Source organism: Nitrosospira sp. Nsp18 (assembly GCF_900103145.1).
In the GTDB taxonomy this organism is placed as follows: domain Bacteria; phylum Pseudomonadota; class Gammaproteobacteria; order Burkholderiales; family Nitrosomonadaceae; genus Nitrosospira.
In genome coordinates, this window is record NZ_FMWY01000021.1 from 1 (window position 1) to 54,066 (window position 54,066).

General features: G+C 54.6%; 50 protein-coding genes. 38 read left to right on the forward strand and 12 right to left on the reverse strand.

The genetic code is table 11. From position 1 onward, the window contains the following. Positions 1 to 198: 198 nt before the first annotated feature. Entirely contained in the window at positions 199 to 1,149 is a 951-nt protein-coding gene (locus BLS94_RS10000; protein WP_176767853.1) for a formylglycine-generating enzyme family protein, read from the reverse strand. 262 nt (positions 1,150 to 1,411) lie between these two features. On the opposite strand from BLS94_RS10000, the gene BLS94_RS10005 reads away from it, so the two are divergent. The 4 genes from BLS94_RS10005 to BLS94_RS10025 all read left to right on the forward strand — a co-directional run bounded on the left by BLS94_RS10005 (position 1,412) and on the right by BLS94_RS10025 (position 5,431). Continuing rightward, complete coding sequence (locus BLS94_RS10005; RefSeq protein ID WP_072767901.1) at positions 1,412 to 2,635, forward strand: FAD-dependent oxidoreductase; 1,224 nt, start codon at positions 1,412 to 1,414, stop codon at positions 2,633 to 2,635. A 194-nt stretch (positions 2,636 to 2,829) separates the two neighbouring features. Further along, complete coding sequence (locus BLS94_RS10010; RefSeq protein ID WP_143021686.1) at positions 2,830 to 3,159, forward strand: hypothetical protein; 330 nt, start codon at positions 2,830 to 2,832, stop codon at positions 3,157 to 3,159. A 595-nt stretch (positions 3,160 to 3,754) separates the two neighbouring features. Further along, positions 3,755 to 4,258, forward strand: coding sequence for an SRPBCC family protein (locus BLS94_RS10020; RefSeq protein WP_072767904.1), 504 nt, complete (start codon positions 3,755 to 3,757; stop codon positions 4,256 to 4,258). A gap of 135 nt (positions 4,259 to 4,393) precedes the next feature. Then, a complete protein-coding gene (locus tag BLS94_RS10025) occupies positions 4,394 to 5,431 on the forward strand; it encodes a methyltransferase (protein WP_072767954.1) in 1,038 nt (345 codons plus the stop codon). Between the two features lie 404 nt (positions 5,432 to 5,835). On the opposite strand, the gene ettA is transcribed toward BLS94_RS10025, so the two are convergent. Further along, complete coding sequence (gene ettA / locus BLS94_RS10030) at positions 5,836 to 7,500, reverse strand: energy-dependent translational throttle protein EttA (RefSeq protein WP_090960467.1); 1,665 nt, start codon at positions 7,498 to 7,500, stop codon at positions 5,836 to 5,838. Positions 7,501 to 7,775: 275 nt separating this feature from the next. Between ettA and BLS94_RS10035 the strand changes: the two genes are divergently transcribed. The 4 genes from BLS94_RS10035 (at position 7,776) to BLS94_RS10055 (ending at position 10,754) form a co-directional block, all read left to right on the forward strand. Beyond that, the gene (locus tag BLS94_RS10035) at positions 7,776 to 8,456 is read left to right on the forward strand and encodes a CsgG/HfaB family protein (protein WP_072767906.1); all 681 of its coding nucleotides are present in this window, start codon (positions 7,776 to 7,778) and stop codon (positions 8,454 to 8,456) included. Between the two features lie 5 nt (positions 8,457 to 8,461). After that, entirely contained in the window at positions 8,462 to 8,896 is a 435-nt protein-coding gene (locus BLS94_RS10040) for a DUF4810 domain-containing protein (RefSeq protein WP_218124788.1), read from the forward strand. Next, positions 8,893 to 9,531 carry a DUF799 domain-containing protein gene (locus tag BLS94_RS10045; RefSeq protein ID WP_090960470.1) on the forward strand — a complete coding sequence of 213 codons (639 nt, stop codon included), beginning with the start codon at positions 8,893 to 8,895 and terminating at the stop codon, positions 9,529 to 9,531. The genes BLS94_RS10040 and BLS94_RS10045 overlap by 4 nt, the downstream gene beginning before the upstream one ends. 518 nt (positions 9,532 to 10,049) lie before the next feature. Continuing rightward, a complete protein-coding gene (locus BLS94_RS10055) occupies positions 10,050 to 10,754 on the forward strand; it encodes a PEP-CTERM sorting domain-containing protein (RefSeq protein WP_090960476.1) in 705 nt (234 codons plus the stop codon). Between the two features lie 309 nt (positions 10,755 to 11,063). On the opposite strand, the gene BLS94_RS10060 is transcribed toward BLS94_RS10055, so the two are convergent. Continuing rightward, positions 11,064 to 11,798: a glutathione binding-like protein gene (locus tag BLS94_RS10060; protein WP_090960562.1), complete on the reverse strand. Its 735-nt coding sequence runs from the start codon at positions 11,796 to 11,798 to the stop codon at positions 11,064 to 11,066. 145 nt (positions 11,799 to 11,943) lie between these two features. Here BLS94_RS10060 and djlA point away from each other — a divergent pair, with 145 nt between their 5' ends. The 14 genes from djlA to BLS94_RS10130 all read left to right on the forward strand — a co-directional run bounded on the left by djlA (position 11,944) and on the right by BLS94_RS10130 (position 27,820). Further along, positions 11,944 to 12,717 carry a co-chaperone DjlA gene (gene djlA, locus BLS94_RS10065; RefSeq protein WP_090960565.1) on the forward strand — a complete coding sequence of 258 codons (774 nt, stop codon included), beginning with the start codon at positions 11,944 to 11,946 and terminating at the stop codon, positions 12,715 to 12,717. 335 nt (positions 12,718 to 13,052) lie between these two features. Further along, on the forward strand, positions 13,053 to 13,478 hold the full coding sequence (ndhC, locus tag BLS94_RS10070; protein WP_256325379.1) for an NADH-quinone oxidoreductase subunit A: 426 nt from the start codon (positions 13,053 to 13,055) through the stop codon (positions 13,476 to 13,478). Positions 13,479 to 13,576: 98 nt separating this feature from the next. Beyond that, positions 13,577 to 14,173, forward strand: a complete 597-nt coding sequence (locus tag BLS94_RS10075) for a NuoB/complex I 20 kDa subunit family protein (protein WP_090960479.1) — start codon at positions 13,577 to 13,579, stop codon at positions 14,171 to 14,173. 3 nt (positions 14,174 to 14,176) lie between these two features. Next, positions 14,177 to 15,955 (forward strand): NADH-quinone oxidoreductase subunit C/D, encoded by a 1,779-nt coding sequence (nuoC, locus tag BLS94_RS10080; RefSeq protein WP_176767855.1) that lies wholly within the window; start codon positions 14,177 to 14,179, stop codon positions 15,953 to 15,955. Between the two features lie 7 nt (positions 15,956 to 15,962). After that, positions 15,963 to 16,493, forward strand: coding sequence for an NADH-quinone oxidoreductase subunit NuoE (nuoE, locus tag BLS94_RS10085; RefSeq protein WP_090960482.1), 531 nt, complete (start codon positions 15,963 to 15,965; stop codon positions 16,491 to 16,493). Continuing rightward, positions 16,471 to 17,745: an NADH-quinone oxidoreductase subunit NuoF gene (gene nuoF / locus BLS94_RS10090; RefSeq protein WP_090960485.1), complete on the forward strand. Its 1,275-nt coding sequence runs from the start codon at positions 16,471 to 16,473 to the stop codon at positions 17,743 to 17,745. Before nuoE ends, nuoF begins: the two co-directional genes overlap by 23 nt. An 8-nt stretch (positions 17,746 to 17,753) precedes the next feature. Then, a complete protein-coding gene (gene nuoG, locus BLS94_RS10095) occupies positions 17,754 to 20,510 on the forward strand; it encodes an NADH-quinone oxidoreductase subunit NuoG (protein WP_090960574.1) in 2,757 nt (918 codons plus the stop codon). Continuing rightward, the gene (gene nuoH / locus BLS94_RS10100) at positions 20,507 to 21,463 is read left to right on the forward strand and encodes an NADH-quinone oxidoreductase subunit NuoH (RefSeq protein ID WP_090960488.1); all 957 of its coding nucleotides are present in this window, start codon (positions 20,507 to 20,509) and stop codon (positions 21,461 to 21,463) included. Before nuoG ends, nuoH begins: the two co-directional genes overlap by 4 nt. A 39-nt stretch (positions 21,464 to 21,502) precedes the next feature. After that, positions 21,503 to 22,018 carry an NADH-quinone oxidoreductase subunit NuoI gene (gene nuoI, locus BLS94_RS10105; RefSeq protein WP_090960491.1) on the forward strand — a complete coding sequence of 172 codons (516 nt, stop codon included), beginning with the start codon at positions 21,503 to 21,505 and terminating at the stop codon, positions 22,016 to 22,018. Between the two features lie 33 nt (positions 22,019 to 22,051). Next, positions 22,052 to 22,576 (forward strand): NADH-quinone oxidoreductase subunit J, encoded by a 525-nt coding sequence (gene nuoJ, locus BLS94_RS10110; RefSeq protein WP_090960494.1) that lies wholly within the window; start codon positions 22,052 to 22,054, stop codon positions 22,574 to 22,576. Positions 22,577 to 22,580: 4 nt separating this feature from the next. Further along, positions 22,581 to 22,889 (forward strand): NADH-quinone oxidoreductase subunit NuoK, encoded by a 309-nt coding sequence (gene nuoK, locus BLS94_RS10115; protein WP_090960577.1) that lies wholly within the window; start codon positions 22,581 to 22,583, stop codon positions 22,887 to 22,889. Position 22,890: 1 nt separating this feature from the next. Further along, positions 22,891 to 24,864 carry an NADH-quinone oxidoreductase subunit L gene (gene nuoL, locus BLS94_RS10120; protein ID WP_090960497.1) on the forward strand — a complete coding sequence of 658 codons (1,974 nt, stop codon included), beginning with the start codon at positions 22,891 to 22,893 and terminating at the stop codon, positions 24,862 to 24,864. Next, positions 24,861 to 26,363: an NADH-quinone oxidoreductase subunit M gene (gene nuoM, locus BLS94_RS10125; protein ID WP_090960500.1), complete on the forward strand. Its 1,503-nt coding sequence runs from the start codon at positions 24,861 to 24,863 to the stop codon at positions 26,361 to 26,363. Before nuoL ends, nuoM begins: the two co-directional genes overlap by 4 nt. Then, on the forward strand, positions 26,360 to 27,820 hold the full coding sequence (locus BLS94_RS10130) for an NADH-quinone oxidoreductase subunit N (RefSeq protein ID WP_090960503.1): 1,461 nt from the start codon (positions 26,360 to 26,362) through the stop codon (positions 27,818 to 27,820). The genes nuoM and BLS94_RS10130 overlap by 4 nt, the downstream gene beginning before the upstream one ends. An 18-nt stretch (positions 27,821 to 27,838) precedes the next feature. Here the strand turns inward: BLS94_RS10130 and BLS94_RS10135 are convergent, their stop codons facing one another. Genes BLS94_RS10135 through BLS94_RS10145 form a run of 3 tightly spaced genes read right to left on the reverse strand, consistent with a single transcriptional unit; the run spans position 27,839 to position 32,261 of the window. After that, on the reverse strand, positions 27,839 to 29,002 hold the full coding sequence (locus tag BLS94_RS10135) for a lipocalin-like domain-containing protein (protein WP_090960505.1): 1,164 nt from the start codon (positions 29,000 to 29,002) through the stop codon (positions 27,839 to 27,841). Continuing rightward, positions 29,002 to 31,569 carry an FtsX-like permease family protein gene (locus BLS94_RS10140; protein ID WP_090960509.1) on the reverse strand — a complete coding sequence of 856 codons (2,568 nt, stop codon included), beginning with the start codon at positions 31,567 to 31,569 and terminating at the stop codon, positions 29,002 to 29,004. Before BLS94_RS10140 ends, BLS94_RS10135 begins: the two co-directional genes overlap by 1 nt. Beyond that, entirely contained in the window at positions 31,557 to 32,261 is a 705-nt protein-coding gene (locus BLS94_RS10145; protein WP_090960511.1) for an ABC transporter ATP-binding protein, read from the reverse strand. Before BLS94_RS10145 ends, BLS94_RS10140 begins: the two co-directional genes overlap by 13 nt. Between BLS94_RS10145 and BLS94_RS15310 the strand changes: the two genes are divergently transcribed. Continuing rightward, a complete protein-coding gene (locus BLS94_RS15310) occupies positions 32,260 to 32,391 on the forward strand; it encodes a hypothetical protein (RefSeq protein ID WP_256325381.1) in 132 nt (43 codons plus the stop codon). The two genes, BLS94_RS10145 and BLS94_RS15310, sit on opposite strands and share 2 nt — an antisense overlap. 308 nt (positions 32,392 to 32,699) lie before the next feature. Here BLS94_RS15310 and BLS94_RS10155 read toward each other — a convergent pair whose 3' ends face one another. Beyond that, positions 32,700 to 33,917 carry an MFS transporter gene (locus tag BLS94_RS10155; RefSeq protein WP_090960518.1) on the reverse strand — a complete coding sequence of 406 codons (1,218 nt, stop codon included), beginning with the start codon at positions 33,915 to 33,917 and terminating at the stop codon, positions 32,700 to 32,702. A 205-nt stretch (positions 33,918 to 34,122) separates the two neighbouring features. Between BLS94_RS10155 and BLS94_RS10160 the strand changes: the two genes are divergently transcribed. The 6 genes from BLS94_RS10160 (at position 34,123) to BLS94_RS10180 (ending at position 37,460) form a co-directional block, all read left to right on the forward strand. After that, a complete protein-coding gene (locus tag BLS94_RS10160; protein ID WP_218124790.1) occupies positions 34,123 to 34,443 on the forward strand; it encodes an ADP-ribosylglycohydrolase family protein in 321 nt (106 codons plus the stop codon). A 2-nt stretch (positions 34,444 to 34,445) separates the two neighbouring features. Further along, positions 34,446 to 34,577 carry a hypothetical protein gene (locus BLS94_RS15315; protein ID WP_256325382.1) on the forward strand — a complete coding sequence of 44 codons (132 nt, stop codon included), beginning with the start codon at positions 34,446 to 34,448 and terminating at the stop codon, positions 34,575 to 34,577. A 155-nt stretch (positions 34,578 to 34,732) separates the two neighbouring features. Further along, complete coding sequence (gene nrtS, locus BLS94_RS15470; protein ID WP_072767921.1) at positions 34,733 to 34,960, forward strand: nitrate/nitrite transporter NrtS; 228 nt, start codon at positions 34,733 to 34,735, stop codon at positions 34,958 to 34,960. A 323-nt stretch (positions 34,961 to 35,283) separates the two neighbouring features. Continuing rightward, positions 35,284 to 35,694, forward strand: coding sequence for a hypothetical protein (locus BLS94_RS10165; protein WP_090960521.1), 411 nt, complete (start codon positions 35,284 to 35,286; stop codon positions 35,692 to 35,694). A 217-nt stretch (positions 35,695 to 35,911) separates the two neighbouring features. Next, positions 35,912 to 36,502: a hypothetical protein gene (locus BLS94_RS10170; protein WP_090960524.1), complete on the forward strand. Its 591-nt coding sequence runs from the start codon at positions 35,912 to 35,914 to the stop codon at positions 36,500 to 36,502. 403 nt (positions 36,503 to 36,905) lie between these two features. Next, a complete protein-coding gene (locus tag BLS94_RS10180; RefSeq protein ID WP_371130274.1) occupies positions 36,906 to 37,460 on the forward strand; it encodes a hypothetical protein in 555 nt (184 codons plus the stop codon). A 40-nt stretch (positions 37,461 to 37,500) separates the two neighbouring features. On the opposite strand, the gene BLS94_RS10185 is transcribed toward BLS94_RS10180, so the two are convergent. Continuing rightward, positions 37,501 to 38,001 (reverse strand): hypothetical protein, encoded by a 501-nt coding sequence (locus BLS94_RS10185; protein ID WP_090960530.1) that lies wholly within the window; start codon positions 37,999 to 38,001, stop codon positions 37,501 to 37,503. A 701-nt stretch (positions 38,002 to 38,702) separates the two neighbouring features. Here BLS94_RS10185 and BLS94_RS10190 point away from each other — a divergent pair. From BLS94_RS10190 to BLS94_RS10205, 4 genes are all read left to right on the forward strand, one after another. Then, the gene (locus BLS94_RS10190; protein WP_090960533.1) at positions 38,703 to 39,149 is read left to right on the forward strand and encodes a universal stress protein; all 447 of its coding nucleotides are present in this window, start codon (positions 38,703 to 38,705) and stop codon (positions 39,147 to 39,149) included. 107 nt (positions 39,150 to 39,256) lie between these two features. After that, positions 39,257 to 39,823: a ribosome hibernation-promoting factor, HPF/YfiA family gene (gene hpf, locus BLS94_RS10195; protein WP_090960582.1), complete on the forward strand. Its 567-nt coding sequence runs from the start codon at positions 39,257 to 39,259 to the stop codon at positions 39,821 to 39,823. A gap of 118 nt (positions 39,824 to 39,941) precedes the next feature. Then, on the forward strand, positions 39,942 to 40,547 hold the full coding sequence (locus BLS94_RS10200; RefSeq protein WP_256325383.1) for an isochorismatase family protein: 606 nt from the start codon (positions 39,942 to 39,944) through the stop codon (positions 40,545 to 40,547). After that, positions 40,544 to 41,920 carry a nicotinate phosphoribosyltransferase gene (locus tag BLS94_RS10205; RefSeq protein WP_090960536.1) on the forward strand — a complete coding sequence of 459 codons (1,377 nt, stop codon included), beginning with the start codon at positions 40,544 to 40,546 and terminating at the stop codon, positions 41,918 to 41,920. Before BLS94_RS10200 ends, BLS94_RS10205 begins: the two co-directional genes overlap by 4 nt. A gap of 262 nt (positions 41,921 to 42,182) precedes the next feature. On the opposite strand, the gene BLS94_RS10210 is transcribed toward BLS94_RS10205, so the two are convergent. Further along, positions 42,183 to 43,850, reverse strand: a complete 1,668-nt coding sequence (locus BLS94_RS10210) for a bifunctional aminoglycoside phosphotransferase/ATP-binding protein (RefSeq protein WP_090960538.1) — start codon at positions 43,848 to 43,850, stop codon at positions 42,183 to 42,185. Between the two features lie 53 nt (positions 43,851 to 43,903). Next, positions 43,904 to 44,872: an acetyltransferase gene (locus tag BLS94_RS10215; RefSeq protein ID WP_090960541.1), complete on the reverse strand. Its 969-nt coding sequence runs from the start codon at positions 44,870 to 44,872 to the stop codon at positions 43,904 to 43,906. A 103-nt stretch (positions 44,873 to 44,975) separates the two neighbouring features. On the opposite strand from BLS94_RS10215, the gene BLS94_RS10220 reads away from it, so the two are divergent. After that, on the forward strand, positions 44,976 to 45,767 hold the full coding sequence (locus tag BLS94_RS10220) for a dienelactone hydrolase family protein (protein WP_090960544.1): 792 nt from the start codon (positions 44,976 to 44,978) through the stop codon (positions 45,765 to 45,767). Between the two features lie 106 nt (positions 45,768 to 45,873). On the opposite strand, the gene BLS94_RS10225 is transcribed toward BLS94_RS10220, so the two are convergent. Further along, positions 45,874 to 47,136 carry an efflux RND transporter periplasmic adaptor subunit gene (locus BLS94_RS10225; protein WP_256325384.1) on the reverse strand — a complete coding sequence of 421 codons (1,263 nt, stop codon included), beginning with the start codon at positions 47,134 to 47,136 and terminating at the stop codon, positions 45,874 to 45,876. After that, positions 47,126 to 50,308: an efflux RND transporter permease subunit gene (locus BLS94_RS10230; protein WP_090960547.1), complete on the reverse strand. Its 3,183-nt coding sequence runs from the start codon at positions 50,306 to 50,308 to the stop codon at positions 47,126 to 47,128. The genes BLS94_RS10225 and BLS94_RS10230 overlap by 11 nt, the downstream gene beginning before the upstream one ends. 65 nt (positions 50,309 to 50,373) lie before the next feature. Here BLS94_RS10230 and BLS94_RS10235 point away from each other — a divergent pair, with 65 nt between their 5' ends. The 4 genes from BLS94_RS10235 to BLS94_RS10250 all read left to right on the forward strand — a co-directional run bounded on the left by BLS94_RS10235 (position 50,374) and on the right by BLS94_RS10250 (position 53,696). Then, the gene (locus tag BLS94_RS10235) at positions 50,374 to 50,643 is read left to right on the forward strand and encodes a hypothetical protein (RefSeq protein ID WP_090960550.1); all 270 of its coding nucleotides are present in this window, start codon (positions 50,374 to 50,376) and stop codon (positions 50,641 to 50,643) included. Between the two features lie 772 nt (positions 50,644 to 51,415). After that, complete coding sequence (locus BLS94_RS10240) at positions 51,416 to 52,465, forward strand: bile acid:sodium symporter family protein (protein ID WP_090960591.1); 1,050 nt, start codon at positions 51,416 to 51,418, stop codon at positions 52,463 to 52,465. Between the two features lie 332 nt (positions 52,466 to 52,797). After that, a complete protein-coding gene (locus tag BLS94_RS10245; RefSeq protein ID WP_090960553.1) occupies positions 52,798 to 53,256 on the forward strand; it encodes a type II RES/Xre toxin-antitoxin system antitoxin in 459 nt (152 codons plus the stop codon). Further along, positions 53,253 to 53,696 carry an RES family NAD+ phosphorylase gene (locus BLS94_RS10250; RefSeq protein ID WP_256325385.1) on the forward strand — a complete coding sequence of 148 codons (444 nt, stop codon included), beginning with the start codon at positions 53,253 to 53,255 and terminating at the stop codon, positions 53,694 to 53,696. Before BLS94_RS10245 ends, BLS94_RS10250 begins: the two co-directional genes overlap by 4 nt. Positions 53,697 to 54,066 lie beyond the last annotated feature (370 nt).

Below are 54,066 nucleotides of genomic sequence, written 5' to 3' on the forward strand. Positions count from 1 at the left end.
TGGAATGCTTGCAATGCCTCGGACAAAAACAAAATGAAGAGAACCATCGATTAATGATGGAAGTTTGTTAAAGATGAGGTTTTTCAGGGACGACTAGTTATTCTATTAGATGAAAAAGCTATTGGCTGAAAAAGCAGCATGAACGGCCAAGCGCTTTTGCAGCCGATTTCCTTTAAGTCCGACAGGCTGCCACGAACTTCAGGGCAATGTCATGGCAAGACGAAAACCCAAGTATCGCATGCGCTTGTTTGTATCAAACCAGTTGCGGGTGATAGCGCGCATATCCTGGGGCCTGTGATTCCACGAGCCGCCGAAAAACATTCGCTTTGCGCAATTGCCTTGCCAACAGGTATCCGTCCATTGCCACACATTTCCCATCATGTCGTATATCCCGAACGCATTGGGCTTGAAACTACCCACCGGCGCGGTTCTTCTGTTATCCCACTCGCTTCCGCAGCCATCGCAGTTAGCATTATTACGTCCGACATCGTTGCCCCAGTAATAATCGGTGGTTGAGCCCGCCTGCGCGGCGATTTCCCATTCGTCTTTGGTTGGAAGACGATAAGCTTTCCCGGTTTTTTCCGATATCCATTGTATATAGGCTTGTGCATCATCCCAGCTCACGTTGATCACGGGTCTGGTGCCGCGCCCCCAGCCATTGTCCGGGGGTTGATATCCTCCACAGCCACCTGCCGCCACACAGGCGTCCCATTCCTTGAAAGTGACGGTATATTTTCCGATCGCAAATTTATGCCCTGGAATGGGTATCATTTCAGGGCACTCGGGGCAAGCCCCGCCGGCTTCGTTCTGACGTCCGGTTGAAGTGGATAAAGCCACCCTTTGCTGCTGGTTGCCTACCTCATCCGGGGATGTTAATCGTATGCCAGTCGTTGTTGTTGCCGCGAGTACTACTTTTTGAGCTGTACCGCCGTCTATCGGGCGTTCACCTTCAAATGCCTCGCTATTATCGCCGCGGGTTCTTTCTTGTATTTCCGCAATGCGTTTATTGTTGAATTCGCCGTCGGCGGCCATTCCCCTGCTCGTGGCATTATCTTTGTAATCGGAATTAGCAGTGGATGCGAATGCACCTGCTTCGGCAGATGCTGCAAAGGTCAAGGCGAGCAGGACAGTAGACAAAACTGATTTCATGAATTCCATTTGAACGCGGATGGGGGTTTTTTTTTCGATTCATGTGTGGATACCGGGAGCGTAGTTGACCGGGTGCATGGCACATAACCACTTTCCATGAGTGCTTCCAGCCTATATGGTAGCCGATGCCAGCCAGATATGGGGAAAAATAGACTTGCGTAGGGGCACCAGTCTAGGGGCACCAGTCCTTGTTAAAGCGATCATTTGTTAAATCCTGAATTCAAGCGTAGTCTTTCTTATTCCTTAATTGTCCTGGAAAAAAATGGATACGGTAGCGGTTCGCTGTTGTATCGCGGGTGGTGGTCCGGCTGGCATGATGATGGGGTTGCTATTGGCTCGCGCCGGTGTCGAGGTATTGGTTCTGGAAAAGCATGCGGATTTTCTGCGGGATTTTCGGGGGGATACCATCCATCCATCCACATTGGAAGTCATGCATGAGCTTGGATTTCTCGAAGCGCTACTGGAATTGCCGCATCAAAAAGCACATCGAGTCAATGGCCGGTTTGGCGCTCTTGCGTTGACAGTGGCTGACTTCGGGTATTTGCAAACCCGATGTCCCTTTATCGTTTTTATGCCGCAGTGGGATTTCCTGAGTTTTCTTGCTGAACGGGCAGCCCGGTATCCGACGTTCAGCTTGCGAATGAATGCTGAAGTGACTGGGCTCATCGAGCAGGAGGGACGTATCGTCGGGTTGCGGGCCGTGACACCTGAGGGTCCGTTGAACGTACATGCGAGCCTTGTCGTTGGAGCGGATGGCCGTCATTCCACTGTGCGTGCTCGTGCCGGACTGAGGGGGATCGAGTATGGTGCGCCTATGGATGTATTATGGTTTCGGCTGTCTCGTCGTGCGGGTGATCCTGAAGACCCTGTCGGACGTTTCGATGCGGGCAGGGTCTTTGTCATGCTGAACCGGGATGCTTACTGGCAATGCGGTTTCGTAATCCCGAAAGGCTCCTATGCGCAAGTTCGGGAGCGTGGGTTGCCCCCATTACGCGATACCATTGCGGAGCTGGCCCCGTTTGTGGCCGATCGCGTCGGTGAACTGCAAGACTGGGAAGCGATCAAGTTACTCGCTGTTCAAGTCGATCGGCTGCGTCAGTGGTATTGCCCGGGCCTTCTCTGCCTTGGTGATGCAGCACATGCAATGTCCCCCATCGGCGGTGTCGGAATCAACCTGGCAATTCAGGATGCAATTGCCGCATCGAATGCGCTGGCTGCACCGTTACTGGAGGATAGACCCACTATCGGGGCGCTGCGGGGGATTCAGCGGCGTCGCGCATGGCCAACGCGGATGACACAGCGATTGCAGCTCTTTCTTCAGAAACAGATCATTGGCCGCGTATTACGTGGCGGTGATTCTCTTTCGCCCCCATTTTTTTTCCGTCTACTCGCACGCTTCCCCTTGCTGCAATGGCTTCCCGCCCGGTTGATCGGTATCGGGTTTCGTCCCGAGCATGTCAAAACGCCTGACATATGGCCTCGCTGAACTGGATAGATCGCTAATCTGTTCATCGCATATCCGTTGTATTTCCCCCTGAAACTGTGAAGGCCGCATCTCCGCCAGTCGGGCCCTGGTATCTTTTATTACTGATAGTTAGTGCGTTAGCGCACCGAATCCTGCGGAAAATTCACATAAATTTAAATCGCAGCAATATTGCTGAGTTGATAAAGGATGCGGCCATGAAATTTTCTACAAAATTGAGAGCTAAGTTATTGACGTTGGCGAGTGCGTTGGTTTTCAGCGTAGCTGGAACCGGAATGGTTCACGCTGCGGCGTCCGGTGAGCATGATATGCCAGATGAGATAGGGCCCGGGGATTCCGCGGCCGTGAGGGACTCGGATGCCAACCAGGACAAAAGTATCAAGGAGAGATGGAATAAAAAAGATCGGAGTTCGACCAGCACCAGCACGGACCGTGACAACTCAAGATACAGCACTGACGGGACGGAAAGGTATGACGACGATGAAGGAAATAGCGGCACGGGTCCCAAGCGTCCAGGCCACTATTAACGGTGGAGGTAAAGGCTGACTCGGGGATCGGCTACCAGGTTTTACCCCGACTTCACAGACAAATCTAAACAGGCTGATGTCGGGGATGCGTCATGTCAATACCAAGAAAAATACGCTATGGAATTCAAGTGGAAAGCGGTACAACCAGTTAGAGCCGTACTCAGCCAGCAAGCCAGATTCGCGTGTATTTTGCAGGAGCTGCGCTATGAAAGCGAGCCGTCGGTCGCCATCCTGGCGCGGCTGATGCATCAACGAGGGGTGTGTGGTATCCCGCAGCATTGACGCTGGCGCACGAAGGTTTCCAACCAGCGGATACGATGAATTCCGCTTCGGTATCTGAGTACACGCGCCACACTCAGCGTCTGCCAAAATCGACCAGAATCAGCGGATAGAACTCTCTGGCTATATAGCGTTTCAAGTAGCGGTGAATTCTTTAAACCAAATAATTCCGTTGCTTGTGGGACGACTAAGAACGATAATCGACCTCGACAATCAACCCGGTATCTCTTCAGGAAGACTCTACCGTTGAGAATCATCAGTAGCAGCGAATTTCTATTGCTCGTGCGGATTTTCAGTCTGAGCAGGAGTTATATAAATGTTTAATTTAGGCTCCATGTTCAATCTAGGCCCCGCTGATCCAGTGGTCGGCAAGAAGAGCATCCTGGTCAAGTTACCTGCTGCTGAAGTCTTCAAATTTATTGGCGACGATTTATTTCATAACTATCCCAGATGGTCGCCGGAAGTACAGGAACTTGAATGTCTCACTGATGGGCCCGTAAAGTCAGGAACCATAGCAAGGCAGGTACGCGTAGATCATGGCCAACGCTCGGAATCAAAATTTAGGATTACGATTTATGAACCTTCGAGGCGACTGGCCTTTGCGGGAATTATTGAACCTTATCGCTGCCTTTACGAACTACAACCCCAAAGCAGGGGAGATGTAACGGAATTGAAGTTTACTTTTGAACTACTTGAACTCAAAGTATTCATGCGACCTTTTGAACAGTTGGTCCGGAGCGCAATTCAGGAGGGTGCAGTCCACACGGTAGAAAATATAAAACGTCTAGTTGAAAGCAGCAAACACGCCACAGCTGTTTGACTCTGACAGAGACAGCTACTTGCAACTTTTAGAGAATGCGACTTACGGTCGGAGCAGAAAAATCTTTTACGCTCGACATTGTCGCCGGTGGGTAATAGTTTCAGCATTCCGATCGATCGGCGCGAGGATTTACTCATGACAGATGAAGTTTCTAAAGAAGCACCGCAACCACAGATACCTGACGATAGAAAACTATGGGATGTTATCCTCGGAATTTATGGCTATCCGGCGCTGCTTCTTGCGCATAAGCTCGGCGTCTTTTCTCTGCTGGAAGACGGCGAACTTTCGCTACCCGTCATCTGCGAGAGGCTGAACATCAAAGAGCGCCCTGCCGAAGCTATTCTGACGGCAGCAACAGCGCTGGGGTTCTTGTCGGTAAAAGGAGGACTTTATGCGTTGACGGCAGTCGCTGAGCACTATCTGCTTAAGAAAAATCCGAGCTATTTTGGCTTCATGTGGGATCTGATGATCGAAAACGATCAGGTACATTCATTTAAAAGCCTGGAAAAGGCAATACGCACAGATGAGCCCCAGGTTTACGGCGGGGCAGGTATTTACCGTCCTGAAGAGGTGCAGGCCGAACTCGCACGAAGATTCACGCGTAGCATGTACAGTATGAGCATCAAATCGGCTTTCTACTGGCCGGAGGTGCTCGATCTCTCCGCTCACCATATCATGCTCGACGTTGGTGGAAGCTCGGGCGCACATTCGATTGGAGCCGTATCAAAGTGGAGTAATTTACAAGCTATCGTTTTCGATTTTCCCATGGTATGCGAGATTGCAAAAGAATTCATTGCCCAGCATGGCCTGCAAGATCGCATCAGGACATGTGAAGGAGACATGTGGCGTGATGAAATGCCAATAGCCGATCTTCACTTTTACTCCACCGTTTATAATGACTGGCCACCTGAGAAGTGCAGCTTTCTTACCGCGAAGAGTTTCAATGCTCTCCCGCCCGGAGGACGCATCATCATCCATGGAATGCTCTATAACGAGGACAAATCCGGTCCTTTCGCTGCGGCTGCATTTAGCATGCTCATGATGGGGTGGACCGAGGGAAAATCTTACTCCTCCACGGAGTTGTCAGCCATGTTGAGCGATGCAGGATTCAGTGATATCGAGGTGCGCCCAGCCTTTGGCTACTATAGTATAGTTACTGGTCTCAAGCCTTAAAATATAACTTTCCCAGAATAATCACTCGTTCCTCCGGCTCATATGCCGGTATCCGCACCCATCTGCATTTGAAAATAATGCTGGTCGGACCATTTCTAAATGCAAATCACTCCAACTATGGGTTTTCCGGGAAAAAGCGTCTCTTTTTTCCTTATTTCGCGGAGAATTCCAAGGAGGAGCGGGCTTCGGATGACGCAATAACCTAACGCCTTTGAGACGGGCAGCTTCCTCTGCCCGGCAAAAGGCGCCGTTTGGCCGGTTGCTGATCCTTGCCATATTGCTTGTAATGCAATGCAGCCCTGATCTGTTCCAGACTTACGTCCTGGTTGCCTCCGTTTGCAGTCTCCTCCACTTTCCTTTACCCCATAGAGATTTCTATGCTCAAATGAACTCACCATAATTCATTACCGATTAATCGGCTTGTACCTGATCCGCTTAGGTTTTGCGCCTTCTTCGCCAAGGCGCTTCCGCTTGTCGGCTTCGTATTCCTGGTAATTGCCGCTGAAGAATGCAACCTGCGAATTGCCTTCAAACGACAGGATGTGGGTTGCAATACGGTCCAGAAACCAGCGATCGTGCGAGATGACCAGCACACACCCGGCAAACTCCAGCAATGCATCTTCCAATGCCCGCAGCGTTTCCACGTCCAGATCGTTGGAAGGCTCATCCAGTAACAGGACATTGCCACCTGAGATGAGCATTTTGGCTAAATGGAGCCTGCCGCGCTCTCCACCTGAAAGATTGCCGACGTTCTTCTGCTGGTCCGCTCCTTTGAAATTGAAACGCCCCAGATAGGCGCGAGCAGGTGTTTCATACCTGCCGACGGTGAGGATATCATGGCCGTCTGAAATGGTATCGAACACGGTTTTGCCGCTTTCGAGGGCGTCACGCAATTGATCCACATGCGCGATCTTGACGGTTGTGCCAATCGTTAATTCTCCCGAGTCCGGCTGCTCCCTTCCCGTAATCATACGAAACAAGGTGGATTTCCCCGCCCCGTTGGGTCCGATAATCCCGACAATGGCTCCCGGTGGCACTTTAAAGCTCAGGTTGTCGATCAGCAACCTGTCTCCATACGCTTTGGATACTCCCTTTAACTCGATGACTTCATTACCGAGCCTGTCCGCAACGGGAATGAATATCTCCTGTGTTTCGTTGCGTTTCTGGTATTCCTGGGAGTTAAGCTCATCGAAGCGGGCAATACGGGCCTTGGATTTCGACTGACGCCCTTTGGGATTCTGCCTAACCCACTCGAGTTCTTTTTTCAGGGCTTTCTGACGAGCAGACTCGGTCGATTCCTCCTGCTTCAGACGGTTTTCTTTCTGCTCCAGCCACGAGCTGTAGTTGCCCTTCCAGGGGATACCATGGCCACGGTCCAGTTCCAGTATCCACTCCGCGGCGTTATCGAGGAAGTAGCGGTCATGCGTGACTGCCACGACAGTGCCGGGAAACCGGGTAAGGAACTGCTCCAGCCATTCCACTGATTCGGCATCCAGGTGATTGGTGGGCTCGTCCAATAGCAACATGTCGGGCTTGGATAGTAAAAGTTTGCACAAGGCTACCCTGCGTTTCTCGCCGCCGGAAAGATTTCCGATAATGGCGTCCCATTCCGGCAGGCGCAGCGCATCGGCGGCGATTTCCATCTGTTGACTTCCATCTCCGCCGCTGACGGCCAGGATGGCCTCCAGCCGGACCTGTTCGGACGCCAGCGCATCGAAGTCTGCGTCCGGCTCGGCATAAGCCGCATAGACCTCTTCCAGCTTCTGCTGCGCACTGAACACTTCGCCCAGTCCCTCCTGTACAGCGTCGCGCACAGTCTGCACGGGGTTGAGTTGCGGTTCCTGCGGAAGATAGCCGATATTGAGATTGGGCATCGCCGTCACCTCGCCCTCGATGTCCTTGTCCAGGCCTGCCATGATTTTCAGTACGGTTGATTTACCGGAACCGTTCAGGCCAAGCAACCCTATCTTTGCGCCGGGAAAGAAACTGATGGATATATCTTTGAGAATCGTGCGCCGGGGCGGGACAATTTTGCCCACTCGATTCATGGTGAGTACGTATTGAGCCATAAAAATATCAGATCAGCAAAATGCTTGAGTTTAACGCATGGAGAACCGACAGACAAAAGAATGACATAAACCCAGTTATACAGACCGTTCTCCCTTCCGGGTAAGGTCTGAAATATTGCCTTGATAATGCCGCGAACGCCAACAGGCGATAAGAAGAAAAAAATTCCTGGAACCCCCAATTCTCAAACTGCTGAGTATGAGTTAATATCTCGACCCTTAAACAAATTTCGATTGTTGGTTACTGATCCCGTTTACGTAAATTCAGACGAGGCCACATGAATACAAGATTATCGATTGTATGCGCAGTATTGATGTTGAGTGCCTGTGCAAGCCCTACCCGCACAGTACAAGAAGGCGTTAAAGACCCTGGGCCGAGGGTGGCCGCACGGCCTTTGCCCGCCGCCGAACGCATGACTGTCGGTATCGCGCGTTTCACCAATGAATCAATTTACGGTAGTGGTCTTTTTACTGATGCTTCCGGTGACCGTATCGGAAAGCAGGCATCTGATCTGCTGGCCAGGCACCTGATGGCAACGCAACGTTTCAACGTGGTCGAGCGGCAGGACATTGGCAAGCTAGCAGCGGAAGCTGACCTGATGGGCATCAGCAAAGAGCAGTTCAAGCAAAATCTGAAAGGGGTCGATGCCTTGATTCTTGGTTCGGTTGCCGAGTTAGGGCGAGATACCACCGGAAATACATGGTTGGTGGGCAAGCAAAAAACTCAACGAGCGCGGGCACGTGTTGTATTGAGGCTGGTGGATCCCAAGACGGGCCAATTGTTCTATACACAGGAAGGCTCGGGAGAAGCGGATTTGTCATCCAGCAGCACCTTCGGCTTCGGTGGTGCGACGGGTTTTGATTCAACCCTGGAAGGAAAAGCGATTGATGCCGCAATCGTCAATATGATTAACAGCGTGGCGCAAACCCTGGATGCACGCCGCGCGATGGGGCAGTAAAAAATATGAAAAACGATCACTATTCCCTGAGTGATCCTGAACGGATTTATTCCAGGTTTTTGGTTCTGGTCGTCGCAATGGGCCTCGCAGGTTGTGGCGCGCCATCCATCTACCATTGGGGTCGGTTTGAGGATGGGCTACATGACCGCTATGTCAGCCAAAACCATCCACAAGCCGATGCTTATTTGCTCGAAACCATCACTAAGGCCGAGCAGGAAAATTTAAGAATTCCCCCCGGCGCGTATGCGGACTACGGCTTTTTATTGTTCAAACGGGGTGATCGTGAAGGAGCGATTGCCTATTTTGAAAAAGAAAAACGCATTTTTCCGGAATCTGACGCCTTTATGACCAAACTGATTGAGCGCATCAAGCAAAAGGAATCTGATTCTGCTGAAAAGCAGCAGCCACAGGCAGCCATAACTCAAGGAACTCAGCCATGAAGTCAATTCTGGCTATTGCTGCGTGTGTCGCTTTGAACCTGCTTTCCGGTTGTGCCGTGCAGCCAGAGAAAATTGATCTATCGGCCTTCCACACATATAAACCACGTTCGATAGTGATTGTGCCGGTACTTAACGAGACGACCGAAATCAGCGCACCATCCGTTTTTGTCTCTACCATCACAAGGCCGTTGGCAGAACGAGGCTATTACGTTTTTCCGGTATATCTGACTGATCTGGTATTACGGGATTTCGGACTGGCTGAAGCCGGGCATATCCACCAACTGGATACGCAACGTTTGTTTGAATTATTCGGAGCAGACGCGGCACTGTTTATTACTATCAAGGATTGGAGCAGCAAATATATCGTTCTCGCCTCGACGGTCGTTGTGGAGATGGATTACGAGTTGAAGGATACTAAAACGGGTACTGTTCTATGGCGTTCAAAACAACAGGTTGCCCAAAGTTCCGGGGGAGACGACCTGATAAGCATGGCGGTAAGTGCCGCGATAACAGCTATGCTTGCCGATTATCTTCCGCTGGCTAGACAGGCAAATAACCAGGCATTCATACCCCCTCGTGGCTTGCCCGCCGGCCCTTACAACGCCGACTATGGCAGGGATCAGGACAAGTTTTAACGTCAGTGCAGTTAGCATGTCATTGGTTGCTTATAGTTTCAGGGCCGGAAGAAGTGCTATTTCCTGGTGCTTGAGCGCAAGATAGCCCAGACGAGGCGGCGCCAATACTATCCTGGATAGTGAGGGTGTCGGCGCTCCCCCAATTATCGTTGTTGATATTCTTTTCGCTGAGATGCGTACAGCTATGCGCCTCGCTTCAAATTTTCCAGGCTTTCTTGTATGACACTAACATTAATATCAAGCACTGCCATATCGCTATAGCGAAAAAAAATTTCGCCGATAAGTATTCGATCGTCATATTAACCCATTCAAATCCATTCGGATGCATGTCGGGCACGTTTACATCCAGCCTAAGCAATGCTTCGCTTCTTTCCCTGCAACTCGTTGATATATTGGGTTAACGCTCCTTAATAAGAGCGTGGCATGGTCCGTGCTTAAGGTGTTGTGACGGCACGATCGAAGAAAACGGAGAATGATCAAGGTCGTGTGCGCCAATAACGAAAACAAATGGAGAAAATATGAACAAGATACTACCCTGGAGCCTGCTGGCCGGTGCTCTGATTGCAGGCAACGCTCTGGCCGCGCCCATCAATCAAAGTTACGATACATTCGGTACGCTGGCCGGCGCTACTTTTGGCGGCACCGGGATTCCAAACGACGCAGTGGCGGTGGCAGTGACACAAGTTACACTGGGACTGACCGCTCACCAGCGTTATTCCAACCCCGCTCTTACAAACGATGGGGCTGGCATTTTCTTCGCCAGTCCGGGTGTGGATACGAATGCTCCATCTCCCGCCAACCCGTATGCGACCTGGAATGTCGGCTTCTACTTGGGCGGAGACGACCTGAACTTATACAATTACAAGTTGTTGTACGATTTTAATCCTGGTTTTAATACAGACGAAAGTGAGCATGGCCAGATCATTTTCTCCAGCGGCCTTGGCGGGCCCATTCAAGATTCATGGAATATGGGAATGGATTTTCTGAGCGGTGCGCTACCAGGACTTATTACTCCTCCGAGTTTTGCGTCGTTCGATCCCAACAGCGCTGGTGAATACAGCTTCGCTCTCGTTGCTTATGATGCCCAAGGTGCCGAGGTCGATCGTTCTGCCATTGTAGTCAGAGTGGGCCAAGTTCCTGAACCTGGCACCCTCGCACTCCTGGGGTTGGGCTTGATCGGCTTGGCCGGTATTCGCGGAAGAACCGGCAACCGGGGCGGGTAACCCACCTCAGGCTACTTTTGGGGCGACCATGCAAGGCGCAGCAGTATTTTTTAAGGGAAATAGTCTCCAAGCAACGCATAAATTCCCTCTCTACGCCTGAAAATTGCCGATGCGCCATAAGACGCATCGGCAACAGAACAACAAGGTATGGACGAAAAATTTCCGGACATCCGGCGTGTTGAACGGACATCAGACTGTGCCTGGACTGTCGATGTAGTCATTCCAAGTCCATTGCCAAGAACTCTGCTGCGATCTCTTCCTTGAAGATCGGCTGAGGTCCAACCATACAAATACAAGCGCAAGTACTTCCTACCTGCCGCCGTTCCTTGGCAACGTAGCCTGAGTTAGACGCTCGGCATTATCCTTGGTATCGTAAATGTTGATGTGTGGACGGTTTTCCGCCGCCTTTTCCATGCGTTCGCGAATTTTGGTTGCCATTGCATTGTTGCGCCGCACGGCCGGGCGTGCTTCCATGGCGTCGAACCAACGCATGAAATTGGGGAAAGCAGCACTGTCGATGCCGCGATCTTTATGCCCTTTGCACCACGGATAAGTGGCGATATCGGCGATAGTATATTCGCCGGAAGCGAGCCATTGATATTTGCTCAATCGGTTTTCCAGTACGCGATACAGACGTAGCGATTCGTTGTTGTAGCGATCCCGCGCATACTGATTATCTTTGGCCTGGCCATTGAAGTGATTAGCCTGGCCGAACATGGGCCCGATATGCGCTACCTGGAAAAATAGCCATTGCAATGTGTCATAGTACTTGCGTGCATCCTTTGGCATGAATTTTCCGGATTTCTGGGCGAGATAAACAAGGATAGCGCCCGATTCCATCATTGTGTAGGGTTCACCACCAGGCCCGTCCGTATCCACGATGGCAGGAATCTTGTTGTTGGGGCTGAGCTTCAGGTGTTCGGGCTCGAACTGTTCACCAACGCCGATATTCACGTCGATATGCTTCCATTCGGCTCCTATCTCCTCAAGCATGATCATCACCTTCTGGCCGTTTGGCGTTGGGCTCGAGTGCAATTCAATCATGGTTATCTCCTTGTTTGCTTCGTGCATCGAGGTGAATTATCGAAAAATTCCGCCGCTTCCTGACGGATATATTTCTGCGAACTGAGCAAGGCTTCGGTAAACTGATTCATAGTCAATTCTTTCAAATAATGACAGGAATTTCATGTTGTTCAAAATAATCGGGGTTTTGGTAGGCTATCACTTCTTCGGCATTTTCGGCGCAGTGCTTGGCTATATCGTCGGAAGTATTGTCGACCGTTACATAGCTTATGGCTCGGGTGCGGTTAATCCGTTTACGAATGCTCATCGGCAGTCGGTTTTTATCGAAGCTGTTTTTTTGCTGATGGGGAAGCTTGCCAAAGCGGACGGCCATATTTCGCAAGATGAAATCACTCATGTTGAAGATTTCATGCAAAAGCTGCACATGTCGTCCGAACACCGTGAGCGCGCAATTGCCTTGTTCAGGCAGGGAGCGGCGTCCGATTTCGATTTTGAGCCGAAGCTGAACGAATTTATCGCTGTTTGCGGACACACCCATAGCCTGAAGCAGATGCTGCTGGTTTACCTTATCGTCATGGCGCTGTCCGACGGGCGAATGGATGCGGCTGAGGAGAGTTTGTTAAAAGGTATTGCGCTTCGCCTGGGCTATGATCAGCTTGCGTTTTCACAATTGCTGGAGATGGTCTTAAACCAGTCACACTTCGCGGGAGGGCGCGTACCTTCGGCCAACGCGCTGGATGAGGCTTATAAAGCATTAGGTGTAAAGAAGGAAAGCAGCGACCAGGAAATAAAGCGGGCCTATCGGAAGCTGATAAGCCAGTATCACCCCGACAAATTAATGGGACAGGGGGTCCCGGAAGATATGATTGCTGTGGCTACCGCACAAACTCAGGAAGTACAGACCGCTTATGACTTGATTAAAAAGAGCCGCAATATGTAGTCGCCTTTGTCCAGAATTTCTCATATTTTCCTTCGCAATACGGTTTTGCATTCGCCAATGCAAGTGGGGAAGAAATTTCCCCGCCAGCTCCTCCCGGACTGATCCCGATTATGTATTCTCGGGGCATCCTCGCCTTGAACCGCTAAATAAATCCACGCCGAAGCTTGTCCACGTTTGCTCAATCATCCTTCCAACGGCTGACTGAGCAAACGACGTGCCTGATTCGTTTGTTGGCTATCGTACAGAACGCATCTACGAGATGAACCAGACTAAGGTTCCGCATCCTGGAGTTTCGCCGGGATCAACTGAGGACGGAAGTCCAAGGAGCCTGATCCTTGAATACGCCGGCACAATTGACTGAGGTTTGGCCTCTGGTAGCCTACTTCCTTCTCGTCATCGCGCTGATGGGCGTAATCCTGTTGCTTTCTTATGTCATTGGTGAACGTCACCAGGCTAGGGTGGCGGATGAGCCGTTCGAGTCCGGTATTGTCACCGTTGGTTTTGCGCGATTGCGGCTGTCTGCCAAGTTTTATCTGATCGCAATGTTCTTTGTGATCTTCGACGTGGAAGCTGTGTTCCTCTTTGCCTGGGCGGTCGCTTTTCGCGAACTGGGCTGGGCTGGGTATATCGAGGTGGTTATCTTCGTTGGTGTTCTGGGCGCAGCACTGGCTTATTTATGGATGCTGGGCGCGCTGGATTGGAGTTCCAGCGGACATCGTTCCAATGGGAAGAGGGGGATCGAACGATGCGATGGTCACTGAGCAAGGCAACCAGGGCAGCCGAGCCAACTGGGCCAATCGAGTCCCGCGAGCCCGCTGAGTCAACTGAGCCAACTGAGCCGCCACACCACAAGTCGGTTATGCGCAGTAATCATGGTATTGAAGAAGACGGGCAACGCAGTGTATTGCTGGCGCGGCTGCAAGACCTCATTGCGTGGGGTCGAAAAAATTCCGTCTGGCCTTACAACTTCGGTCTCTCGTGTTGTTACGTGGAAATGGCCACGAGCTTCACCAGCAAGTATGACATTGCGCGGTTCGGCGCCGAAGTGATCCGCGCCTCACCTCGTCAGGCGGACTTGATCGTCATCTCTGGCACCGTATTCATGAAGATGGCCCCAGTGATCCAGCGGCTTTATGACCAAATGCTGGAACCGCGCTGGGTGATTTCGATGGGCTCCTGCGCCAACTCCGGGGGCATGTACGATATCTACAGCGTGGTACAGGGGGTGGATGCGTTCATCCCGGTGGATATTTATGTTCCAGGATGTCCGCCTCGTCCGGATGCATTCATGCAGGGCTTGAATCTGCTCCAGGATGCGATTGGCAAGGAAAGGCGTCCGCTGAGCTGGGTCATCGGCCCGCAAGGGGTCGAACGGTCGGACCGGTTATCGCAGCGGGATATCAACAGAGCCCGGAGAATGCGCGAGACCGTACTGCGTAGTCCCGACGAGGTTTGAACCTTGAGCGAGACTTCATCCAGCGTTGTCCTGGAACAGGACGTTCCCGATATTCTTGCGGAATTGAAGGATCGCTTTTGCGCGGCAATCGGGGCCACGCAGGAAACCTGCGATGGCATGCCGACGCAGTGGGTAGCGAGGAACAGCGTGTGCGATGTTTTGCGCTACCTGAAACTGGAGGTGCAGCGTCCTTATCGCATGCTGTATGACCTTACTGCCATCGACGAGCGCACCCGCATTCACCGGAGCGATCAGCCGTCGAGTGATTTCACTGTAATTTATCACTTGCTGTCGTTCGAGCGCAATGCGGACATCCGCCTCAAGCTCGCGCTTTCTGCCGACGATTTGCTGGTGCCCACCATTACCGGCATCTGGCCTGCAGCGAACTGGTATGAGCGAGAGATATGGGATATGTTCGGCATCGTTTTCACGGGGCATCCACACTTGCGCCGTATCCTGTTGCCCCCCTGGTGGAAAGGCCACGCGCTACAAAAGGACCATCCCGCTCGCGCCACGGAAATGGAACCTTTCCGGTTACCGCAGGATAAGGAGGATGCTGAGCAGGAGATGCTACGCTTCCATCCGGAAGAGTGGGGAATGCGGCGTGCACATGAAAGCACCGATTTCATGTTTCTCAACCTGGGACCCAACCACCCATCGGTGCACGGCGTCTTTCGCATCGTATTGCAACTCGATGGGGAAGAAATCATCGACGCCGTGCCCGATATAGGCTTTCATCATCGCGGCGCGGAAAAAATGGGTGAGCGTCAGTCCTGGCACACTTACATCCCCTATACCGACCGTGTCGACTATCTGGGAGGGGTGATGAACAACCTCCCTTACGTGCTGGCGGTAGAAAAACTGGCGGGCATCGAAGTGCCCGAGCGCGTAAAGGTAATACGCGTGATGATGGCTGAATTTTTCCGCATCGCGAGCCATCTGGTGTTCTATGGGACTTATGCGCAGGATCTGGGCGCGTTATCGCCTGTATTTTTCATGTTCACCGACCGGGAGCGGGTATTCGATATCGTCGAGGCTATTTGCGGCGGCCGCATGCACCCGAGTTGGTATCGCATTGGCGGCGTGGCGCAGGATCTGCCTGATGGGTGGGACCGACTGGTGCGCGACTTCCTCGATTATCTCCCCCCCCGGCTCGACGAGTATGACAAGATCGCGCTGGGCAATCGCATCCTCAAGGCGCGCAGCCGCGGTATCGGTACGTATACAGTGGATGAGGCGATTGAGTGGGGCGTGACGGGGCCGGGTCTGCGTGCCTGCGGTTTTGCATGGGATTTTCGCAAGGAGCGGCCTTACTCGGGCTACGAGCAGTTCGATTTCGATATACCCACCGGGCAACACGGCGATTGCTATGACCGCTGCGCAGTGCGCGCCGAGGAGATTCGCCAGAGCCTGCGCATCATCGAGCAATGCCTCAACCATATGCCGGCGGGAGCTTATAAGGCGGATCATCCGTTGACTACGCCGCCGCTCAAGAAGTACACCTTGCGCGACATCGAAACCCTCATCAATCATTTTCTGGGCGTGAGTTGGGGGCCGGTCATCCCGCCGGGCGAAGCATTCGTCGGCATCGAGGCGACCAAAGGCAACAATGGCTATTACCTGATCAGCGACGGCAGCACCGTGGCCTACCGCGTGCGTATCCGCACACCTTCTTTTCCGCACCTGCAAATGATTCCCCTGATCAGTCGCGGGCTGATGATTTCCGATCTGATTGCCATTCTGGGTAGCATTGATTTTGTCATGGCCGACGTGGACCGTTGAGGCGTAGATGCTGAGCGAAGAGGAAAAACAGGAAATAGAGGCGCAGTCGCAACACTACCCGACGACGCGGGCGCTGTGTATCGAAGCACTCAAGATCGTACAGGAGCACCGTGGGTGGGTGTCGGACGAAGGCATTGCGGACGTGGCTGAGGCGTTGCAAATGGCGGCGGCGGAATTGGAGGGAGTGGCAACTTTCTACAATATGATTTTTCGGAAACCGGTGGGCAGGCACGTGATCTTGCTGTGCGACAGCGTGAGTTGCTGGATCATGGGTTATGACCGGTTGCGTGAACATTTGCAGGCAAGGTTGGGTATCGGTCTGGGCGAGACCACCGCCGATGGCTGCTTTACTTTACTGCCGAATGTATGCCTTGGCGCCTGCGACCACGCGCCGGCGATGATGATAGACAGCACCCATTATCAGGACCTGGACCCTGACAGGCTGGATGAAATTCTCGCGAAATACCGGATGGAAGAAATAAGGGAAGAAAAAAAGGAAAAAAGAGAGCCCGCTGATGGAAACACCGCTGACCCATAACATCGCACCGGGAAAAATGCCGCCCGATCTCGCGCAGTATGAAAAGGCGGGAGGCTACGCGGCGCTGCGCAAAGCGCTGCGTATGGCGCCGGGCGACGTGACCGCGATAGTGAAAGAGGCAAACCTGCGCGGACGCGGCGGCGCAGGTTTTCCGACCGCGCAGAAATGGAGTTTAGTGCCGGTGGGGGACGACGCGCCCCATCCCAAATACTTTATCTGCAACGCGGACGAGATGGAGCCCGGTACGTTCAAGGACCGCCTGTTGCTCGAAGGCGACCCGCACCAGTTGATAGAAGGCATGATCGTAAGCGCGTATGCGATTCAAGCCGATATCGCCTACATTTTCCTGCGCTGGGCTTACAAGCTGGCAGCGCAGCGGTTGGAGCAGGCAATCGCCGAAGCGTACCGCCAGGGTTATCTGGGCAGGAATATCGCTGGTTCGACGTACAGCCTGAAGCTTCATCTCCACGTCAGCGCGGGGCGCTACATGTGCGGCGAAGAGACCGCGTTGCTTAACGCACTCGAGGGCAAGCGCGCCAACCCGCGGGCCAAGCCACCCTATCCCCAGATAAGCGGTCTATGGGGTAAGCCCACCGTCGTCAACAATGTCGAAACGCTATGCTGCGTGCCGCATATCGTGAACAAGGGCGCCGCATGGTTTAAAAACCTGAGCCGTAGCGGCGATGGCGGCACCAAGCTATATGGCGTGAGCGGAAGAGTGAAGAAACCAGGACTGTGGGAATTGCCGATGGGTACGCCCATCCGCGAAATCCTGGAAGAACACGCGGGGGGGATGCGGGATGGATACCGCTTCCGTGGTCTGCTGCCTGGGGGGGCGTCTACAGATTTCATGATCGCTGACCATCTTGATGTGGCAATGGATTTCGACTCAATGCAGGCGGCAGGTAGCCGCCTGGGTACCGGTACCATGATTATCCTCGACGACAAGACCTGCCCGGTCGGCATTCTGCACAATCTGGAACACTTCTTCGCGCAGGAATCGTGCGGGTGGTGCACGCCTTGCTGGTCGGGCCTGTCCTGGGTGGAACAGATACTGAAAGGCCTGGAAGACGGCGAAGGGCAAGCCTCGGATCTGGAACGGCTCCAGTCTCATGCGCGCCTGCTGGGTCCGGGGCATACGTTTTGCGCACTGGCGCCAGGCGCCGCAGAACCATTGCAAAGCGGCCTCAAGTATTTCCGCGACGATTTCGACCGGCACATCCGCGAGAAGCGCTGCCCTTGGAGGTCCTAAAGGTGAAGATGGCGACGATCCTTATCGACAATCGACCTTACCCGGTGAAAGAGGGAGAAAATCTGCTGCAACAATGTCTTTCGCTGGGGTTCAACCTCCCGTATTTTTGCTGGCACCCCGCATTAGGCTCGGTAGGCGCGTGTCGCCAGTGCGCCATCAAGCAGTTCAAGAACGAAGGGGACAAGCACGGCAGGATTGTCATGGCCTGCATGACGCCAGCCACAGACGGTGCCCGCATCTCGATCGAGGATCCCGAGGCGCGGGAATTCCGCGCAAGCATAATCGAATGGCTGATGATCAATCATCCGCACGACTGCCCGGTGTGCGATGAGGGCGGCGAATGCCATCTGCAGGACATGACGATCATGACGGGGCATACTTATCGCCGTTATCGCGGCCGGAAGCGTACATTTCACAACCAGAACCTGGGACCTCTCGTTAACCACGAGATGAACCGCTGCATCCAGTGCTACCGCTGCACACGCTTTTACCGCGACTACGCGGGCGGACGCGATTTCGATGCGCTGGTGCTGCGCAACGAGGTCTACTTTGGGCGTCACCAGGACGGGACTCTCGAAAGCGAGTTCAGCGGGAATCTGGTGGAGGTGTGTCCTACCGGTGTTTTTACCGACAAGTCCCTGAAGCAGCATTACACGCGCAAGTGGGATTTTCAGACAGCGCCTTCCGTATGCGTGCACTGCGGGTTGGGCTGCAACACCATCCCCGGCGAACGCTACGGCACATTGCGTCGAATTCACAATCGTTTCAACGGTGCGGTCAACGGCTATTTTCTCTGTGACCGCGGGCGTTACGGGTACGACTTTGTCAACAGCGAGCGGCGCATCGGGCGACCGGCCTTGCGCAAAAACCGAAGCGAACCATTGCAGCCTGTCAGCAAAGGCGAAGCAGTGCAGTTTTTGGCCGAATTACTGGCTAATGGAACCAGGATAATTGGCATCGGGTCTCCGCGCGCCTCGATCGAAGCCAATTTTGCGTTACGCACGCTGGTTGGGCCCGAACGGTTTTATGCCGGCGTTTCCGAACAGGACGGTCGTCTGCTCGCTTCCATGCTCGATATTCTCAGGCAGGGGCCCGCCCGTTCGCCGTCATTGCACGAGGTGGAGCTTGCCGACGCCGTTCTGGTGCTCGGCGAAGATGTAACCAATACCGCACCCCTGCTGGCGCTAGCGCTACGCCAGTCGATTCGTCGCCAGCCGCAGAAAATAGCCGAGAAGATGCGCATTCCCCATTGGAACGACTATGCGGTGCGCACAGCGGTGCAGCAGGAGCAGGGGCCGCTATTTATCGCCGCCTTTGCCGACACCAAGCTCGACGATGTTGCTACGGAGATGTTTCGCGGGGTTCCCGACGATTTGGCCCGGCTCGGGTTTGCGGTGGCGCATGCGATCGATCCCAGGGCTCCGCCGGTACCGGACCTGCCCGATGCGATGCGGACGCTGGCCGACACTATTGCGAAAGCGCTAAAGGCTGCGGAACGCCCTCTCGTCGTTTCCGGCATGGGCTGCGCGAATGAGGCTCTCCTCGAGGCGTCAGCCGCGGTGGCGTGGGCGCTATGCAACACGGGGCATCCGGCGGAACTTTGCTTCGCGGTTCCCGAATGTAACAGTCTTGGCGCGGCAATGATCGGCGGCGCCAGTCTCGAATTGGCGTTCGAGACAGTGCTCGGCACCGCTGCCTATACAGGGGTCGCGGCCGACACCGTTATTATCCTGGAAAATGATCTTTATCACCGCGCTGACGCTGCAGCAGTAGATCGGTTCCTCGCGGCAGCAAGGAACGTTGTCGTTATTGACCACATCAGCCATGCGACCAGCGCGAGAGCGGACGTGGTGCTGCCAGCCGGAACTTTCGCCGAGACAGACGGCACGCTGGTGAATACTGAAGGCCGGGCGCAGCGCTTCTTTCAGGTGTTCGTCCCCCAGGGCGATATTCAGGAAAGCTGGCGTTGGGCGCAAGACCTCATAACGGCAGCCGGGGCTGATAAAGACGATCCCTGGCTGAACCTGGACCAGGTTACTGCCGCCTGCGCTGCTTCAATTCCAGGATTACAACCCATTTTGCGAGCTGCGCCGACGGCAAATTTTCGTATTGGCGGCCAGAAGGTCCCCCGCCAGCCACACCGTTACAGCGGGCGAACCGCCATGCTGGCGAACATCGACGTGCATGAACCCGAGCCACCCGAAGATCCGGATGCGCCACTCTCATTCTCGATGGAAGGATATCCGAACCATCCTCCTCCGGCGCTCAATCCGCGTTTTTGGGCACCCGGTTGGAACTCGGTACAGGCACTCAACAAATTTCAGGACGAGGTGGGGGGGGCGCTCACCGGCGGGGATCCGGGTGTGCGTCTGATCGAGCCGCTACCCGCCGGAAAAGTCGAGTACTTTACCAACATACCGTCAGCATTCGAGCGACGCGGGGGCGAATGGCTGGTTGTGCCGCTTCGTCATATCTTCGGCACAGAGGAGTTGAGTGCGCTCGCGCCTGCGCTTGCAGAGCTTGCGGCAAAGCCATACCTTGCGCTCAATCCAGACGATGCGGCGGAGCTCGGCCTTGCCCCCGGGGATGACTCGCAAATGCAGTTACAACGGAATCCCAGCCAGACGTATAGGCTGCCGGTGCGGTTGGAGCCCGGGTTGCAGCGCGGCTCGGCCGGCCTGCCTGTCGGTTTGCCGCCATTGGCCGGAATCGAGATGCCGGCATGGGGCAAGGTGACAAGGGCGGGGAAGGAGACTTTATCATGAGCGAACTGGCTCTTGCCTGGTCAAACGTGATCCTGATTCTGGCCGTTGTATTCAGTTTCGCGGCGCTGCTATCCTGGATCGAGCGTCGCCTGCTTGGCGTCTGGCAGGACCGCTATGGGCCGAACCGGGTGGGTCCGTTCGGTTTGCTGCAGATCGCTGCCGATGCGATTAAGCTCCTCAGCAAGGAAGACTGGGTTCCGCCGTTTGCTGAAAAAGCCTTGTTCGTGCTGGCGCCGGTAATCATCGCCATCACCACGCTGCTTGCGTTCGCCGTAGTGCCCGTTGCGCCGGGCATCGGCGTAGTCGATCTGAACATTGGTTTGTTATTTTTCCTCGCCATGTCTTCGCTGGGGGTCTACAGCATTGTTCTGGGCGGATGGGCCTCGAATAACAAATACTCGCTGCTGGGAGGGTTCCGGGCGGCAGCGCAAATGTTGAGCTATGAAGTCTTCATGGGGCTTTCCCTGATGGGCGTGGTCATGCTGGCCGGCTCGTTCAACCTGCGCGATATCGTCGCGGCGCAGGGAGACTTGTGGTTTTGTGTTCCGCAGATCCTCGGGCTTATAACCTTTACCGTTGCCGGCATTGCCGAGGCGCGCCGGCTGCCTTTCGATTTGCCGGAGGCGGAAAACGAGTTGGTGGCCGGCTTTCACACCGAGTACTCGAGCATGAAATTCGGCCTGTTTTTCATTGGCGAATACGTCGGCGTCATTCTCATTTCCGCCATGATGGTGACACTGTTCTTTGGTGGCTGGCTTGGGCCGCTATTGCCTCCATTGATGTGGTTTCTGCTTAAAACCTTCATTGTCATCGGTTTCTTCATTCTTTTGCGCGCGTCGTTGCCGCGGCTCCGCTTCGATCAGCTGATGGCCTATGGCTGGAAAGTGATGCTGCCACTCACCCTGGTCAATTTGCTCGTGACAGGAGCAATCGTATTGGCATGGGAATCGTGAAAGCGCTGCGCGTGACCATGGCTTAAGGAGAAAAATGACATGTGGAATTCCCTGAAGACAATGTGGACCATCTTTTTGCACATGTTCCGGCGCCGGGTAACGATCCAGTACCCGGACGAAAAGCCTGTTATTCCGCCGCGCTGGCGCGGGCGCATCATCCTGAGCCGCGACCCTGACGGGGAAGAACGTTGTGTGGCCTGCTATCTCTGCGCCGCGGCGTGCCCGGTGGACTGCATCGCCCTCCAGGCTACGGAAGATCAATATGGCCGCCGTTACCCGTCATTTTTCCGCATCAATTTTTCACGCTGCATTTTCTGCGGCTACTGCGAGGAAGCGTGTCCCACCGATGCAATCCAGCTTACCCCGGATTTCGAAATGGGCGAATATGATCGGAAGAACCTGGTGTACGAAAAAGAGGATTTGTTGATCGACGGCACCGGGAAATATCCTGACTATAACTTCTACCGGATGGCGGGCCTTGCGATCAAGAACAAGGACAAGGGTGAGGCCGAGAACGAGGCGCCACCTGTGGATCCGCATCGCCTGTTGCCCTGAATTCCGAAGCAGATTTGGAAGTATGGAGCCGCAATGGAGTTCACATTTTATTTTTCCGGGGCCATCGCCATTGCTGCCACGCTGATGGTCGTCGTGGGCTTGAGCGCTGTGCATGCACTGCTCTACCTGATCGTCTCACTGCTCGCCGTGGCAATCGTATTCTATGTGCTGGGGGCACCCTTCGCCGCCGCACTGGAAGTCATCATTTACGCAGGCGCGATCATGGTGCTGTTCGTGTTTGTCATGATGATGCTCAACCTCGGCAAAGCAGCGGCGGCCAAGGAGCGGGACTGGCTGAATCCAGGCATGTGGAAGGGCCCAGCTGTCCTGGCGGCGCTGCTGCTGGCGGAGCTGCTTTATATCCTCACGCAAGACGGCCGCACACTCACCGGTACTGCCGTGGTGGATGCGAAGGAGGTCGGCATCATCCTTTTCGGTCCGTATCTACTGGGTGTTGAACTGGCTTCACTGCTGTTGCTGGCAGGATTGGTGGGAGCCTGTCATCTGGGATGGCACGAAGGCCGGCCCGGGAGTGGGGGCGACAATGAGAACGGCTGAGGCCATTGCCGCGATCCCCATGCATCACGGGCTGATGCTGGCGGCAATCCTGTTTGCATTGGGGATGATCGGTGTCCTGGTGCGGCGCAACCTGATTTTCATCCTGATGTCGATCGAGATCATGCTGAATGCGGCGGGGCTTGCCTTCGTGGTTGCAGGCGCCAGCTGGGGGCAGGCGGATGGCCAGGTGATGTTCATCTTTATCCTGTCGCTGGCGGCTGCTGAAGTTTCGGTCGGCCTGGCGTTGCTGCTGCTGCTGCATCGCCGCTTCCAGACGCTGGATGCGGACGCGGTCAGCAAGATGCGGGGATAACATGCTGTCCCTGCTCTGGCTTATTCCCACGCTGCCTCTGGCCGGTTTCCTGGTGCTGGCGCTTAGCGGAAGATATCTGGGGCATCGCAGTGTTGCGGTAATTGGGACGAGCTCGGTGGCTCTCTCAGCACTCATCGCCATCCTGATCGGGATAGACTTCATCGCTGCGCCACCGCCAGGCTTTGTCTTTCGGCAGGAAGCATGGACCTGGATTGCCGTGGCCGGTTTCTCCCCGAGGATCGGCTTTTATCTCGACGCGTTATCACTGGTAATGGTCCTGGTCGTGACCGTCATCAGTTTCCTGATCCACCTCTATTCCACGGAATTCATGATTGACGATGAGGGCTACGCACGCTTTTTCGCCTACATGAATCTCTTTGTCGGCTCGATGTGTATCCTGGTTCTTGCCGACAATCTGCTGTTTCTTTACCTTGGCTGGGAAGGGGTGGGACTTTGCAGTTACCTGCTCATCGGATTCTGGTATCGGGACTCCGCCAACGGGCGCGCGGCGCGCAAAGCGTTTATCGTAACCCGTATTGGCGATACCGCTATGGCGCTCGGCCTTTTTCTGCTGTTTACCCATCTGGGGACCCTTGATATCCAGCCGTTGATGCAGCGTGTGACGCAGCAGTGGCCGGAGGGGTCGGAACTCGCTATTCTCGCTGCAGCGCTTCTGCTTGGCGGTGCGGTGGGCAAATCTGCCCAGCTCCCGCTACAGACCTGGCTGCCTGACGCAATGGCCGGTCCCACGCCGGTGAGCGCGCTGATGCATGCTGCGACGATGGTAACGGCGGGCGTCTATCTGATCGCCCGCACACATGTGCTCTTTTCGCTTGCGCCACCCGTACAACTGGCGGTAGCAGTAATAGGCGCGCTTACCCTGCTGCTGGCGGGGTTCAGTGCACTTGCCCAAAAAGACATCAAGCGCGTACTCGCGTATTCGACCATCAGCCAGATCGGCTATATGTTCCTCGCGCTAGGGGTGGGCGCCTGGTCGGCAGCCATCTTTCACCTGATGACTCACGCCTTCTTCAAGGCTCTGCTGTTCCTGAGCGCAGGTGTAGTCATCATGAGCCTGCGCGAGGAACATGATATTTTCCGGATGGGTGGGCTGAGGAAAAAACTTCCAGTTGCATTCTGGACTTTTCTGATTGGCAGCGCATCGCTCGCGGCGTTGCCGCTCGTTACTGCGGGCTTCTACAGCAAGGACCTGATTCTTTGGCAGACCTGGTCACTGGCAGGAGGGAATCCATGGTTATGGGCCGCGGGATGGACAGGTGCAATACTGACCGGCCTCTACATCTTTCGAGTAGTGTTCCTCGTCTTTTTTGGCGAGGCGAGGACTGCGATGCCTCCCGAAACCAGACGGCCAGGGCTGCGCATAACTATACCGCTTATAGTTCTTTCCGCACTTTCTCTAGTCGGCGGATGGATTGAAACTCCACCTTTTCTCGGCAATTTAACGCTGTTTTCCGATTTCGTTCAGCATGCCTTGCCGCCGGCTCGGGTCGCTCATGACGGTAAAAATGACGAAACCATTCTGGAACTGCTGGCAATTGCTGCCTCTCTTGGCAGCATCGCGTTGGCGTACCTCTTGTTTTTGAGATATCCCGCCTTTCTCCATGGGCTGATGCTGATCCCGGCATTGGCAAGAATCCGGAAGTTCTGGCATTTTGGCTGGGGTTTCGACTGGTTTTACGAGTTCCTGTTCGTCCGGCCCTATATCTGGCTTGCGTACGCCGATCGGAACGACGTGATCGACAATATCTACAAAATGGCGATTTCATTCACACTGAGGTGGCTCCAGAAGGTCGATCGGCGCGACGTGATCGACTATATCTACAGCGGTCTGGCCGAGCTTTGTCTGTTTCTCTATCGCGCCTTGAGTGCAACGCAAAGCGGACAGGTACGCCGTTATGCGGCCGCGGTAGCCGCCGGATCGATCGGTATTATATTCATCGGGATATTCGCATGATTCTCTCCACATTAATTTTCATCCTGGTGGCCGGCGGCGTGCTGTCATGGGTGGCTGAACGCTGGCGCCCAGGCTCTGCGAAGTGGGTTGCGCTGGCTACGGTGGGCATCGAGCTCGTATTGACCATATGGCTTTGGCTGCAGTCTGCCAGCGCTATGGCTCTTCCCGCTCACGGAGGGTGGCTTGCCGAGACCAGGGCGGAGTGGATTCCGCGTTTCGGAGTGAGCTTTCATCTGGCCATGGATGGAATAAGCCTCATCCTGGTCGTGCTGACCGCTTTTCTGGGGGTGGTGTCGGTGGCATGTTCCTGGACGGAAATTCAGGAGCGTGCCGGGTTCTTTTACTTCAACCTGCTATTGACTCTGGCAGGGGCGGTCGGCGTATTCCTTGCACTGGACCTGTTTCTGTTTTTCTTTTTCTGGGAGCTGATGCTGGTGCCGATGTATTTCATGATTGCGATCTGGGGCCATGAGAAGCGGCAGTATGCATCGATCAAGTTTTTCATTTTCACCGAGGGGAGCGGTCTGTTCATGCTGGTGGCGATTCTTGCGCTGGTATTCATCCACTACCGCAGCACCGGAGTCCTGACATTCGATTATTTCGAGCTGTTGAATACGGCCATGTCTCCTTCCACCGAGCTGTGGATCATGCTCGGCTTCTTCATTGCATTCGCGATCAAGACGCCCATCGTGCCATTTCACACCTGGCTGCCGGACGCACATACCGAGGCGCCGACAGCAGGAAGCGTGATTCTTGCAGGGGTGCTACTGAAAACCGGAGCCTACGGGCTATTACGCTTCGTTGTTCCGCTATTTCCCGAAGCGGCGGGCTATTTTGCCCCGGTGGCGATGACGTTGGGAGCAATCGGAATTCTCTATGGGGCTTTCCTGGCGTTCGCCCAGACAGATTTCAAGCGCCTCGTGGCCTACACCAGCGTGAGTCACCTGGGCTTTGCGGTGGTCGGGATATTCGCCTGGAATCCCTGGTCGCTTGGGGGGGCCGTGATGCAAATGATCGCGCACGGCGTCAGTACGGGAGCGCTGTTTGTAATTGCTGGCATTTTGCAGGAACGGGCGCACACCCGCGATATGCATCGCTTTGGAGGCGTGTGGAGCGTCATGCCGCGCCTGGCGGCAATGGGATTGTTTTTTGCCATTGCCGCGCTTGGGCTGCCGGGAATGGGTAATTTCGTCGGGGAATTCCTGGTACTGATGGGATTATCCAGCGTCAACAGCGTGCTGGCGTCCGTCGCGGCCGTGGCATTCGTAACCAGTGTCGTGTATGGGCTTGCGCTCGTGCAGAAAATTTTTCATGGCGAGAATACGCATGATTGGCAACTAAGTGATCTGTCAGGCCGAGAAATGGCGACCCTGTATTCAATGGCGGCCATTACCCTATGGCTGGGGCTGTACCCGCAGCCGGTGCTTGATACGGCAGCGCTCGCCATCGATGGTCCGCGGAACATTGCGACCGGGCAATATCACTCGGGTGCCGAATGATCCTGACGCACTCCGATCTGATGGTCTTGCTGCCGCTCATCATCGTTGCGGCAAGTGCGGTATCGGTGATGCTCGTCGCCGGTTTTTATCGCCGCTCGCAGCCAGTGATGGTGCTGACGCTGCTTGGACTGATTATCTCCCTTGCGGCGTTGCCTTTGGCGGCGAGCGTCGGGCCGCGCCAGGTTACCCCGCTACTGATCCTGGATAACTACGCGCTGTTCTACATGGGCCTCATCTTTGCTGCAACCTTTGTCGTTACTATTCTTTGCTATCGCTATTTCGGCGGCCGGGAAAGCCATCATGGAGCTCTTTATATCCTGCTGCTGCTGGCTGCGCTCGGCGGTGCGGTGCTGGTGGCGAGCAGCCATTTCGCCTCGCTTCTGCTCGGGTTGGAGTTGCTCAGCGTTTCGCTTTTTGCGCTGATAGCCTACCCCCGAAGCGCCGAGCGTCCGCTTGAAGCAGGCATTAAATACCTGATTCTGGCAGGTTTTTCTTCCGCATTCCTGTTGTTCGGCATGGCGTTGATCTACGCGCAATTGGGTACGATGCAGTTCGCGCAAATCGGCGCCATGCCTGCCGTCTTTGAGCAAGAGCTCGGCGCTTATGGACTTACCGGGCTTGCGCTGATCCTGGTTGGCGCCGGATTCAAGCTCGCGCTGGTGCCCTTTCATATGTGGACCCCAGACGTGTATGAAGGTGCGCCCGCACCGATATCCGCGTTTATCGCAACGGTTTCGAAAGGTGCCGTGCTTGCCATGCTGCTACGTTATTTCATCGTGGCGGACGCGCACCAGTCGCAATCCATCGTTATGGCGCTGAGCCTGGTCGCGGTCGTTACGATACTGGCAGGAAACCTGCTCGCATTGCGCCAGGACAACATCAAGCGGATTCTTGCCTATTCGTCGATCGCGCAGCTTGGGTACCTGCTGGTCGGGTTTCTGGCGTTTGGCTCGATGGCGGTCGAGGCAGTATCCTATTACCTTGCAGCCTATTTCGTTACCATGCTCGGCGCTTTTGGTGTTGTTACCGTATTGTCCAGGGGCACGCCGGATCAGGACAGCGATATGCTCACTGATTATGCCGGCTTGTTCTGGCGCAGGCCCTGGCTCGCCGGCGTATTTACCGCCATGCTGCTGTCACTGGCCGGGATTCCGCTGACGATGGGGTTCATTGGCAAGTTCTACCTGCTTGCAGCCGCAGTCGGTGCCTCCTTGTGGCTGCTCGTCATCGTTCTGGCGATTGGCAGCGCGATCGGGCTGTATTACTATTTGCGCGTTATTGCAGTCATGTGCGCATATAACCCGGAGACAATTCCTGAACAAGGCACATCCGCGGTACCGGCTTCGCTGGCGGAAAGTGTAACACTGGCGTTGCTGGCATTACTTCTGATAGGGCTGGGCGTTTCTCCGGGCCAGTTCATCCACGTGCTGGAAACGACGGTTGCGCATCTGACTTGATTATATTTATAGCTGTACTCATAGCTTCAGTGATTCTACATATCCGGTCATTTCAAAATAGCCGCGGCCCGCAGGCCTGCCGTCGCGGCTGATCCTGACCGCGCCTTCCCAATAAACGGCCCCTGTCGATTGCCGCGAATCGAGCTCCTGGTCGTCTTGCAGCGGCGTAAGCAGCCATACGGTCGAGCCGGTTTGAATTCGCATTTCTACCGGATAAACAGCGTCGGTGTGGGGGGAGCGCCAGGTACGCTGCGGCTGGAAGCTCACCTGTTCTGGCTCAAACCGTGTAAAGTGGCCCGCAGCATCCCGGATTCCGGCGTATGCCCATACTTTACGACCGTCTTTCCCGCGAATCAGAAATGCCATCAGGGAAGAGCCGTCGTCGAGGTTGGCCCCTACCCAATCCCACCCCTCGGCGCTGGGATCGAGATAGGCGGTGGACCACTCATGGTCGAGCCAGGCAATACCTTTGACCGCCATCTCCTTATCGTTGTGAGTAACGGTTCCTGTTACTTGCAGTTGCGGTTCACTATAATAATAACTGGCTTGTTCCGGTCGCGGCCCTTTGTGTGAAAACCCGTTGTCATCCTGCAGCATTGGCTTTTGCGTGGGTGTCAGCGAGAAGCGCAACGTGAAGTCTCGCGCCTTTATAGTCGTCTGGTAGCGTCCGTTTTCTTCGCGCAGCATGTACCAATCGCCCAGTTTTACATCCGTATCGCCTTCTTTGGTATAAGCCAGGCCGAGGCCCTCGCGCGCGCTTTTCTGGTCGTGCAGCAGTTTACCTATCTCAGGGTCCGATAACGCCGCATGTGCAATGATGAGTTGATTCGGAGCAAAGCGGCTCGGATTGCTCCGGTTGTGTTCGGTTGCCACACGGAAAAACGTGACCTGGAAGCCGAGTGGTTTTTTATCCGGTGTTTCCAGCCAACCCGTGACATACCACCACTCGTTGCGGAAGTCGGGATGGGCCCCAAAATCCTGCGGAAAGACGAGGGGCACATCCGGGACAACCTGGGAAAACCTGGGCGGCTCAGCAGAGGCGCGTGTCGCCAGGAACCCGGCTATCAATAACGTAACGGCCAAGCTCAGTAGTCGCGTCGATTTCCTCGCAATGCCGAAGAGCCGGCATTTCCGCTTGCGAGAAGAGCCGATATGGGCAGCGCTGCATTTCAAAATTTCCATCACCAATCCTCCCTTACTGCACGTATTGCGTTGCCTGATACCGCATGGCGGCCCGATAGCAGCGCGGTCAAAGCGGCCGATGCCGTTAATACGAAGGCTACGGCCAGCAATCCTCTCCATGGCATGTTCAACTGCATGGTCCAGTGGAATGATTGAGGGTTGACAATGAAGACGAGAATCAGGCTGATGCAACCGCCAAGCGCGAAGCCGAGCACAATGCCAAGCACGGTAACCAGGCCTCCTTCTACCGCCAGCATCGACAGGATCTGGCGGCGGGTCGCGCCGATGTGGCGCAGCATGCCGAATTCCTTGCCGCGTGCTAAAGCTTGCGCCGAAAAACTTGCTGCCACTCCGAGGAGGCCTATGACGATCGCAACCATTTCCAGCAGGTAGGTCACCGCAAAGCTTCGGTCGAAAAAGTTCAGGCTGGAGGCGTATATTTCTCCGGGTTCGGAGAATTCCAGCGCATCGCCGAACGGCAGGCGTTTCATCGATGCAATCGCCTGCTCAGGTGTAACGCCCTCTTGCAGCCAAAGCGCAGCATCATTTACCTTGTTGTCCCCGGACAGCGCCTGGTAATCCGCCAGTCGCATCTGTATCGCGCCGAATTGCCGCCCATAATCGCGCCATACCCCGGCAACGACGAAAACGGGAGAAGGTGTTGCTATTGGCAACGTTACCCGTGTGCCTGGCGTATAGCCATATAGATCAACCATTGCTTCAGATACCCAGATCGGTATCGCGTCCTTCGGAAGCAGGGCAGGCAGGATCGCCTCGCCCGTTATCGGCAGGGTATTGCCCGGATCGGCCGCGTCAATGGGGCGAGCCATCAGCGCGATGCTGGGGCGGCGTGGATCGAGCGTCAGTTGGGACGAGCGGAAAAAGTCTGCACGAGAGATACCGGGCAGGGCCGCGAGCGCTTCCTTTTCAACTGGGGTAAGGCCACGCGTATCTCCGCTCGTTGCCGTCTTTACGTATAACTGGGCTGGCAGGATATGTTTCAACCAATCGTCGACCGAAACGCGAAAACTGGAGACCATGATTGCCATCGATACCATCAGCGTAAAGCTGGCCAGGACGCCGCCCAGCGCGATAGAGGCCTGGTTGGGGGCATTGGCCAACCGGGCCAGCGCCAATAACGGCATGGCTCGGGATGTGCGTTTGCTTATCGCGGAAAATACAGCGGAGAAAATCAATGCTGACAGACGCGGCATGAGCGCAATACCGCCTATCAGCAACAGCACCACCGCAAGATAGCCAAAGATCGGCAATTCAAAAATTGGGGGCAACTGCGTGAGCACCCCCGCCAACGCCAGACATACTATGGCAGGCCAGGACGTGGCCAATTTCGAGAGCGCGGCATCTTCACTACCGGATTTCAGCGCCGGCGCCGGTTTGGCGGTTGCTGCTTCCCAGGCCGGCGCGGCACTACCCAGCAAGGTGGTGCTTAGCCCCAGAAAAAAAAGGAACGTCGCTACCACCGGGTCAAAATGCACGCTCGGTTTCACTCCTGAAAAAAATCCGCTTCCCAGGTCTCCGCCAAAAACATGCAACGCGGTAGCGGCCGCTACGTAACCCAGGGCGAGGCCCAACAGCGAACCAACGATGCCAAGGGCGCCGCCCTCAAGCAGAATTTGACCCAACAGTTGCCGCCGTGTTAGTCCGAGTACACGCAACAAAGCGAATTGATGGCGCCGCCGAACGACCGAAAGCGCCTGCGTCGAAAATACCAGGAATGTGCCGGTGAACAGCGCCACCATGGCGAGCATGTTCAGGTTGACGCGATAAGCGCGCGACATGTTGGCAACGCGGGTTTCCTGATCTGCAGGTTCCGTGACCAGAAATTGTCCGCGCAGTTTCAGTTCCTGTTCAAGCGCCGCTTTGAATGGGGCATGACCGATACCTCGCACCAGTTTCAATTCGATGCGCGATAACTGGCCGATACGCTGGAAGCGCCATTGCGCCGCGCCGATATCCATCACGCCGATGCGTTGCCCGGCGCGGGCTCGCGTCAAACCGCCGGCAACCCGTAGTGTGATAGCTTGGGTTCCGACACGTAATTGCAGCGGGTCGCCTAATTTTACGCCCAGCCATTCCATTGCCGCAGGAGACAGGAAGATGGCGTCATCCGCCAGGATATCGAAGAGTTTGTCTTCGGCCGGGATGCCGATCAGGTCCGGCGTCATGACCGAGGCGCGAAAAATATCCAGCCCGAGAATTTTCAGGGTGGCGCCCTTGTTTTCGTCGCGATTGCCGGGAATGGCGACATCGAGCTCCAACACCGGATTGGCGAGTTCGACACCCTCACGATCCACCAGAACCGGGAAAAGTGATTCGTCGAAGGTGGCTTGTGCGCCTCGCACCTGAAGGTCGGATTGACCGGAAATACTTCTGGCGGCGGCCGAAAATTCATTGAAGGCGGCCGCGTTGATCAGATGTATCGCAAACCCAAGCGCCACCCCTATCGCGATTGCGATGACGGCAACTGTGGCTTGCGACCGGTGGGCCCGCCATTCGCCCCACAACAACCAGCGGGACAGCGCGCCGCTATGCGTCAGCTTCGCCATCTGCTTTGGCGTGAAACTGCCGAACTTTCCGGATTTAATGGATGCAATCCATCTTTTGTCAGCACCAGCACGCGGTCTGCGGTTGCCGCCGCTGCGTGCGAGTGGGTAACAATAATGCCGGAGGCACCATTCGCCTTGATTTCGGCGCGCATTAGCGTGAGGATGTCGTGTGCCGTATCCGGGTCGAGGTTGCCCGTGGGTTCATCCGCCAGGATCAGCTTCGGGCGGTGAACCAGCGCCCGGGCGATTGCGACGCGCTGCAACTCGCCTCCCGACAGTTGGCGCGAGAAGTGGTCTCCTCTTCCGCTTAAGCCAACAGCGAACAGCATTTGCTCGGTTCGTTCCGTGGCCTCTTCAGCCTGGATACCGTTCAACAGCAAGGGCAGGGCGACGTTCTGGCTCAGCGTTAAATGCGGCAGGATGTGAAAAGCCTGAAAAATGAAGCCGAATTCCTTGCGTCGCAGTCGCGTTGCGGCATCGTCATCCAATGATGACATGGCGATGGCGTCAATCAGTACCTCACCCGAGTCCGGGGTATCCAAACCAGCGATCAGATTCAACAGTGTGGATTTACCGACGCCGGATTCGCCCATGATCGCTACATACTCGCCAGCGTCGAGAATATAGGATAGATCGGCTAACACTCGCCGTCCGCTCGCATAGGCTTTTCCGATATGGCGCAGTTCCAGCATGATGGACTCTAACTGCCCGCGTGCCGGATGGAGCGGTACGGAGCCATATACCGTAACGATGGCGATAACGATAGCTGCGCCGCATCCGCAAGGCAGGCATGATAAAAGACAGGAAATGAAAATTGCATGAGACTGTTCATTGGGAAGAAAGTCCTTATTGTAACCGCGTTAGTGTTTAAAGAACCTCCGGCTCCGGATAAGTCCCGTTATTGCCGGTCGGGCCCAGCTGAGCTACCGGTTGAGCGTTCCTCGCAGGATTTACTCAGAGATTGCTTTGGCAGCCTGTCGGACTTAAAGGAAATGGGCTGCAAAAGCGTCTCGCTGGTTCATATTTCGCCGTTTTTTCGGTCAATGGAATAACTATTGGCCTTCAAAATCCGCAAAACCTGTCCTCACCCGGTCACTTTTTCGCTGCGATCCTTCAAGTCCGACAGGCTGCTAGCCGTTCAGGTGCCCTTCCTCCGGTGGCTTCACGGTTCTAAACATCCGAAGCAATAGCAAGTCATAGATAATTTTCAGCCCGCCTGCGATAACTAGTGACCAGCCGAAGGATGATATGCTCAGTAGATACCCGGCCAGAAAAGGACCCGCGGCGGATGCCAGGCTGCGCGGGACCGAAGTCATACTCGCTGCCGCCGCGCGTTCCGCGGCGGGCACGATCGCCATTACATATGAGCTTCGCGCCGGCACATCCATTTGTGAAAGACCGCTCCGTATAAGCAATAGTGCAATTGCCCAACCCAATGTCGGCATGAATGGAATGAGAATCAACAGTACATTCGCGGGCAAATGCGTAAATACCATCGTATTTATCAATCCAAACCGGTTGGCAATGCGAATCGCCGCAAGATAGGAGAGCGCGGAGAATATCCCGGTCCAGAAAAAAATAGCCATTGAAATGGAAAGCTGAAACTTCTGGAACAACCATAACGCGAGCATAGCCTGCACGACGAAGCCGCCGCCGAATGCATCCAGGCTGAATAGCGCAGCGAGAGTATAGACGATTTTTCCGGATTTCTTTAATGGAGCGGGGCGGGTCTTGTTTACGGCTCCCGTCTCGGTAGACCCCGTTTCTTCCGGCAGGGTTGCATAAATTGCCGCGCACAACAATCCTATTATGCCGTACAACACAAACATGGCTTGCAATGCGTCTCTGGCATCGATTTGGATTGAGGCCGCTGCAAAGTCAGGTAGTCCGGCAGCCAGCGCCCCGGCGGCCGCCACAAGGGCGCCGACCATGCTATATCGCACGAAAACGGCGGTGCGCTGGCGGTCGCTAACAAACCGAGAGAGAACCGCATGCTCAAGCGGTAAAAACAGGCTTACGTCGCCGCTGGAAGGGTTCAATGTCCCTACGAAAGCCACCAGCAGCAAGGGCCAGAATTCAGTAATAGCCGCAAAGCTGAAGCCGGTTGCGGCCATCAGCGCGGTCGCCGCCAGCAACAACGTCTTATAAGTGAAGCGATAGGCCTGGAAACCGGCCAATAATGTCACGATGCCGGAGCCGATCAGGGTGGCGGTCGTGATGGTGCCAACCTGAAACGGGTTCATACCCAGTTCGATCAAATAGACCGGCAGCAGCAGACTGACGTAACCGTCGCCGAAGGCCCGCAGGCCGCGAACCCATAAAATACGGGTGAGAATGGGTGAATTCATTTCAGCTCCAGGCTCAATGGCGAAATACCAGCAAGATGTATATCACGAGCATGCTGAATTCATCTCTTCCGATAGTTTTCGGTAGAGCGGCGTTGTCCTGGTTGGTGGATGGCTACATAATATTGGCAGTAGGGCAGGCGCCAGCGTTTGGCTCAATTTGCCAGGAAATCTGTGCAGTCATTGCAGACTATCAAGGTTCAATCTCATGAAATTTGCCAATACGCCCGAAACGCGGGAAAGGCGCATCCGGAACGCGCTTTGGGGGCTTTTTATTGGCGATGCGCTGGCAATGCCCGCGCATTGGTTTTACAGCCTGAGTAACATCCAGCAATATTTCGATGGTGGTATCAGAAAATATGAGGCAGCGCCTCATCCTCATCCTGAAAGTTTCATGGTTGGGATGACATACTCGCCGGATGTTGAAACCGCAAATCGCCTGGGTCGTTCCTATGACATTCTTCAAGAACACGTCCGTTTCTATGAAACCAGTTATAGTCCGGCGGGGACAGCGTCCACAGGGGCATGATCATGGGGCTGATCGCCGGCACGGCCAATGACGCCCTGCCAGAGCATCTCATAAACAAATTGCTTGCTCACGGCGAATTGAACGTCGAGATTGATGCATTCGTAGATGTCGCGCTGCGGGGAAACGCTATCTGACCGGTATTCCAGACGTTCTTTAATTTCGTTCGTAGTTTGTCTCAGGTTCCTGGATATTGTCGGCCTGGCAATTTTCAGTGAAAATAATTCGTAAGCAGAAAGACAAGTTTTGCCAGCAATTCAGATGAGTAAACCTGGTGGGAGAGGAAACCATAATGCGGCACTTACGTGCGATTAAATATTCTATTGGCGATCGAAATACAAGGTTCGTGGCCTATTGGGTCACCGTTGTGGTGGGGTCGTGTCTCATCGCGATAAATCAGGGCATTCCACTGCTTTTGGGAGAACCGATGACGGTCGGGCGATGGATTTCGGCCTGTATCACTCCCGTGGTTCCGTTCCTGGTGAGTTGCCATGGACAAGGTATGAAGAAGACAAGCTAGCGGTTTGCTTCGCAAGATTAAAGCCGCAATACTTTAGAGTGGGTGGTGATGGCCTGAAGTGACTCAATCCAGGTTCGCCGTTGAGTCGAGGCAACACGCGAGGACATGCGATCAGTCCTCGCGCTGCAAAATTTGCCATGCACGTCGTTCCGGCGGAAGCGATACCCTACGTTTGCTCTCCGCAATGGAAGGTGGCTTGTTATCCCAAAGTCTATAACCTATAAAGATTGAGGCAGTATTCGTTTATCAGTGCTCAGTTAAGCAATCAATTTCAAACTCGCGCCAAAAGCGGCTTCTATCAACCTTATGCTGTGAGGGACCTTATGAGACTGCTTCTTTTCGGATCATTGTTTCCCGCCATGAGCCGTCTTATATTTTCCGGGATGCTGCTCTTCGGATTCGCGCCGTCCGTTGCGCTGGCCCAAGCTCCGGCACCCGTTGAGAGGACGATGGAAAACATGCTTTCGGCTATCCAATCCAATTCATTGGCAGCTTTTGTATCCTCCGGAGACCCAGTATTCAAAGCGGGCATAACAGAAGAAATATTCGATAACATAAGCGAATCTCTCGGCTCCCACCTCAAGCAAGGCTATACCGCCAAATTTCTGACCCAGCTGAATCAGCAGGGTTTCACGGTCTACTTATGGAAGCTGGAGTTCAAGGATGCCAGTGACGATGTCCTTGTCAGCGCTGCCATAAAGGATGGGAACGTCAGTGGATTCTGGTTGCGGTAGTCCTCCATGATTGGAGGCACCTTTTGCGAAGTGAGGATTGGTGATCGGCGGTGGAAACTCGTAAGGCACTGATTCGGTCTAATAAGCGTTACATGAATTGAAATTGGGAAAATCGAAGGGGTGGCGTACGCCTTGAGGGAATTTAGGGTCTGAGCGCTTATAAAATTAACCGGCCAGCACAATTTTTAAGGGTAATCTTCAGCCATACGAGGATTCCATGAAAAAGATTCAATCTGTCTGTCTTGTTGTCATCTTGCTGGGTTCGATTCCCGGCGACCTGACATGGGCGCGCGGCGGGGTCGGTGGGGGGCAAATGGGGGGTGGGCGCGTTGGAGGCGGAAACGTTGGAGGTGGCCACTTCGGAGGTGGCCACTTCGGGGGAGGCCACGGAGGCCCAGGTTTCAGGGGAGGGGGAGATGGAGGTGGCCCCTGGATGGGAACGCATCGCGATGGAATGCACTGGGGAGGTCATCACCGCGGCCACCGCGGCCATGGTTATCGCGGATATGGATACGGTTTTGGCGGGTATGGCTTGGGGTTAGGTTTGGGCTATGGCTTGGGTTATTACGGGTATGGCTGGGGTCCGCCTTATTATTACCCACCCTACTACACATCTCTACCTGCGACTGTCGTGCCCCCGGCGCCGCTAGTGTATATACAGCGTCCCGATACCGTACCGCCCACGTCGGGGCCCGTATTACCATCCAATTACTGGTATTACTGCGAGAACCCGGAGGGTTATTATCCCGAGGTTAAAGAGTGCACCGAGGGTTGGCTGCAGGTTGCGCCTCGACCGCCTGATCAATGAACCTAAATCCGGTAGTTGAACGCTCATTTGATAGATCAGTGTTATGATTAATAACAATATTTCGTATTACTTGACGCTCACCTTCCGGGTGAGAGCGCTACGAGGTGAATTGCACGGTTTTTGCGGCACATGGCTGCGTTGCAACTTCTTGGAATGGAACGGCGCCCCGAAGCGCCGCCCGAGGGGCTCCGCGCAGCGGGGATCGGGCAGCGCAGGGGATGCCGGGATCGCGTTCCACACGCAAAGGGGCGCCCGCATCCCGCTTCGGGGTCGCACCTTCCTGCGGAAGGCACTGCTCCGCCCTGCGCGATCGTATTCCGCGTCGTTGCGCCTTGCCCTGCACCCCAAAAACCGTACACTTCTCCCCGCCCAACTACCGATTTAGGTTGAAAGGAACGCCGTTATGTATAACATGCTCAAAAGGTCCGCTTTGCTGTTGTTATTCTCGCTGGGGGCGTGCGTGAGCATACCGTCGGGTCCCAGCGTAATGGTTCTGCCAGGGTCGGGTAAAACCTTCGATCAGTTTCGAAATGACGACTTCTACTGTAAACAATATGCCAGTCAGCAAGTTGGCGGTGTAACGCCGAACCAAGCCTCCGTTTCCAGCGGGGTAGGAAGCGCCGCCGTTGGCACAGGGCTTGGCGCGGCGGCTGGCGCGGCTTTGGGTGGCGGAACCGGCGCCGCGATTGGCGCGGGTAGCGGCTTGTTGGGCGGGGGGTTGGTGGGAAGCAGCACCGCCAGCGAATCAGGATATATTAATCAGCAACGCTACGATATGGGTTATATACAATGCATGTACGCCAAAGGTAATCGCGTCCCGATAGCCGGCCAGATCATGGACAACGCTTCCATGAGCAGCCCTCGTCAGAGTATAAGTGCGCCGCCCCGCGCAAGCGATTCACGCCGTTCTCCCCCTCCACCGCCTCCGGGTAATCCTCCACCTCCACCCCCGCACTGAAGCGCTGGTGGGCTCTGTTGCTAATAGCAGCTATTAGCAATTATTCGTAACGTAAAAAGTCCTCTGCCAGCGAGTCAGCGCCGTAGCGCCTGATCAGCGATTCAATCTCCGAAAGCAAGGTCTCGTCTTCATCGTCTTCCAGGACGCCATCCCCGACCAGCCTGGCTGGCAGGCCCGAGGCGATGGCTTCTCTTATCGTTTCCAGCGTAGGCGGATTCTCCCGATTCTCATCGTTCATCACAGCGTCAATCACCCGCGAAAGCGGCTCGCTGGCAGTGTTACGGGAAAAGTCGATAGCGAGTGCATCGCCCCCGAATTCCTCGATCAGTAGGTCGAGTTCGTCAAGCAGCGACGCGTCGATATCAACATGGTGCAGCCGCTCCGCTTCGTTCAAAGAAGCGGGCAACAAACCGGCGATAAAGGCGCGCACCGAAGCGAGTGTTGCAGGTTGCTCGGCATCCGGATCGTTGACCTGGCTCTCGATAAGCGCCGACAGATTGGGGCTGACGTAAGTGGCAATATCAATCGAATTTTGAATCATGGCGTTTTCCCCGGTACGGAATGCTCGAATGGCTGTGCATGAAGGTGCTTGACCTGCTTAAAAAAAGTGGAGTTTTGGCTAGTATTTACCTTCTCCAACAGCTGCGTCAGACCTTGGTTGTGCAATGGAAGATGTCATGTTCCTCAGTTTAGGTCGCATGAAAAAAAAGTCAATGTCCGGCCATGTGCTTTTACACTTGAAGTTGAAGCTGCTGATCGTTTTGCCGCCATCTCATCCGGAAGTTCATGGCTAAACGGTAGTACGACCTAAAGGTATATGCTAATGTATTTGTTCTCTCGAACTTGGGAAGATAGGCGATTTTTTCGAAAATTGCGGTGATGTCGGCGGCGCATACGAATATTTTACGGTTCAACCTCATTGAACATATTGGTAGACTATCGCGGAGAGGAGTTTTCTTGCGCTTGCGCGATAAATCCGGTACATCGAGGGGCGTATAGCAGGGTCAGTGTCGGCACAGTACGTTTGATTTGCACTTGACAGGTCTTGCGGGTTCTCCTATAGCTATTAATAGGAGATTCGTTTTGAGTAAGGGTAAATACGGCAGATCAAGAATTTACTAAAGGAGGATCAGGTCTTGCCAGCCCAATTTCCAAGGCATTTGAATACATGTGAATATCGGCATTTACCGCTCCAGAAGCGGTTGCTGAGCGTGCCAAAGAATGATGTTTCCGAGGATAGCAATGTATCGAAATATTCTGGTTCCAGTTGACGGTAGTCCAACCTCCAACCTTGCAATACAGGAAGCCGCCCGGCTTGCCCAACACCAAGAGCAAAGTGTGCACTTGAGGCTGGTGCACGTAGTGGCTGACATTCATCTTATGGACGCAAACAGCTATATCAATTACGATGAGATGAAAGAAATAGAAACGAGCATTGGCAAAAAAATACTGGCACAAGCACAAACGTTGGCGCGGCAAGCAGGCATGGCAGCTGAGGTAAAGCTGCTCGAGGCCGGTGGCGAGCGCATCGCCAGCATCCTCGTGGCGGAAGCCAAACGCTGGCCAGCCGACTTGATCGTCATCGGGACCCACGGCCGCTCCGGCTTCAGCCGCGTTTTGTTTGGCAGCGTTGCCGAAGGGGTAGTGCGCACCGCCCATACACCCGTGTTACTGATTCGCGGCGCATAGATCAGATCCGGGTAAAATGCTAATATCATCCCAGCTCATTATGACGCCATGCCGTCCCGTTTACTCTGGGGGGGCTGCACAATATGAATCATCGAGAGGACATAGCCATGAAATTCCAACTACAAATCACGACACGCGATGTTCCCCATTCTGAAGCGCTGGAAAGCCATATCCGGCAAAAAGCGGAAAAGCTCGAGACGTTTTATTCGAATATCATTTCATGCCGCGTAGTAATCGAGGTTCCGCACAAACACAAACATCAAGGCCGCGCGTTCGATGTGCGTCTCGATATTACCGTGCCGGGCAAAGAGCTTGTGGTGACGCGAGAGGCAGATGAGGATGTGTATATTGCGCTGCGGGATGCATTTGGCGCCGCTAAACGCCAGCTTGAAGACTACGGCCGCCGCCAGCGGGGAGACATCAAGGCGCACGCGCCTGTGCTGCGCGGGAAAGTAGTGCGTCTGGTAGCAGAGGAAGATTATGGATTCATCGAGACGCCCGACGGGCAGGAACTATACTTTCATCGCGAAAACCTCGCTAACGTCAATTTTGATCAACTGGCGGCAGGCAGTGAGGTGCAGTTCCTGGAGGATATCGGCAGTGAGGGCTTTCAGGCGAAACGGGTGAGCACGGGTAAGCGCCATGCCGAAGAAGGCGAGGAAGAGGAAGAGTAAGAAATGACCGGCAAACTGTAAATCATGAATAAACAATAGGGAATCCGGCTGCTTGCAGAATTATTCGAAAAGGTGAAGGCGCTGACTTGAAAATGAGCTTGAAAATGAGCCGTTATCTGTGCAGACCGGGGCCGGGCGCGTGACAGCCAAGCTGGCTGCTGGAGACGCGCTGATTTTCGTGGACGTGCAGAACGATTTTCTTCCTGGCGGCAGCCTCGCCGTGCCTGCCGGTAACGAGATCATTCCGATACTCAATCGTTACATAGCGCTTTTTCATGCATATGGGTTGGCTATTTTCGCCACTCGCGATTGGCATCCGCCGGACCATTGCTCCTTTATCGAACAGGGAGGGCGGTGGCCGCCTCACTGCATCGAAGCAAGCCCAGGCGCGGCATTTCCCGCCAGCCTTGAGTTCCCCTGCGATATACACATCATTTCGAAGGCGACTACCAGAGAAAAGGACGCGTATTCTGGCTTTGCCGATACCCCCCTCAATGCTTTACTGAGGTCGTCCGGTATCGGGCGCGTATTTATCGGGGGGCTCGCTACAGAGTATTGTGTGCTCAATACCGTAAAAGATGCCCTGCAGCTTGGCTATGAGACCTTCATCCTCACGGACGCGGTTCGGGCGATCAATTCAAGCTCGGATGACGGCCTGCATGCGCTTGAAGAAATGGAGCATCTTGGCGCTGTTCCCATCCATTTTGAAGCGATTTCGGCGTGAATCCGCTTTCCAGTCCTCTTTTGACTGACCATTATCAGCTTATGATGTTGCAGAGCTACCTCGAGCAGCACATGGAGGAAACCGCGGTATTTGAGCTCTTCGTACGCAAGCTCCCCCCGGGGCGGAATTTTATGGTTGCGGCCGGGCTGGAACAGGCGCTTTATTTTCTCGAAAACATAAGATTCTCGCCGGAAGAGCTGGCTTGGCTTACTCCACGTTTTGCACCTTCTCTTATCGCCTACCTCGAGCAATTTCGTTTTAACGGCGATGTTCACGCCATGCCGGAAGGAAGCCTTTTTTTTCCGGATGAGCCTATCCTCCGGATCACCGCTACGCTGCCGCAAGCTCAGCTGGTCGAATCGCGCATCATGAATCTGATGCATTTCGAAACGTTGATCGCCTCCAAGGCAGCCCGCTCCGTGCTGGTTGCGCCGGACAAGTTGCTGGTGGATTTTGGCATGCGCCGTGCACACGGGGCGGAGGCGGCGCTGCTCGCCGCGCGGGCGAGCTATCTGGCAGGATTTTCCGGTACTGCCACGGTATTAGCCGGGGCAGTGTATGGAATCCCGCTGTTTGGTACCCAGGCTCATTCCTACATTCAGGCACATGAGGACGAAGCAACTGCTTTCGAGCAATTTGCACGTTGCCATCCGGACAACGTGATTCTATTGATCGATACCTATGACACGGAGGCCGCCGCAGCCAAGGTGGTTGCCTTGGCCCGCAAACTTCGAGCATGTGGTATTCAGGTCAAGGGTGTGCGGCTCGATAGCGGCGATCTTGCGGTCCATGCGCGGCAGGTGCGTGAAATACTGGACGAGGGCGGATTGGAAGAGACGACCATTTTTGCCAGCGGAAACCTGGATGAATACCGGTTGCGCGCGCTGTTGTCTTCCGACACATCGCCCCCTGCGCCAATAGATGGTTTTGGTATAGGGACTGCACTTGATGTGTCCAACGATGCGCCTTCGCTGGACTGCGCGTACAAGCTCCAGGAATATGCCGGTAAGGCACGGCGCAAGCGCTCGGAAGGGAAGGCCACCTGGCCGGGCCGAAAGCAGGTTTATCGTAGATATAATAGCGCTGACGGCTCCATGGCGGGCGATATTGTCGCGCTGGCGGAAAATGATTCTCATGACGGAGCGCCGCTTATCATGCCCGTAATGCAGGCCGGCAGGCGTATTAACGAAAGTACCCCGCTGGATGAGATACGCCGGCGGACATTGGAGAACTATGCCCGTCTTCCGAAGCCAATGACGACCCTTGAGGTGGTTCCGGCTTACCCGGTGGAAATTTCCGCCTCGTTGCAAGCGTTAGCGAGGCGGCTGGATAAAACTTCAGGCGGATCTGCCTGCGAAGGCCAAGCATCATGATCTGACGAGCGCGGACGCTTCGCCGGGCGTAGTGAGCTTTTCTTTTACAGGACATCAATAAGCGAAGCGTAACGCGCCGTACCTCGAATTTATGGTGCGCCTATAAAGCGCATCCAAGCTCATCTTTCCGCACGATGGTTCCTGCAGCGGCATTTTTGGCGTGCTTCAGGCCACCAAGTTACGCGATGCACCTATCTTCCGGCGCCCTTTGACAGATCGCCCACCGGATCAGATTCGGCGTACGCGGTTTAGTCATCGAGGTTTAATCATTTACCCCTTCGATTGTTGAGATACCCTTATCGCCATGCGTGGAGAGCAATCGGGCCAATTTTTTCCACGCCTCCGACTCGGTTGCAGAACTATCGCCCTCATTGAAAAACTCTACCGCATGGAGCCGCTCCTGCGGCGATAGTGCTTCCTGTTTTTCCTGCAATGATTCCAGCACCGCGAGATTCGCTTCAGACGCATCGTTTGAGTCGTTCTGCCGCTGAGTGATGCGCGTGCGCAAGGTGGCTGCACTGGCTTGCAACGACGCGATGGCAAACGGAGCCCCAAGCTCATGTGCGAGCTGGCGAAAATGCTCACGCTCATGTTGTCTGAGGAAGGCTGCGTCCACAACTACCGAAGCACCTTCGATAAGCAGTTCCCGTGACAGTTCATGGAGGCGTGCGTAGGTGCGCCGTGTCGCGTCCGCGCCGTATATGTCGCCTGTATGCGAGCGGCTGTCCGCCAGCGGCGGCAATCCGAACAAACGCTTGCGCTCCACATCGGAGCGGATGCGTATTGCCTGGAACCGTTCGAGTGCTGCCTGTGCAAAGGTCGTTTTGCCCGACCCCGGCAAGCCATGGGTGATAATAAGTGCAGGGCAGCGCTTGGCGAGGCGCTCCGCAGCCAGAGCAAGAAAACTGCGACAGCTTGCCGATGCCTTCACTCTGGCGCGTTGGGACAGGCTTGGTTGTCCAGCGCGGATAGCGCTGACCATGGCACGCACTGCGGCACGGTAGAAGACATAGAAACGCAGCACGGATACGCCGCTATAATCCCCGGTGGCTTCCAGATAGGCATTCAAGAAACGGTAGGCTAGATCAGGGCGCTGGCAGTGCAACAAGTCCATCATGGTAAAGGCGACTTCACTCATCACATCGATCCAGCGCAGTGCCGGATCGAATTCGATGCCGTCGAAGGGAATGGGCTGTTGACCGATAAGTGCGATATTGCCGAGGTGCAGATCGCCATGACATTCGCGAATAAAGCCTCCTGCATGGCGCTGATCGAATCGATCCATACATCTGGCATATTCAGCCTCGCCCGCATGGCGCAACGCGATCAAGCCAGCCTCGTCCTTGCTACCTTTCAGCAAAGTTTGTAATTGCTCGAAAATTTTCGATACCGCCGAATATATGACAGCAGCGGAACCAAATTCGGACCCTGCTTCTGCCGCAGGCAGGCTACCATGAAAATGCGCGATTGTTGCGGCAAGACTATCTATATGGCCTGGGAGGATTTTCCCGTGCGACACCAGCTGATCCAATTGTTTGGACGAAGCAAAGCGCCGCATCCGCACAGCATATTCCAAAGCTGGCAGCGCATTGAACTCAGGCATTTCCGGCGTTCCCCCGATGGGGACAACATCGAGATATAGCTGCGGCGCGAGACGGCGGTTAAGTCGAATCTCTTCTTCGCAGTAATAGCGGCGTAAGGCCAGGCTGGTAAAATTCACAAAACCCAGGTCGACTGGTTTTTTTATCTTATAGGCATATCTTCCCGCCAGCAGCACCCACGAAATGTGAGTCTCGGTCAGTCGCACAGTCTTCGCGGCATGAGGATAACGGCGGGGGTCCAGCAAGGCATTGACCAGCCCGCTTTGGACACGCTCATCGGTGGACAAAGCCTTATAGGGCGGTTGCGGTTGTTTGAACGTATCGGTCATGATGCCATTTTCGGCTAAAGAAGAAACCAGACGATCCAGGCTATGCCAAGAGCCTATGCAGGGCTTGATCCCTTGAACTGCTCCGCGAAAATTGCGAGAAATCGATCAAGTGCGTCTGTTGGCAGACGGTTGATGCCTCCCGCTGCCTTACGCCCACCCCCTGTCTCAAACTTCATGCAAAGCGTGTCCGCGCCCTCTGGCTTTGCTATCGGCGCACGCACACTGACCGAATAATCCCCGTAGCGTGTCGGCGTAAGTACCGCATGCGCGCGAGACGGGTCATCGTTGGCCAGTCTGTTTGCAAAGACGCCTGCCACGCGTCTTGCCCAAGGTGCATCGGGCAGCAAATAAGCAGCGTAGCGGGCACCCTCCGACAATGGAAGCAACGTGCCTATCATGCTCATATCATTGCTAAATCCCGCGGCGAGCAGATTGAAGGCAGTTGACCCGTCAATAAAATCGAATGGATCAGGATACGGTCTCATTTCTTCATAAAGTTTGACCGGATGAAAATGCAAGTCATCCAGGCTATCGCCGTAGCCATTGTAATTCAGATATTTTCCCAGGCGTGCCAGCTGTTCTATTTGTGATTCGGCAAGTCCTGCCGACCTCGCAAGTACGCGCGCGCTTTGCCCGAGATTATCGCCAAAGGCAGCGACGACAGCCCAAAGGCGGTACCGTCCTTCCAGGGATCGATCAACCATGATACTGGTGCATACATCAGCAGACACATCAATATGGGAAACCAGATTGATGTGTCGCGGTATTTCGCCGGCATAGTGATGATCGAAATACTCGACATGTACAGCCGCTTCCAATAACTGCATGAGCCGCGCACGGTTGCTATCCAGCGAAATGTCGAGTACGGTTACCTGGTCGCCGGCACCAGCCTGCACCCTGTCAAGCAGCTTGATATCGCGCTTGACTCCCGTTATCAATTCCGCTTTTACAGGATTCGCCAGCCGAAGCTGATGCAGTGCGCATAATCCGTCGGCGTCGCCATTGAATACATCGTAGTTCATATCATTTCTCAGAATGTGGGTGCTTTTTGATTTATTGATAGTACTCTCAGCTACACTTCTGGCAGCGTGAAATTTTGATTAACCGTTCAGACGATCATTCACCATGAAAAATATCATATTAACCACTATATTGTTATTCATGACTTCAATAGCGCAGGCTGAAGTGCAGGGTAAGGAGGTAACTTACAGTGCCAATGGCACGTTATTGAAGGGTTATATTGCGTACGACGACGCGATTCAGGGCAAGCGTCCCGGTGTGTTGGTAGTGCATGAATGGTGGGGGCTGGACGATTACGCGCGCAAACGGGCGCGAATGCTGGCGCAATCAGGCTATACCGCGCTGGCGCTGGATATGTATGGCGAGGGCAAGCAGGTTCATCATCCAGATGACGCTGGCAAGTTCGCGGGTGAATTGGCGAAGAATCTGCCGCTGGCGAAAACACGTTTTGAAGCTGCAATGGAATACCTGCGGCAACAAAAAAACGTGGACGCGAAAAATATCGCCGCGCTGGGCTACTGTTTCGGCGGGAGCGTGGTTTTGCAGATGGCTCGCCTGGGCGAAGATTTGAAAGGCGTGGTCAGTTTTCATGGCAACCTGGCGACAGCGCATCCCGCGCAACCGGGTGAAGTCAGGGCACGGATCATTTCCTTTACCGGTACCGACGATCCCATGATTCCGGCGGAGCAAGTGGCGGCCTTCAGGCAGGAAATGGAAAAAGCCGGGGCAAATTACAAGGCAGTGACTTTCGCCGGCGCCAAGCACAGCTTCACCAACCCTGCTGCTGACGAGTACGGGCGCAAGTTCAATCTTCCACTCGCTTACGATGCAGCAGCGGACAAGGCATCGTGGAGCGAAACTGAAAATTTTCTTGCGGGCATCTTCAAGCAGGAATGATATTCGACGGGGTGTAGCACTCGGCTTTATGGCGAGATGCGGGGGTAAGTCGAGGCGGAGTTAACCGCACGATACTGGGTGCGATACTGGATTCTCCAGTTCAGTTTTAGTAGAGACCCTTGCCGCTGCCACTCGTATTCGCCGCGCCATCCGGTTTTTTCGCGGGGGCGATGCGGACGGTATCACCATCGGCAATACCGTCGGGCGGGCTTTCAATGACATTATCGTCGGGAGCAAGGCCCGAACCCAGTTCGATGATCTTGCCGAGATCGCGCATGATCGTGACTGGCTTCAGCACAACCTTATTGTCTGGGCCGACGGTGGCAACACGTAATCCCGCCCTGTCGAACATCAGGGCGCTGGCTGGCACGCTCAGCACCGCAACGTTGCCGGGCAGATCGAAACTTACGTTCGCGAACGCGCCTGGCAGCAATTCGCCTTTCTCGTTATCGACCAGGATCTGCATCAGTGTAGAGCCTGATGCAATATCGACCGCCTGAGCCGACGACGCCACCGTCGCAATATAGGTCTGGCCTGGACGTTCCGGCACCGTGATCTTTGCCTGGGTATCGGCGTGGATACTTGGTACGTAGGTCTGCGGCACGTTGACATAGACACGCAGTCTCCTCGTATTCGATATCTGGAAGAGTTCCTGGCCCATGCCGCCGGTACTGCCCGGGCCCATGCCGGTACCATTGCCAGCGCCAGGGCCGATGCCACTGCCGCTACCCCCATTGATCAGCGCGCCGATATCGGTTCCGCGAGCGGTGATGATGCCATCGAACGGTGCGACGATACGTGCAAAATTCTTCAACGTCTTCAAGCGGTGGACATTCGCCCGAGCGGATTCCGCCAGTGCCTGCTTGGTCCTGAAATCGCCATTTTTTTCGTCGACTGCCTGGTTCGATACATATCTGGAATCCAGCAGCGATTGCCAGCGTTTTGCCGTAATTTCAGCGAGTGCCGCGGTGGCCTCTGCGCTGGCGAGATCGGCTTTCGCCTGCAGCAACTGCTGGTCGAGGTCCGGGGTCTCGATCTCGGCAAGCAGCTGGCCCGCCTTGACCGGTTTGCCAATGTCGACTTTCCAGCTCTTCAGATAGCCGCTGACACGGGCATAAAGCGACGCGCTCGAAAAGGCCTCCAGACGACCGGGTAGATCAAGGGTGGCGACGTTGCCGCGCTTGCCGGGCTTGATGAGGGCAACGGTTGGGATCGCCTGGTCGTCGGTCCACTCGCGAAGCTGCTTGTCGTCGGATTTCCGCATGACGAGGCCGGTGATGACGATGATCGTAACAATGATCGCGGCGACGATGACGGCGAGGCGGACCTTGCGGGGGGAAGCTTCCTCAACGGGCGTTTCAGGTGGCACGAAGTTCTCCAGCGGCGGGGCTTAGGGCGGATCCCTTGCCGTGCTTTTCATGTACGATACTGAAAACGACGGGAACGAAGATCAGTGTTGCGATAGTTGCGAAGATCAGGCCGCCAATGACGGCGCGGCCCAGCGGTGCATTCTGCTCGCCGCCCTCGCCCAGGCCCAGCGCCATCGGCACCATGCCGATTACCATCGCCAATGCCGTCATCAATACGGGCCGTGAACGCACGAATCCCGCGTCAAGCGCGGCTGCGGTCGCATCACCGATCGCGTCGAGACGCTCGCGCGCGAAGCTGATCATGAGTACGCTGTTCGAGGTTGCGACGCCCATGCACATGATTGCGCCGGTCAACGCCGGCACCGAGATCGGAGTGAATGTCACGAATAGCATCCAGACGATGCCGGCAAGCGCAGCCGGCAACGCGGTGATGATGACGAACGGGTCTGTCCAGGATTGGAAGTTTACGACAATCAACAGGTATATAAGCACGATTGCACCGAGCAAGCCAAACAGCAGGCCCGAGAACGCGCTTTCCATTGTGCGTACCTGACCGAGTAATCTGACGGTCGATGCTTTCGGTACCTGGTTCGCGGTATCGTCAAGAATGCGGCGAAGTTCGACCGCGACCGCGCCGAGATCACGCCCCTGCGTGGTTGCGAAGATCTGCACCATAGGCTGGATGTCGTATTGGGTGACCAGCGCGTTGCCGCTGGTGCGCGTGAAATTGGCAAGCGCGCCGAGCACCTGTGGATTGCCGGCACTGCCGCCTACCGGCAGGTTGGCAAGCGCGGCGAGTGTATCGAGCCGGTACTGCGGCGTCTGTATTACGATTGGATACTGTACGCCATTCTGCGGATTCAACCAGAAAGTCGGCGCCACCTGGCTGCTGCCCGCCAGGTTGGCGACCAGGGCGCTTGTAACATTCTGCATGGTGATGCCGACCTGCTGCGCGCGTGTGCGATCGACATCGATATCAAAAATCGGCCGGCTTCGCGACTGTTGAATGCGCACGTCGGCAATGCCACTGATCATACGCATTCTGTGCAGCAGCAAGTTGGCGTAATCGAAATTTGCGTCCAGATCATTACCACGGATTTGTAGCTCGATCGGGGCTGGCGAACCAAAATTCAAAATTTGGCTGACGATGTCGGCCGGGGGAAACGAGAATGTTACACCGGGAAATTGGCGTGGAAGTTCCTCACGCAATCTATGCACATAGTCGGCAGTGGGTTGATGGCCTTCTTTCAGCGCAATCTGGATGTCTCCATCCTGGGTTCCCATCACGCCCGTATTGTTGTAGGTCAGGTTGATGCTGCTGGGCGGAAGCCCGATGTTGTCAACCAGTACGCCGATCTCGTGCGGCGGAATGATTTTCTGGATTGCTTTCCGGATTTCCGCGAACTGGTTCGCGCTCTCTTCCACGCGTGTGCCCACCTGCGTGCGCGCATGCATCAGGATCTGGCCGCTATCGACTGCAGGAAAAAAATTGCGGCCGAGGAATGGCAGCAGCAAAAATGAGGCGAGCACGAACGCAAGAAAACCGATAACGAACACGCGTCGATGGGCGAGCGCAAGCTTCAGATATTCCCGATAGCTCGCGCGCAGGCGCTCGAATCCGGCTTCGAAGCGGCGTTGGAAACGCACTAGGGAATTATGCGACGGCTTTTCCCCCTCTTCGCGCGGCGCATGCGGATGCAGCAGGTACTTCGACATCGTCGGCACTAGCGTACGCGACAGGATGAACGACCATGCTATCGCAAAAATGACCGCCAGCGCCATGGGTACGAACAGGAAGCGTGCGACGCCTTCAAGGAGGAACATCGGGATGAAAACGATAGAGATGCACAGTAGCGCAACAAATGCCGGGGTCGCGATTTGCGTTGCACCATCCATGATCGCGGTCTCGACATCCTTACCCTCCTCAAGATGCAGGTTGATGCTCTCGATTGTTACTGTGGCATCATCGACGAGGATGCCGACCGCGAGCGCAAGGCCGCCCAGCGTCATGATATTGAGCGTTTCGCCGAGCGCCGCGAGACAGATGATCGAACCGAGAACCGACAGCGGAATCGACACTGCAACAATCAGGGTCGAGCGCCAGCTGCCGAGAAATAGCAATATCATGATACTTGTCAGCACCGCTGCAATGGTTCCCTCTAACGCAACGCCCTTGATTGCTGCTCGCACGAACAACGATTGGTCGTTAAGCGGCTCGACCTCGAGATTTTCCGGTAGAGATGGTTTGATCTCGGCAAGCTTGGCCTTGATGCCGGCGACAATAGAGAGGGTAGAAGTCACGCCATTCTTCAGAACCGACATCACCACCGAGCGCGCGCCGTCAACGTGTACGATATTGGTCTGCGGCGCATTGCCATCACGCACATTGGCTACATCCCGAATATAAACCGTTGCGCCGTTGACAGTCTTGATCGGCAGGTCGCCCAGGTCATCCACCAAGGTTGCCGTATTGTTCAACTGCAACGTATATTCGAATAAGTCTATTTTCTGCGTACCGATCGGGGTGACCAGATTCTGTGTGGCAAGTGCATTGCCCAGGTCTTGCGCGGACAACCCGCGCGCCTGAAGCGCTGAGGGATCCATGTCAATCTGTATCTGCCGCGTCTTGCCGCCGTATGGATAGGGAATCGCGGCGCCCGGCACGGTGACCAGGCGTGTGCGAACCGTGTTAAGGGCGAGATCGGACAGCGACTGCTCCGACATGCCTTTTCCAGATAACGCGAGCTGCAGGATCGGCACTGTCGAGGCATTGTAGTTGAGGATCAGCGGTGGCATCGTACCTAGCGGCATCTGCCTCACGACGGTCTGAGCGATGGCCGTGACCTGGGCATTGGCCGTCGCTATATCCACGCCCGGCTGAAAGAATATCTTGATGACGCTTGAGCCTACATATGAGTTCGCTTCGATGTGCTCGATGTCGTTGACGGTGGTTGTCAACGAGCGCTGGAATAGGGTGGTAATGCGCCCGGCCATCTCATCCGGCGGCAGGCCGGTGTATTGCCACACCACCGCAATTACCGGAATGCGGATATCCGGGAAGATGTCGGTTGGCGTGCGAAGGGCTACCAGCGGACCGATAATCAGGAGAAGGATCGCTAGTACAATGAAAGTATACGGGCGCCGCAAGGCAACGCGGACGATCTCAATCATGCGACATAGCGAAATGAAATTGGGTGTGGCACGTCAAATTATGCGCTTTTGCCAACGAACTTTGAATGAACCCTCAAGTTTGCCAGCAAGGGCGCGACGGTGGCAATGGCATAAGCAATACTAATGCGAGAATGCGAGTGGCGGATTCCCTTGATTGGAAGCCCGTCAAAGCGGGCCGCCCGGAACTGCTCAATACGACGAAGCAAAATGTGCTGCTTACTGCTTATCGCCGCGTTACTCTCATGGGCATCATTGTAGAGCAGGTATCAATCATAACAGCCCCTACGGCCTGGGGTGCCTCGTTTGGCCGTCGCTACCGCTTGATTGGGAAATGATAGGTTACTCATAATAAATAGATAGTTTCAGTTTAAGAGTATAACCAGTTTTTCAGGGTTAGGCATACGGGGGTCGGCGGAGTTGCTAACCCCCGACGTGAGACCCGCGGCAGCGCATAGCGGGGTGGCTATCATTAATCGCATTAGCTCTCGATAAAATAGGTTATCAATAGTAAACGGTGGGAAAAACTCTATTTCATCCGCGAGAATTGTCAGATCAGGTTTAAGGAAACAGTAAAAGGTAGACCCGAAAGTACGTGGGTTCAATGAACAGTAACGGGGTAAGCTCGACCTGAAAAAGAAAAGGGTTCGTAACACTGCGGGGAGGTGTGACGAACCCAAAATGTAAAGGAAGGTAATACGTTAAAACCGACTACGGGATTACTTGCGCCTACGGATAAAACACAATTACAGATACTCTTGTTACACCGTGGCAGTTTTCTGCGTCAAGAAGAATATCTGTCAACAGGATAATTGATTTTTACCACTATAGGAATGTGGCAAATTGTCGCGCGACAATTTGTCGCAGATGCTTTAAGAGGCCGTGACACGCTTAGCTTGGATTTCTGGTTGCCACCGAACATCACGGTATGCACCAGTACACCGTGATTGATTAATGGCGCGCACCTTGCCGGACTTTTTGCTGGATCTTATGCGCGGCTACTCCCTGCCAATAAAAGATCGAGATGACAGCGCGTAAATCTGCTTAATGCCTGGAGATCATGATGAGAATTTGCAGGATGTACTTCTTGCTGGCGCCCGGACCCTCCCCATGATCCTGCTCTCCATATCCCACTTTCTCCATCGCCATCTGCTCTGGTTTCTGATTGCCGCATACATCATCGCCGTGTTTTTGCCTGAAGCGGGACTATGGATCAGGAGTGTTTCTTTCGGTGAGATCACCCTCTTTCAACAAAAAACAAATATTTCGTTGCTGATGCTCATGCTCGCCACGCTGATGTTCAACGCAGGCCTTGGGCTGAAAATATCTCATTTGAAAAACATTTTGCAGAAACAATACGTATTGCTGGCTGGGTTGGCAGCAAACCTGGCTATTCCCATCGTATATGTTTTTGGCATAACGATAGCGATGCGGCTCTGGTATGAACCAATAGAAGTCCAGCATATTCTCGTGGGTCTGGCATTGGTGGCAGCCATGCCGATCGCCGGATCGTCAACCGCATGGGCGCAAAACGCCAATGGTAATCTGGCCCTGAGCTTGGGGTTGGTCTTTTTTTCCACGATTTTGAGCCCCGTCGTCACGCCGGTGGCATTTCACGTATTTGGCGAAATGGCCTCGGAGGAGTACGAGGCGGTATTGCACGGTCTGGCAGAGTATGGCTCGGGAACCTTTCTTGGTCTTTGGGTGGTGTTTCCGTCATTGCTGGGCATCGCGGTGCGCTTGATGGTTAACGAGGATTCGCAAACCAGCAACCTGCCTTATCTGAAGTTCATCAATAGCATCGTTTTATTACTGCTGAATTACTCCAATGCTTCAGTATCTCTGCCCCAAGCCATGGCTGAGGGTGATTACGACTTCCTTGCGATCACATTGGCCATTACTGCAGGGCTATGCTGCACGCTGTTTGCCGCAGGGTATGGCATGAGCCGTTTTTTCAAGCTGGACCAGGCTGAGCGCGTTTCGCTCATGTTCGGGTTGGGGATGAACAATAACGGAACCGGTTTGGTACTGGCATCTCTAGCCTTGTCTTCATACCCAAATATAATGGTGCCGATTATCTTCTACAACCTGGTGCAGCACATCGCAGCGGGGACTGTGCAAGAGATCATGAGCAGGAGATCGAACGACCTGGACGCTTGAGTTGGTTAGGCGGAATTGTGTTGAATACCGGCACAGATACGCCAACCAGTCTATTAGCGGTAAGCTGGCGAGAGATATTGTCTTCGACTTGCACGTCTTATCGATTGAAAGAGTTGGAATGCAGAAAATTTGTGAAGCGCTAGAAAGGGAGACCGTCGGAAAGGGCTATTAACGGTACTTTCTGATTCAGCAAGCGAAGCGGTTACGGCATGAGCTGCGGTGCATATCCGGATGCCGTATTTGTCACCTTTTGCTAGCTTGAGGCGTGGCTCACTATTTTTAGTGTGTGATTTCGTAAGCTTTAGCCGAAAGTGCGATTGAGTGATATCCCTATGACTTCTTTTTCGCAAGCAAACGTCCATGCACCGTTTTCTGCCTTCAGTGTCCTTGGCGGCGAACGAGTATTGCAGACTCACCCGCGTTCCACAATTGAGTGGATCGACCTGGTGCGCAAAGGCATACCCGCTCCAGCGGTTGATGCAGCCATGCAACGGCTAAACGTGCGGCAGGCCGAGCTCTCCCGCGCGCTGGACATCCCTGAACGTACGCTGGTTCGACGCAAAAAGGAAGGGGTACTCAATCGTGAAGAATCTGGCAAATTGCTGCGCTTGGCGCGGATTATTGAACGTGCCGCCGAGGTGTTTGAAGATGGACCGGTGGCGCTGGATTGGATGAAATCACCCAACGCCACCCTCGGCGGTGCTACGCCGCTATCCATGCTGGATACCGATCTCGGGGCCGTCTCTGTGATGGATACACTAGGTAGAATTGAACACGGCGTTTTTGCGTGACGGGAATAGTATGGCGCATCGTTACGCACCGCTTTGCCGCATCGGCTTTTCCGGCGAGGGCGCGCCTGTTTGGCGGCCGTTGGAATCGCAAAGGTGAGCCGGTGGTTTACACGGCTCAGAGCAGATCACTGGCTTTTCTCGAAATGATGGTCCAGGATGAACCTCTACGCGCCAACTATGTATTAATCCCCGCAGAGATTCCTGGCGATATTGCGAGGCTAAAAATCGACTCCAAACAGCTCCCCAAGCATTGGCGAACTCTCGAGGCGCGCGAAACCCTTCAGGAAATTGGCAACCAATGGCTACGCAGTGCCAAATATTGCGTGCTGGAAGTGCCCAGCGCGGTAATCCCGGCTGAGCTCAATCTGTTGCTTAATCCCGCGCACCGCCTTAATGCGAGTTTTAATGATAGAGGAACGTGTGTCACTTCCCTGCGGTAGCCACTTTCACACTTCACGATTGTGAACGGCCGCTTCGCGCCCATTTGTGGTCATCCAGGGCAACTAGCGCTTCTCCTAAAAGCGCTCATTGCGCCTAAGGAGGCGACGACGACGGACTATAACGCGCCCCGTTCTTGCACTGGGGCTGTGAACGCAACCGGCATCCTGTCGTTCACGCCGATATCGAAAACTTGATCCGCTTGCGACATTAAATAGACGGTCAGGCCGACGAAGCGTTATAAAGAAAAATCAAATATTAAAAGCGAAACAGATTTACGCGTTGCGCCATAGAAAAAGGTTACCGAAACAGTTTTGCAGTTAACGTTGTGCCATAAGGAAAGGAATTCATTTTAGTGCATCGAAGATGATT

What these genes read in the sequence shown, in the direction of transcription:
- BLS94_RS10000 (WP_176767853.1), bottom strand. Translation starts at nt 1,149, where the DNA reads ATGAAATCAGTTTTGTCTACTGTCCTGCTCGCCTTGACCTTTGCAGCA.
- BLS94_RS10005 (WP_072767901.1), top strand. Translation starts at nt 1,412, where the DNA reads ATGGATACGGTAGCGGTTCGCTGTTGTATCGCGGGTGGTGGTCCGGCT.
- BLS94_RS10010 (WP_143021686.1), top strand. Translation starts at nt 2,830, where the DNA reads ATGAAATTTTCTACAAAATTGAGAGCTAAGTTATTGACGTTGGCGAGT.
- BLS94_RS10020 (WP_072767904.1), top strand. Translation starts at nt 3,755, where the DNA reads ATGTTTAATTTAGGCTCCATGTTCAATCTAGGCCCCGCTGATCCAGTG.
- BLS94_RS10025 (WP_072767954.1), top strand. Translation starts at nt 4,394, where the DNA reads ATGACAGATGAAGTTTCTAAAGAAGCACCGCAACCACAGATACCTGAC.
- ettA (WP_090960467.1), bottom strand. Translation starts at nt 7,500, where the DNA reads ATGGCTCAATACGTACTCACCATGAATCGAGTGGGCAAAATTGTCCCG.
- BLS94_RS10035 (WP_072767906.1), top strand. Translation starts at nt 7,776, where the DNA reads ATGAATACAAGATTATCGATTGTATGCGCAGTATTGATGTTGAGTGCC.
- BLS94_RS10040 (WP_218124788.1), top strand. Translation starts at nt 8,462, where the DNA reads ATGAAAAACGATCACTATTCCCTGAGTGATCCTGAACGGATTTATTCC.
- BLS94_RS10045 (WP_090960470.1), top strand. Translation starts at nt 8,893, where the DNA reads ATGAAGTCAATTCTGGCTATTGCTGCGTGTGTCGCTTTGAACCTGCTT.
- BLS94_RS10055 (WP_090960476.1), top strand. Translation starts at nt 10,050, where the DNA reads ATGAACAAGATACTACCCTGGAGCCTGCTGGCCGGTGCTCTGATTGCA.
- BLS94_RS10060 (WP_090960562.1), bottom strand. Translation starts at nt 11,798, where the DNA reads ATGATTGAATTGCACTCGAGCCCAACGCCAAACGGCCAGAAGGTGATG.
- BLS94_RS10075 (WP_090960479.1), top strand. Translation starts at nt 13,577, where the DNA reads ATGCGCAGTAATCATGGTATTGAAGAAGACGGGCAACGCAGTGTATTG.
- nuoE (WP_090960482.1), top strand. Translation starts at nt 15,963, where the DNA reads ATGCTGAGCGAAGAGGAAAAACAGGAAATAGAGGCGCAGTCGCAACAC.
- nuoF (WP_090960485.1), top strand. Translation starts at nt 16,471, where the DNA reads ATGGAAACACCGCTGACCCATAACATCGCACCGGGAAAAATGCCGCCC.
- nuoG (WP_090960574.1), top strand. Translation starts at nt 17,754, where the DNA reads ATGGCGACGATCCTTATCGACAATCGACCTTACCCGGTGAAAGAGGGA.
- nuoH (WP_090960488.1), top strand. Translation starts at nt 20,507, where the DNA reads ATGAGCGAACTGGCTCTTGCCTGGTCAAACGTGATCCTGATTCTGGCC.
- nuoI (WP_090960491.1), top strand. Translation starts at nt 21,503, where the DNA reads ATGTGGAATTCCCTGAAGACAATGTGGACCATCTTTTTGCACATGTTC.
- nuoJ (WP_090960494.1), top strand. Translation starts at nt 22,052, where the DNA reads ATGGAGTTCACATTTTATTTTTCCGGGGCCATCGCCATTGCTGCCACG.
- nuoL (WP_090960497.1), top strand. Translation starts at nt 22,891, where the DNA reads ATGCTGTCCCTGCTCTGGCTTATTCCCACGCTGCCTCTGGCCGGTTTC.
- nuoM (WP_090960500.1), top strand. Translation starts at nt 24,861, where the DNA reads ATGATTCTCTCCACATTAATTTTCATCCTGGTGGCCGGCGGCGTGCTG.
- BLS94_RS10130 (WP_090960503.1), top strand. Translation starts at nt 26,360, where the DNA reads ATGATCCTGACGCACTCCGATCTGATGGTCTTGCTGCCGCTCATCATC.
- BLS94_RS10135 (WP_090960505.1), bottom strand. Translation starts at nt 29,002, where the DNA reads ATGGAAATTTTGAAATGCAGCGCTGCCCATATCGGCTCTTCTCGCAAG.
- BLS94_RS10140 (WP_090960509.1), bottom strand. Translation starts at nt 31,569, where the DNA reads ATGGCGAAGCTGACGCATAGCGGCGCGCTGTCCCGCTGGTTGTTGTGG.
- BLS94_RS15310 (WP_256325381.1), top strand. Translation starts at nt 32,260, where the DNA reads ATGATGGACTCTAACTGCCCGCGTGCCGGATGGAGCGGTACGGAGCCA.
- BLS94_RS10145 (WP_090960511.1), bottom strand. Translation starts at nt 32,261, where the DNA reads ATGCTGGAACTGCGCCATATCGGAAAAGCCTATGCGAGCGGACGGCGA.
- BLS94_RS10155 (WP_090960518.1), bottom strand. Translation starts at nt 33,917, where the DNA reads ATGAATTCACCCATTCTCACCCGTATTTTATGGGTTCGCGGCCTGCGG.
- BLS94_RS10160 (WP_218124790.1), top strand. Translation starts at nt 34,123, where the DNA reads ATGAAATTTGCCAATACGCCCGAAACGCGGGAAAGGCGCATCCGGAAC.
- BLS94_RS15315 (WP_256325382.1), top strand. Translation starts at nt 34,446, where the DNA reads ATGGGGCTGATCGCCGGCACGGCCAATGACGCCCTGCCAGAGCATCTC.
- nrtS (WP_072767921.1), top strand. Translation starts at nt 34,733, where the DNA reads ATGCGGCACTTACGTGCGATTAAATATTCTATTGGCGATCGAAATACA.
- BLS94_RS10165 (WP_090960521.1), top strand. Translation starts at nt 35,284, where the DNA reads ATGAGACTGCTTCTTTTCGGATCATTGTTTCCCGCCATGAGCCGTCTT.
- BLS94_RS10170 (WP_090960524.1), top strand. Translation starts at nt 35,912, where the DNA reads ATGAAAAAGATTCAATCTGTCTGTCTTGTTGTCATCTTGCTGGGTTCG.
- BLS94_RS10180 (WP_371130274.1), top strand. Translation starts at nt 36,906, where the DNA reads ATGTATAACATGCTCAAAAGGTCCGCTTTGCTGTTGTTATTCTCGCTG.
- BLS94_RS10185 (WP_090960530.1), bottom strand. Translation starts at nt 38,001, where the DNA reads ATGATTCAAAATTCGATTGATATTGCCACTTACGTCAGCCCCAATCTG.
- BLS94_RS10190 (WP_090960533.1), top strand. Translation starts at nt 38,703, where the DNA reads ATGTATCGAAATATTCTGGTTCCAGTTGACGGTAGTCCAACCTCCAAC.
- hpf (WP_090960582.1), top strand. Translation starts at nt 39,257, where the DNA reads ATGAAATTCCAACTACAAATCACGACACGCGATGTTCCCCATTCTGAA.
- BLS94_RS10210 (WP_090960538.1), bottom strand. Translation starts at nt 43,850, where the DNA reads ATGACCGATACGTTCAAACAACCGCAACCGCCCTATAAGGCTTTGTCC.
- BLS94_RS10215 (WP_090960541.1), bottom strand. Translation starts at nt 44,872, where the DNA reads ATGAACTACGATGTATTCAATGGCGACGCCGACGGATTATGCGCACTG.
- BLS94_RS10220 (WP_090960544.1), top strand. Translation starts at nt 44,976, where the DNA reads ATGAAAAATATCATATTAACCACTATATTGTTATTCATGACTTCAATA.
- BLS94_RS10230 (WP_090960547.1), bottom strand. Translation starts at nt 50,308, where the DNA reads ATGATTGAGATCGTCCGCGTTGCCTTGCGGCGCCCGTATACTTTCATT.
- BLS94_RS10235 (WP_090960550.1), top strand. Translation starts at nt 50,374, where the DNA reads ATGAACCCTCAAGTTTGCCAGCAAGGGCGCGACGGTGGCAATGGCATA.
- BLS94_RS10240 (WP_090960591.1), top strand. Translation starts at nt 51,416, where the DNA reads ATGATCCTGCTCTCCATATCCCACTTTCTCCATCGCCATCTGCTCTGG.
- BLS94_RS10245 (WP_090960553.1), top strand. Translation starts at nt 52,798, where the DNA reads ATGACTTCTTTTTCGCAAGCAAACGTCCATGCACCGTTTTCTGCCTTC.